This is a genomic window from Salmonella sp. SG203 (assembly GCF_013350575.1).
GTDB lineage: Bacteria > Pseudomonadota > Gammaproteobacteria > Enterobacterales > Enterobacteriaceae > Salmonella > Salmonella enterica.
Genome location: NZ_SNMT01000011.1, coordinates 1 through 57671 on the forward strand (window position 1 = coordinate 1; position 57671 = coordinate 57671).

Annotated in this window: 59 protein-coding genes and 2 pseudogenes (1 of these 61 running past the window's edge); 12 read left to right on the forward strand and 49 right to left on the reverse strand. The window is 53.3% G+C overall.

The genetic code is table 11. The features are described 5' to 3' along the window. Positions 1-157 precede the first annotated feature (157 nt). The 18 genes from HV477_RS29050 to HV477_RS16235 form a co-directional block, all read right to left on the reverse strand. Positions 158-268 carry a DUF1187 family protein gene (locus HV477_RS29050; RefSeq protein WP_111764749.1) on the reverse strand — a complete coding sequence of 37 codons (111 nt, stop codon included), beginning with the start codon at positions 266-268 and terminating at the stop codon, positions 158-160. A gap of 1148 nt (positions 269-1416) precedes the next feature. After that, the gene (locus HV477_RS16160) at positions 1417-2355 is read right to left on the reverse strand and encodes a hypothetical protein (protein WP_175065157.1); all 939 of its coding nucleotides are present in this window, start codon (positions 2353-2355) and stop codon (positions 1417-1419) included. 176 nt (positions 2356-2531) lie between these two features. Next, positions 2532-3014, reverse strand: a complete 483-nt coding sequence (locus HV477_RS16165; protein ID WP_175065158.1) for a hypothetical protein — start codon at positions 3012-3014, stop codon at positions 2532-2534. Positions 3015-3220: 206 nt separating this feature from the next. After that, the gene (locus HV477_RS16170) at positions 3221-5731 is read right to left on the reverse strand and encodes a fimbria/pilus outer membrane usher protein (protein ID WP_175065159.1); all 2511 of its coding nucleotides are present in this window, start codon (positions 5729-5731) and stop codon (positions 3221-3223) included. Between the two features lie 123 nt (positions 5732-5854). Continuing rightward, the gene (locus HV477_RS16175) at positions 5855-6607 is read right to left on the reverse strand and encodes a fimbria/pilus periplasmic chaperone (protein WP_175065160.1); all 753 of its coding nucleotides are present in this window, start codon (positions 6605-6607) and stop codon (positions 5855-5857) included. 1069 nt (positions 6608-7676) lie between these two features. Continuing rightward, entirely contained in the window at positions 7677-8147 is a 471-nt protein-coding gene (locus HV477_RS16180) for a universal stress protein (protein ID WP_175065161.1), read from the reverse strand. A 478-nt stretch (positions 8148-8625) separates the two neighbouring features. After that, entirely contained in the window at positions 8626-11430 is a 2805-nt protein-coding gene (locus tag HV477_RS16185) for a conjugative transfer ATPase (protein ID WP_175065162.1), read from the reverse strand. After that, positions 11431-11817 (reverse strand): TIGR03751 family conjugal transfer lipoprotein, encoded by a 387-nt coding sequence (locus tag HV477_RS16190; RefSeq protein WP_058107391.1) that lies wholly within the window; start codon positions 11815-11817, stop codon positions 11431-11433. Positions 11818-11861: 44 nt separating this feature from the next. After that, entirely contained in the window at positions 11862-13346 is a 1485-nt protein-coding gene (locus tag HV477_RS16195; protein ID WP_175065163.1) for a TIGR03752 family integrating conjugative element protein, read from the reverse strand. Further along, positions 13346-14242 carry a TIGR03749 family integrating conjugative element protein gene (locus HV477_RS16200; protein WP_111763875.1) on the reverse strand — a complete coding sequence of 299 codons (897 nt, stop codon included), beginning with the start codon at positions 14240-14242 and terminating at the stop codon, positions 13346-13348. Before HV477_RS16200 ends, HV477_RS16195 begins: the two co-directional genes overlap by 1 nt. Next, positions 14239-14895, reverse strand: coding sequence for a PFL_4703 family integrating conjugative element protein (locus tag HV477_RS16205; protein ID WP_111763874.1), 657 nt, complete (start codon positions 14893-14895; stop codon positions 14239-14241). The genes HV477_RS16200 and HV477_RS16205 overlap by 4 nt, the downstream gene beginning before the upstream one ends. Further along, positions 14895-15275 carry a TIGR03750 family conjugal transfer protein gene (locus HV477_RS16210; RefSeq protein ID WP_175065164.1) on the reverse strand — a complete coding sequence of 127 codons (381 nt, stop codon included), beginning with the start codon at positions 15273-15275 and terminating at the stop codon, positions 14895-14897. Before HV477_RS16210 ends, HV477_RS16205 begins: the two co-directional genes overlap by 1 nt. A gap of 12 nt (positions 15276-15287) precedes the next feature. Continuing rightward, positions 15288-15626 carry a TIGR03745 family integrating conjugative element membrane protein gene (locus HV477_RS16215; protein WP_001750466.1) on the reverse strand — a complete coding sequence of 113 codons (339 nt, stop codon included), beginning with the start codon at positions 15624-15626 and terminating at the stop codon, positions 15288-15290. Positions 15627-15642: 16 nt separating this feature from the next. Further along, a complete protein-coding gene (locus tag HV477_RS16220; RefSeq protein ID WP_001750467.1) occupies positions 15643-15879 on the reverse strand; it encodes a TIGR03758 family integrating conjugative element protein in 237 nt (78 codons plus the stop codon). After that, positions 15876-16190, reverse strand: coding sequence for an RAQPRD family integrative conjugative element protein (locus tag HV477_RS16225; protein ID WP_001750468.1), 315 nt, complete (start codon positions 16188-16190; stop codon positions 15876-15878). Before HV477_RS16225 ends, HV477_RS16220 begins: the two co-directional genes overlap by 4 nt. Before the next feature lie 121 nt (positions 16191-16311). Further along, a complete protein-coding gene (locus HV477_RS28825; RefSeq protein WP_023221913.1) occupies positions 16312-16434 on the reverse strand; it encodes a hypothetical protein in 123 nt (40 codons plus the stop codon). Positions 16435-16558: 124 nt separating this feature from the next. Further along, positions 16559-17236 (reverse strand): CZB domain-containing protein, encoded by a 678-nt coding sequence (locus HV477_RS16230; protein WP_024138960.1) that lies wholly within the window; start codon positions 17234-17236, stop codon positions 16559-16561. A gap of 245 nt (positions 17237-17481) precedes the next feature. Next, complete coding sequence (locus tag HV477_RS16235) at positions 17482-18387, reverse strand: metal ABC transporter substrate-binding protein (protein ID WP_023221915.1); 906 nt, start codon at positions 18385-18387, stop codon at positions 17482-17484. A 373-nt stretch (positions 18388-18760) separates the two neighbouring features. On the opposite strand from HV477_RS16235, the gene HV477_RS16240 reads away from it, so the two are divergent. After that, a complete protein-coding gene (locus HV477_RS16240; protein ID WP_024147636.1) occupies positions 18761-18997 on the forward strand; it encodes a hypothetical protein in 237 nt (78 codons plus the stop codon). 133 nt (positions 18998-19130) lie between these two features. Here HV477_RS16240 and HV477_RS16245 read toward each other — a convergent pair whose 3' ends face one another. The 11 genes from HV477_RS16245 to HV477_RS16295 all read right to left on the reverse strand — a co-directional run bounded on the left by HV477_RS16245 (position 19131) and on the right by HV477_RS16295 (position 28667). Beyond that, positions 19131-19877, reverse strand: coding sequence for a TIGR03747 family integrating conjugative element membrane protein (locus HV477_RS16245; protein ID WP_175065165.1), 747 nt, complete (start codon positions 19875-19877; stop codon positions 19131-19133). Continuing rightward, on the reverse strand, positions 19877-22027 hold the full coding sequence (gene traD / locus HV477_RS16250) for a type IV conjugative transfer system coupling protein TraD (protein WP_175065166.1): 2151 nt from the start codon (positions 22025-22027) through the stop codon (positions 19877-19879). Before traD ends, HV477_RS16245 begins: the two co-directional genes overlap by 1 nt. A gap of 88 nt (positions 22028-22115) precedes the next feature. Then, positions 22116-22622, reverse strand: coding sequence for an integrating conjugative element protein (locus HV477_RS16255; RefSeq protein WP_031607317.1), 507 nt, complete (start codon positions 22620-22622; stop codon positions 22116-22118). Between the two features lie 67 nt (positions 22623-22689). Further along, complete coding sequence (locus HV477_RS16260; RefSeq protein ID WP_175065167.1) at positions 22690-23370, reverse strand: transglycosylase SLT domain-containing protein; 681 nt, start codon at positions 23368-23370, stop codon at positions 22690-22692. Then, complete coding sequence (locus tag HV477_RS16265) at positions 23349-24131, reverse strand: TIGR03759 family integrating conjugative element protein (RefSeq protein ID WP_001750478.1); 783 nt, start codon at positions 24129-24131, stop codon at positions 23349-23351. Before HV477_RS16265 ends, HV477_RS16260 begins: the two co-directional genes overlap by 22 nt. Before the next feature lie 22 nt (positions 24132-24153). Next, on the reverse strand, positions 24154-25116 hold the full coding sequence (locus tag HV477_RS16270) for a hypothetical protein (protein WP_175065168.1): 963 nt from the start codon (positions 25114-25116) through the stop codon (positions 24154-24156). A gap of 813 nt (positions 25117-25929) precedes the next feature. Then, positions 25930-26091, reverse strand: a complete 162-nt coding sequence (locus HV477_RS16275; protein WP_023222971.1) for a hypothetical protein — start codon at positions 26089-26091, stop codon at positions 25930-25932. A 46-nt stretch (positions 26092-26137) separates the two neighbouring features. Further along, on the reverse strand, positions 26138-27034 hold the full coding sequence (locus tag HV477_RS16280; protein ID WP_023222972.1) for a Dam family site-specific DNA-(adenine-N6)-methyltransferase: 897 nt from the start codon (positions 27032-27034) through the stop codon (positions 26138-26140). A gap of 314 nt (positions 27035-27348) precedes the next feature. Then, positions 27349-27597, reverse strand: a complete 249-nt coding sequence (locus HV477_RS16285; RefSeq protein WP_001750481.1) for a DUF4222 domain-containing protein — start codon at positions 27595-27597, stop codon at positions 27349-27351. Next, on the reverse strand, positions 27597-27788 hold the full coding sequence (locus HV477_RS16290) for a hypothetical protein (protein ID WP_079920128.1): 192 nt from the start codon (positions 27786-27788) through the stop codon (positions 27597-27599). Before HV477_RS16290 ends, HV477_RS16285 begins: the two co-directional genes overlap by 1 nt. A gap of 411 nt (positions 27789-28199) precedes the next feature. Then, the gene (locus HV477_RS16295) at positions 28200-28667 is read right to left on the reverse strand and encodes a hypothetical protein (protein WP_071786566.1); all 468 of its coding nucleotides are present in this window, start codon (positions 28665-28667) and stop codon (positions 28200-28202) included. 149 nt (positions 28668-28816) lie between these two features. Between HV477_RS16295 and HV477_RS16300 the strand changes: the two genes are divergently transcribed. Both HV477_RS16300 and dolP read left to right on the forward strand, forming a co-directional pair. Next, the gene (locus HV477_RS16300; protein ID WP_023222975.1) at positions 28817-28984 is read left to right on the forward strand and encodes a hypothetical protein; all 168 of its coding nucleotides are present in this window, start codon (positions 28817-28819) and stop codon (positions 28982-28984) included. Between the two features lie 246 nt (positions 28985-29230). Continuing rightward, the gene (gene dolP, locus HV477_RS16305) at positions 29231-29830 is read left to right on the forward strand and encodes a division/outer membrane stress-associated lipid-binding lipoprotein (RefSeq protein WP_170913723.1); all 600 of its coding nucleotides are present in this window, start codon (positions 29231-29233) and stop codon (positions 29828-29830) included. Here dolP and HV477_RS16310 read toward each other — a convergent pair. The 14 genes and pseudogenes from HV477_RS16310 to HV477_RS16375 form a co-directional block, all read right to left on the reverse strand. After that, positions 29793-30932, reverse strand: coding sequence for a tyrosine-type recombinase/integrase (locus HV477_RS16310; protein WP_079920124.1), 1140 nt, complete (start codon positions 30930-30932; stop codon positions 29793-29795). The genes dolP and HV477_RS16310 overlap by 38 nt on opposite strands. An 83-nt stretch (positions 30933-31015) precedes the next feature. Then, complete coding sequence (locus HV477_RS16315; protein ID WP_175065169.1) at positions 31016-32587, reverse strand: methyl-accepting chemotaxis protein; 1572 nt, start codon at positions 32585-32587, stop codon at positions 31016-31018. Between the two features lie 797 nt (positions 32588-33384). After that, positions 33385-34806 (reverse strand): shufflon system plasmid conjugative transfer pilus tip adhesin PilV, encoded by a 1422-nt coding sequence (pilV, locus tag HV477_RS16320; RefSeq protein WP_121768144.1) that lies wholly within the window; start codon positions 34804-34806, stop codon positions 33385-33387. Further along, on the reverse strand, positions 34806-35480 hold the full coding sequence (locus HV477_RS28915; protein ID WP_023222458.1) for a prepilin peptidase: 675 nt from the start codon (positions 35478-35480) through the stop codon (positions 34806-34808). Before HV477_RS28915 ends, pilV begins: the two co-directional genes overlap by 1 nt. Then, positions 35477-35692 carry a hypothetical protein gene (locus HV477_RS16330; protein WP_024147713.1) on the reverse strand — a complete coding sequence of 72 codons (216 nt, stop codon included), beginning with the start codon at positions 35690-35692 and terminating at the stop codon, positions 35477-35479. The genes HV477_RS28915 and HV477_RS16330 overlap by 4 nt, the downstream gene beginning before the upstream one ends. After that, on the reverse strand, positions 35689-36216 hold the full coding sequence (locus HV477_RS16335) for a lytic transglycosylase domain-containing protein (RefSeq protein ID WP_079970401.1): 528 nt from the start codon (positions 36214-36216) through the stop codon (positions 35689-35691). Before HV477_RS16335 ends, HV477_RS16330 begins: the two co-directional genes overlap by 4 nt. A gap of 27 nt (positions 36217-36243) precedes the next feature. Beyond that, positions 36244-36855, reverse strand: coding sequence for a type 4 pilus major pilin (locus tag HV477_RS16340; protein ID WP_070802801.1), 612 nt, complete (start codon positions 36853-36855; stop codon positions 36244-36246). Between the two features lie 48 nt (positions 36856-36903). Beyond that, positions 36904-38022: a type II secretion system F family protein gene (locus tag HV477_RS16345; protein ID WP_080073607.1), complete on the reverse strand. Its 1119-nt coding sequence runs from the start codon at positions 38020-38022 to the stop codon at positions 36904-36906. A gap of 250 nt (positions 38023-38272) precedes the next feature. Further along, positions 38273-39841: pseudogene (locus HV477_RS16350) on the reverse strand (GspE/PulE family protein); the annotation flags it as partial. Between the two features lie 16 nt (positions 39842-39857). Beyond that, positions 39858-40463, reverse strand: coding sequence for a type IV pilus biogenesis protein PilP (pilP, locus tag HV477_RS16355; RefSeq protein WP_175065171.1), 606 nt, complete (start codon positions 40461-40463; stop codon positions 39858-39860). Positions 40464-40470: 7 nt separating this feature from the next. Further along, positions 40471-41751 carry a type 4b pilus protein PilO2 gene (gene pilO2 / locus HV477_RS16360; RefSeq protein ID WP_175065172.1) on the reverse strand — a complete coding sequence of 427 codons (1281 nt, stop codon included), beginning with the start codon at positions 41749-41751 and terminating at the stop codon, positions 40471-40473. 10 nt (positions 41752-41761) lie between these two features. Beyond that, on the reverse strand, positions 41762-43450 hold the full coding sequence (locus HV477_RS16365) for a PilN family type IVB pilus formation outer membrane protein (protein ID WP_175065173.1): 1689 nt from the start codon (positions 43448-43450) through the stop codon (positions 41762-41764). A 20-nt stretch (positions 43451-43470) separates the two neighbouring features. Beyond that, positions 43471-43908 carry a type IV pilus biogenesis protein PilM gene (gene pilM / locus HV477_RS16370; RefSeq protein WP_175065174.1) on the reverse strand — a complete coding sequence of 146 codons (438 nt, stop codon included), beginning with the start codon at positions 43906-43908 and terminating at the stop codon, positions 43471-43473. Then, a complete protein-coding gene (locus HV477_RS16375; protein ID WP_121768149.1) occupies positions 43908-45173 on the reverse strand; it encodes a TcpQ domain-containing protein in 1266 nt (421 codons plus the stop codon). Before HV477_RS16375 ends, pilM begins: the two co-directional genes overlap by 1 nt. A 127-nt stretch (positions 45174-45300) precedes the next feature. Between HV477_RS16375 and HV477_RS16380 the strand changes: the two are divergent. Continuing rightward, a pseudogene (locus tag HV477_RS16380) lies at positions 45301-45489 on the forward strand (GNAT family N-acetyltransferase); the annotation flags it as partial. Positions 45490-45689: 200 nt separating this feature from the next. Here the strand turns inward: HV477_RS16380 and HV477_RS16385 are convergent. Next, positions 45690-46157 (reverse strand): helix-turn-helix domain-containing protein, encoded by a 468-nt coding sequence (locus tag HV477_RS16385; RefSeq protein WP_175065175.1) that lies wholly within the window; start codon positions 46155-46157, stop codon positions 45690-45692. Positions 46158-46462: 305 nt separating this feature from the next. Between HV477_RS16385 and HV477_RS16390 the strand changes: the two genes are divergently transcribed. Both HV477_RS16390 and HV477_RS16395 read left to right on the forward strand, forming a co-directional pair. Next, positions 46463-46729 (forward strand): DUF1778 domain-containing protein, encoded by a 267-nt coding sequence (locus tag HV477_RS16390; protein ID WP_070802819.1) that lies wholly within the window; start codon positions 46463-46465, stop codon positions 46727-46729. Next, positions 46717-47202, forward strand: coding sequence for a GNAT family N-acetyltransferase (locus tag HV477_RS16395; RefSeq protein WP_175065176.1), 486 nt, complete (start codon positions 46717-46719; stop codon positions 47200-47202). Before HV477_RS16390 ends, HV477_RS16395 begins: the two co-directional genes overlap by 13 nt. Positions 47203-47595: 393 nt before the next feature. Here HV477_RS16395 and HV477_RS16400 read toward each other — a convergent pair whose 3' ends face one another. The 5 genes from HV477_RS16400 to HV477_RS16420 form a co-directional block, all read right to left on the reverse strand. After that, positions 47596-48099, reverse strand: a complete 504-nt coding sequence (locus HV477_RS16400; protein ID WP_079970350.1) for a single-stranded DNA-binding protein — start codon at positions 48097-48099, stop codon at positions 47596-47598. Between the two features lie 12 nt (positions 48100-48111). Continuing rightward, positions 48112-48330: a hypothetical protein gene (locus HV477_RS16405; protein ID WP_058107245.1), complete on the reverse strand. Its 219-nt coding sequence runs from the start codon at positions 48328-48330 to the stop codon at positions 48112-48114. Positions 48331-48422: 92 nt separating this feature from the next. Then, on the reverse strand, positions 48423-48887 hold the full coding sequence (locus HV477_RS16410; protein WP_023222080.1) for an STY4534 family ICE replication protein: 465 nt from the start codon (positions 48885-48887) through the stop codon (positions 48423-48425). Positions 48888-49585: 698 nt separating this feature from the next. Then, the gene (locus tag HV477_RS16415) at positions 49586-51610 is read right to left on the reverse strand and encodes a DNA topoisomerase III (RefSeq protein ID WP_175065177.1); all 2025 of its coding nucleotides are present in this window, start codon (positions 51608-51610) and stop codon (positions 49586-49588) included. Between the two features lie 8 nt (positions 51611-51618). Further along, entirely contained in the window at positions 51619-52590 is a 972-nt protein-coding gene (locus tag HV477_RS16420; protein WP_079970348.1) for a PFL_4669 family integrating conjugative element protein, read from the reverse strand. 504 nt (positions 52591-53094) lie between these two features. On the opposite strand from HV477_RS16420, the gene HV477_RS16425 reads away from it, so the two are divergent. The 6 genes from HV477_RS16425 to HV477_RS16450 all read left to right on the forward strand — a co-directional run. After that, the gene (locus tag HV477_RS16425; protein ID WP_175065178.1) at positions 53095-53298 is read left to right on the forward strand and encodes a hypothetical protein; all 204 of its coding nucleotides are present in this window, start codon (positions 53095-53097) and stop codon (positions 53296-53298) included. 1227 nt (positions 53299-54525) lie between these two features. Next, positions 54526-54744, forward strand: coding sequence for a hypothetical protein (locus tag HV477_RS16430; RefSeq protein ID WP_079970347.1), 219 nt, complete (start codon positions 54526-54528; stop codon positions 54742-54744). Positions 54745-55357: 613 nt separating this feature from the next. After that, complete coding sequence (locus HV477_RS16435) at positions 55358-55681, forward strand: antibiotic biosynthesis monooxygenase (RefSeq protein WP_079970346.1); 324 nt, start codon at positions 55358-55360, stop codon at positions 55679-55681. Continuing rightward, the gene (locus tag HV477_RS16440) at positions 55674-56066 is read left to right on the forward strand and encodes an amino acid-binding protein (protein ID WP_080073615.1); all 393 of its coding nucleotides are present in this window, start codon (positions 55674-55676) and stop codon (positions 56064-56066) included. Before HV477_RS16435 ends, HV477_RS16440 begins: the two co-directional genes overlap by 8 nt. Beyond that, positions 56063-56773, forward strand: a complete 711-nt coding sequence (locus HV477_RS16445) for a helix-turn-helix transcriptional regulator (RefSeq protein WP_079970344.1) — start codon at positions 56063-56065, stop codon at positions 56771-56773. Before HV477_RS16440 ends, HV477_RS16445 begins: the two co-directional genes overlap by 4 nt. A 248-nt stretch (positions 56774-57021) precedes the next feature. Further along, positions 57022-57671, forward strand: partial view of a DUF3800 domain-containing protein gene (locus HV477_RS16450; protein ID WP_079970343.1) — the 5' portion only. 121 nt of this gene lie beyond the right edge of the window; the window shows 650 of its 771 coding nt (coding positions 1-650); the start codon lies at positions 57022-57024; its stop codon lies beyond the right edge, outside the window.

Genomic DNA, 57671 nt, shown 5'->3' on the forward strand with positions numbered 1-57671 from the left:
GTGTGGCATTTTTCTGTATATCTGACATTTTTATCACCCACTATTATTTAGTGGTGGATATTTTGTCCAGTATGTCAAAAGTTAGCCAGACGGTGCAGAGACGACGCTTACTGAGATACAGGCTATTATGCATAACGACTGCGGACTGGACAGCTCATCACCCGGCCCTGCGCTCTTGTTCCTTCATCTTTTCACACCTGAAATCGACCAGTATCACCTTTTCCCTGAATGACGTTCCGGCCTTCTTCACTTTAAAAACATTTTTCATACTGCGCCGAAGTCAGCTTTTCTTTTGAAAACCGGCAGGGGCCAGGGCCATATCTGAACTCAGTGCCGTTAACCGCCTTTTGCTGGCACCAGATGGATTAGCAACGATGTTGTATCTGACGTCACTGAAACATACTCAGATGTATCTGCGCTGTCGGACAGTTTTTGAAAAAAATAACCGAGTCTGGAACGCTGCAACGAACGAATAATTCGCCGCGAATGTCTTTTGTTTCTGGCAACCATCTGAATCTCCCCCAACGACATAACGGATAACATCAACTCACACTACAGTTGTTGAGAATTATTATCAACTTCCTCATGAACAAAAAATGGCAGTTGCCTGTCAGACAGGTGAGATTGCCGACGATCTGTTTGATTTTGTGTGTTCAATGCGTGAGGATGAACGCAGATAAAAAATACCCGCGCAGGCACGGGGGCCCTTACGGGTTAATGCTATATAGCATGATATGTGGATAGTAGTGAACGCAGGCGAATTATCCGGCTCAGAACGAACCATCGTCCAGTAGTTAAATGAGAGTAGTACTGCAGGCAAGTATCAAGACGACACCAAATTGAAAAACACTTAATGGCATTATTGCCCGCAAAACACCGACAGTTCCGACTCATTAGTTATGAGTTGTAATCACAGATAAAAATTCTCATATTCAAAAGTAACGTTCTGTGACAATAACAACCACAGAGAAGAGTAACAGAAGAACAATGCAACTCAGTCCATATGAAGATATCACTAAATCAATCCTGTTCACGATGAAAAAATACGGGATGTTCTTGGTCACAGAAAACTGATCGCAGTAACAACATGATGCCTGATAATTGTCGTCTATGGATAAGTAGGAACAACTTTTTTTCGTGCCTGCAGGTAGTGGAAGTCAACAGAAAAATGTCTTCAAGAAAAACGTATTTGATGTTGGTATCGGAGTGTGGTGGCGGGCAAACCTGCTGAGACAATAACCAGTAAAGCCAAATAATCGCCACACACCACGTTGTTGCGAATACTGGTATGAAAAATACTGCTGATAAACCTGGTGGCAGAAAAAAACTAACAGAATACCAGTAACCATAAAAAAACAACCAGTCGATAGATTGACTGGCTGACATCACATCATTCCGACACTTTACCGGATGTGCTTAGTGGACGAACTGTGCTGTAGTTCCATTCACATTTGTACAGTCTGTTCCGATACGGTCTCCATGATTCACGGATAACTGATATGCTCCTTGAATATGTATATTCCCAGGGTGAGTTAAATTAGTAACCGTATATGGAGAAAACCTGTCATCCGTATATCCACGACATATGATTGCCGTTCCCGCCTCATTATAAATATCTGTATTGAGGTCCTGCTCGTCAAAAAGAAGATTACCGTGAGTATCAGCTTTTGCAGATATCCTGCTTACACCCGGAGTGATTGTCCAGGTACCATCAGCATTGTATACAACATTAAATGTGGTATGTCCTTCCGTTGCATCACACAGCGCCGCATTAACCGATGAACTGGTGAAATTCATAACGGTCCCGGCTGTATATTCTCCCGTCTGAACATAAAACTTCAGAACAGGCTGACAGTCCAGGTTACTGCCCGGATTAACGGTGACAAAGTTTGACAGTACCACAGAACCATCCATCATGCGCACAGCCGAACCACCATTATACTCTTCAAGCGCAGGATTATATGACGGAGATATAATACGGAACGCGCCTTTCTGCACACCACCGTCATTCACCGGCGGCTTCAGTCCCAGTGCGGGTTGATTCATCATTGTGGTGCAGTTATTCACCGTTCCTGTGGCAGGCGTGAGTTCTATCGACTGTATTGCAGAAGCGTAGCCGGAGGGCTGGCCGATGGTAGGTTGTCCATGGCGTTGTTGTACCCCGGCATAATACTGAAGATTGAGTAAAAATGTATAAACACTGCCGCCCTGAGCCGCAGGAAGAATGGCAGTGGACAACAGGCTGTTAGAAAAAACCTCAGAACCACCGGAATAGACAGACGGCTGCTGGAAAAAGAAGAAAGTATGTAAAAACGGGCTGTTATTTGTGACATTAATTCGGATTAACGTACTCATGATAATATCTCCTGTTTATATACAAATTAGAGCACAACAATTAGTTGGCTTATTGCATTACCTTTCTTTCCCATTAATTCCCGCATCTCCATGACAGGCTGGCATACACCAGCCTGAATTATTAAGTTACGAAATCACGCATTATTCTCTTTCCGTGCCTCAGTGACACCGGAATATTAATTCGTATATGTGTAAACAGTCGGCCGTGATGTATAAACACCTGGTTCCGCATGAGAAATTTCAGCCGCAGTTTTCACTGAGACCACTGCAGCACCGTCATAAAGACTGGCGTTGGTTCCGGCAGTATTATCAGAAAGGACATTATCTGAAGCATCCTTAACTGTTGCCGGGAACGTAACGCTAGTATCACCAACTTTGGTGAACAAAATCTGATTGCTATTGTTACCTGTAGTTGTATCAATAAGCTTTGCGCCCGCAGGCAGGTTAGTGATTTTCGCCAGCAGCGTATCTGCCGCTAATGGCTTACCACTAGTAATAGACACGTGCTCTGACTGTACTTCTGCATAGCTTACTGCGCCCGAGTTGAAGGTCGTGCTAATAGTCAGCTCCTGCCCACCTACTGCAGTAGCAGCAAAAACAGAACCGGTCATCACTGCGCTCAGGGCAGCGGCCACTGCCATAATCTTAACGTTTTTCATATAGCTATATCCTTTTTATACATGGTTTATTTTCGTTTCATACAGACAGAGCGAGTTTTGCTGTGTGTATCCCGCTCTGCATACGCCATCACCATTACCAGTGATGTTTACGCGCTCTCGCGTATGGCTGCTCCACACGCAGAAGCGACAATTCTTCAAATCTTCCCTGGCTTTCTCCTGGAATACTCTTCCCGGATTTAGTCGGGTCACTCCCGGCACACGGCATTCGCAGAATACAGACCGGCAGGTCCCGTCTGTTCTGTTACATGTACTTCCGACGTACACTGCTCCTGTTGTCCTGCCCCCCACCTCACGGTGATATGTCCCTCATCCGGCATTCCGGTCAGGTACACCTTGCCACCACTCCCCACGATGCCTGTTCCGGCGTCATTACCTTCAACTGAAGCCACCGCGCCGAACGGTACCGGGCTGCCAGCCGGTCGCAACAACGTCAGCAGCACACGTTTACCGACCGACGGGTGGAATTTCGCCCGGACCACCGCCCCTTTAGTTGGCACCACCTTCACTGTGGTCTGCGGCAGCGCCGCATCATCCGGCAGACCAGCCGGGTTGATATCAATATTGTTTACCTGATAGGGAGTCAGATAACCCAGTGTGGTGTATCCACGGAAATCGGTTCTTACCCCCGGCCAGCTCCCTGCCGGGGCCCCCGATACACCCGGTACTTCAACCAGCGCCAGCGTGTCACCCTGGGGCTGCCCCACCGTTAGCCCGTCACCGGTCAGCAACAGATTACCCTTCAACCCTGCGCCAGACAGACGCTGGTAACGGCTGTAGCTGTAGTTGCCGGTCATTTCGCCGTAAGTTCCGCGATAATCCAGGTACAGGGCGCTGCCGGCTTTATCGTTTCCGGTACCGTCACGGTAGCGCTCACGGATATCCCAGTGCAGGCGGCGGTTCAGTGTGTCACCGTACATACCCAGCTCATGAGTTGTGTCCCCGTGCGTCTGGCCGTTCATCTGATAAGTGGCGTATACCGGAGCCTCTGATGACCAGCCGTTCAGTGGCAGGCTCAGATACAGGCTGGTCAGGCTTTCTTCCGAAACACGCCCGTTACGGTCAGTATTCTGGTTATGCGACCAGTTCAGACTGACTGACAGTCGGCTCCACAGCATCGTGCTCCAGGCGGCCCCCCAACTGTTCCTGTGGCTCTGGTCGTTGTGGTACGTCTGACGGGAACCATTCAGGCTGAGGCTTCCAGCGCCATACAACGACTGGCTCAGAGTGACACTGGTCCGGGTTTTCTGCTGCAGAGGACGATAGCCGGGGTAATAACCGCAATAATGGTCACCTTCACACCAGGTGTTGAGTGTGTCTGTCAGGCTGCTGTAACCTCCGGAATCATATTCCTCACTGGCCATACTCAGGGATGTGCCTGTATCAAGAGTTTCGTTGTAACGCAGGCGCCAGCGCTGGCCTGTCTGCTGTGTTCCGCCATTCCACTGCGAACGTGCTGCGGTGGCATCAACCGACAGAGCTCCCCACTTGCCCAGCATGGCACCGAGTCCGGCTGAGCCAGCCTGATAATGTTCTGCTGTCTGTACCCCGCCATACACCGTCAGATTCCATGGCAGTCCATACATCAGCTCAGCAGACATTACCGGCGTGTGTTTCACGTGATCTGATGAAGAACGGTATTCTCCGCCGGTCACACTGTACTTCAGGTATCCCTGACGCAGCGCAACTGCCGGGGAGTTATAAGGTACGGAGAACTCCTGCTGTGAACCGTCACTTTCCAGCACCCTTACCAGCAGGTCACCACTGCTGCCGGTCGATGGCAGGTCGCTGATATCAAAAGGACCGGCCGGTACAATCCGGGTGGTCATCAGGTAGCCGTTCTGCCTGACCTCCACCCTTGCCTGAGTACGGGCGATGCCCCGTACCACAGGTGCAAAAGCCCGCTGGTCATAGGGCACCATGTTTTCATCAGAAGCCAGCATCACACCGCGAAAGGGTACACTGTCAAACACGCTACCGGAGGTGTAACTTTCTCCCAGAGTCAGGCGACTTTTAAGGCTGTTTATCCCCCTCTCCGCATATGTGTAAGCACTCTGCCACGTCCCTGGCTGACTGCTGTTTTTCTGCCAGGTGGAGGCATTACGTAACCGCCATGCACCAAGATTCACTCCCGGCTGCAAACGAACGTATTGTGAATCAGACCGGGAAGACCACTGTCCCCGGTATTCGTTATGTTGTGTACTGGCATCCCAGCCCAGTATCAAGGCAGGAATGCCATCATCCCACTGAGCCTCAGGAGCAATACCCGTAAGTTTCGGCAGCATAGCCTGAGGAGGAACCACAATGGCCAGCTGCTGTTGGTTGAAATCAAAGTACGTGGATGCTTGCGGAATAGCGCTCAGATCAGCACATCCAGCGCTGGAGGAGGACACCGTATATTTACCTGTATCAACACCATAACGAGAAAGCTGCTCAGCGGTAAGACAGGGGATCAGGTACCGGTGGCCTTTTTCTTCTGCGAGATGAAAAGGTACGGTGGTATTGTCCACCGGCTCACCATTCATCAACACACTAACATCATAATTACCCGGAAGCTGAAGCCCTTCATTAAACAGGGCGATATCCACACTGCTTTTACCATCACCAATCATTGACGCATCAAATATATAATTGCGGGCAAACACTGCCGGCGGAAACAATACCGCACTGACAAATAAAGCCAGAATGGAATGGCGCATAATAAATCCGTTTCTCTTAAGCAGCGGCAAGATACCCGGCACATGATTATTACCGGTGATTTGTTTTACATATACAACAACTAAATAAATTCGTTAAATAATAGCCACAAATAAAGCGTATCGTTATTTTATTTCCACTGACTGAACCTGACTTTTATCACCATAATCACCAATAACAGTCCATTTTATTTCCCCATATTCCCCGGTACCTTCGGGTAGAGTGAAAACGCGTTCTCCCAGCGGGGAAATATAATTCTCTTTTATCTTTTTGCCGTTAAATGATAATGACCCCAGATTCATATAAAATAATGTCGGATTAGTAGCAATCAGTTGCCTGCCATTAACTCTCCAGGTAAGCTTTTTTGCCATACCCGATGGGTTGCCGGACAAGTTATCAGGACGAATCAATAATTTAATACAGCTGTTGATTGATAACTGCATCAGCATGGTAACATCAGCGGAAGACTGTAAAGCAGTGCCTTTATCCTGAGCCCAGACATCCCCGTCTTTTGGTGGGATACCCCGAACACAGAGCCAGGCCAGAGATTCCCTGTCTGTTGGATATATTCCTCCGGTACGGACAACCCGCAGGGTGTTCTGTTGTTTTCCTTCCAGACGGAAAAGTGGTGGAGTGACATAAAAAGGCGCTTCTGTTTTTTTATCTTCATTCATGACCTGTGACTGCACCAGTATTGGATAATCTTCCGGATTAGTTACACTCAACGTCACCCCCCTGCTGCCAGGCGGATAAACCACCCGACTCGCTCCGAGAATAATTCCGTATTTCTGACTACTCACTTGCTGAGCTACTGCTTCTGACATACCAGCAATTAATGATACAACCCCAATCAGGCAGGACAAATATGTTCTGACCATCAGTAAAACCACCCTTTCATTATTTTAATGATTATCATCAATGAAAAAATCACTATGTATAAAACAGAAACCGGTTACGCCATCTGCTCAACAACTTATATCGCAGACAGAATTCCACACATTTCTTCTATACAATTCCTTTACATGAGATGAGTCTGGCAACTGCAGATAATTATCCGCAAACGAAAAATACAGATCGATACGATCTGTATTTTTGATTAAAAGATTCGATCTTTTCGATTATTAACTTTCACCAACGTGAGCAAAAGATAGCTGAAACCACGTCCCTCACCAGTCGATACCTGCTGTCCGGCGAATACAGATCCAGTTTTCGGACATAAACCAGGCAGATGCGTATTTTTTTAAGAATGTGGATTCATAAAACATCAAAATCATCATTCTCACTCACAGACGTAAAATAACCTCTCATTTGGCAGTACCGGTATGCAGGATTAACTGGTAAGAACGGATAGTGAAGCTGCTAACCATAACAGCGATATGCTCATCACCTGATATGCCTTACGGATCCCCGCATCAACGACTCTTACCCTGGCAAGGAAGGTAATATGCTTAAATTTAATGGCCAACTGAAGATGGCCCCTCTTCCTTACCTGAAATACCAGTAGATGAGCACCGGGGGCTGTCACCACAGCGTTGAAAACTATGCAGCGTCTCTTTAACTGCCTGAGTGACACTGGCTGCATGCTAAAATTATGGTGGAGGCCCCCAGTGTAGACGTGAAGAATAAAGAGGAAATATTGAGTAACATTCCCGGCAAAGTGGTGCTGGCAGGAAATACCGACGAAGACCTGTATCTGGTTGACCGGGAAATCGCCCCGATGGAAAACAGCATCTGATGCATCACCCTGTCAGAGGATGATAGCGGAGATAAGAAAAGGGGGAGACATCACTCCCCGAAAAACGAAAACTATATGATATTATTGTGCATCCGTCAGGTAACTAATGCTGACGGATGCACAATAATAATGAAAAACTCAAAAGACGATATAATACCTTATTGGTACTATGTCGCATCATAACAGCAACTCTCAGAATGAGTACCGATCTCTCATTGAACCACATCATCACTGTCATCACCTGCGACCGGCACGGCAGTATCATCAACAGGTACTATCAATAAATCCGCCCTGACTTTATTTACCAGCCCTCTGTAAACAGGCAACATTCTGTTCAGGAAAGTATGATGATGTCCACAAATGAGCAAATCACAGTGTTCTTCCTCAGTGATTTCCAGTAGCGTACCGGGCAACTCCCCCCGAACCACCTTAAGCTGCAGCCCAGGCCATTCTGTATTTTTTACAAGTTGCTGCAGATGCTCCATCTGACTGTTTTCCAGTTCGCTGATTATCTGTGCTGCATCCGCCCCATACACACCGGAGTACAGCTCCGCCAGTTCATCATCAACATGAATGAGCGTCAACCGGGTTTGCCGCTGTCCGGCGACTAACAGAGCCCTGTTGACCAAAGTATAATCTTCCGGTGTATTTGATACTGCCACCGCAATGTGTTTATACGACATGCCTGAAACCTCCTGTCCAAGAATTGTATGAACAGTGTAGTTCTGACTTATACATTATAATAACAATTAATCCTAATATCATTTATCCTGATTATCGATAAGTGAAGACATACTGAACGTCTCGTCTTTAATTAACTGCTTTTATTACCCTCCTGAGCACGGCATAAATAGTCTTCTCCGCAAATTGCATTTTAAACTCAAAATTCACGCACTTATTTTTTAAAAGTCCTGATTACACTCTGTTTCACGATTTCCTTCCCCCGCCCGCACCCTCTATATTTTTTCATATCCATATTCAGGTTCAGACAATGCTCCTGATTTTAAAAAAATATCAGGTGAATACGCCCCTTTGAAGCAGTGATCTTAATTTAATTTTTCTGTATATTAGTTAAAATCGGTACAATCCTTACCTCTCCATCCGTGATGTTTTTCCTGCCTCATTCAGAAATATAAAACAATATTTTTAGCCGCGGAATATTCAAATCTCATTCACCGCTCCCGTTCCGCGTCTTCTGTCCAGCTCCCTCGCCACCATGAACGCCGCTTCCAGTTCCGTACAACCGTGCGCCTTCATCAGTTCCCGCCGCTGTGCCTTTTCATCTTTCTCCGTCATCCCCAGCGCCAGATACAGGCTCGGTGGCACCGAACGGAACAGCGCATTCAGATTGCTGCCCATCACCACCCCCTCCGTGTAGCAGGGAATACCGTTCACTTTCTGTCCCTTCTTCGCCGACGCCAGCATCTGCTTCTGCTCTTCCGTCAGGCTGCGAAAACGTGCCACCTGCTCTATCTCATCCGGCGGCATCGTCAGGCATATCCACCATTCCGCCATATTCAGCATCTTTTCTGACTCATCCGGGAAGTCCTTCAGGTTCTGGGTCGCCAGCCACAGCCAGGTCCCCAGTTTTCGCCACATCTTTGACTTTTTCGCAAAGTAAGGTGCAAGCAGAGGGTTGGCCGTCACAACATGGGCCTCATCAATATCAAAGAGCGTATTCCGCTTCTCAAACTGGTCGCGCTCTGCGATATGGTTCACCGTATTAGCCAGCGATATCACCGCCAGTGCCATCTGCGATTCATACCCTTCTCTGGACAGGTAAGCCAGGTCCACGATGGTCACGTCAGCTTCCGGCCACGCTTCCCCCTCACGGTTAAACAGCTCACCTTCAAACCCTTCGGTCATCAGCTCCAGCGCCAGCGCCATCTCCGACGCCCTGGACTGCATCTTCGTGTGCCAGCGGGGACCGCCGCCGGGCTTCTCTGAGCTGTCCGTGGCTATCGTTTCCAGCGTCGCCTTCAGATCCGACGGCAGCATCTGCCGTTTTTCCCCGTACACACGCTCAGCCGTCATGACCAGCGCCCGGCGCAGCAGTCCCCGGTCAGCACGGCTCAGCTTTTCATCCTTCTCCCCGCCCGTGATCATCAGGATGGCTGCAATCTCCATTTCACCCAGTACATCACGCTCATCATTATTATCATCATCAGTATCAACATCACCGATGTCCTTCAGCTGGTATTCGTCCACAACCAGCTTATCCGGCGCAAGCGTCATGATAAGATGCGAATCAGGGAATACCGGCAGACAGGTGCCACGTCCGGGGTTGATGCTGACCTTATTCACCGTCAGGCCCAGGCTCCGGCAGTAGTCAGCCAGCAGCCCGAACGAGTTGCCTGACTCCACCAGAAACAGCCGGGAGCGGTACATGGCCAGCATCTGGCACAGCGCCACGCAGAGCGTCGCCGATTTTCCGGCACCGGTCGGACCAAACAGCAGCAGGTGCGCACTGTTTTTACGGTCCTTCAGCGGGTCAAAGTGCAGCGGCTCCCCGCCGCGGTTGAAAAAGCTGATACCGGGGTTTCCCGTCCCCGTTGAGCGCCCGTATACCGGCGCCAGACCGGCAATATGCTGCACAAAAGTCAGCCACGTATACCACCGGTTCCTGTCCAGCTCCGGGTTAAAGCACATCGGCAGGGCGCGCAGGTAGGTATTCAGCGGCGAAAGGTCATATTCCGGATTCAGCGGTTTCAGCCCGGCGTTCACCAGGACGGTACTCAGCGACAAATGATGGTGGTCCAGCGTCTTCATGTCCGGTGCCTTCAGCAGAAAGGTCAGGGCACCACGATACAGTTTGTGCTTTTCCTTCAGCCAGGCCCGGGCCTCTTCCACCTGGTCGCGGGTACGCTCAGACTCCACGTTATCCCCGAGGGCCCGCTTACCCAGCCGGGCAAATTCCTCTTCCAGCTCATGTTGCGGCTGTATGAGCAGGGTCAGACAGGCCACCGTGCCCGGCGGCATCATGTCCATCAGCGCGTTAATACGTTCACCACGCTCCCGCTCTGCGGTCAGCAGGCCCGGCTCCGGCGGTTTCGTCAGATTTTCCACCGACACGGCACGGTGTGCCACATTATCAAACCACCACACCCCTTTTTTCGCTTCACTGCGCGGGCGGGTGAAGAACAGCGATTCACTGAAATCCGTGTCCACGGGCAGCTTATCCTGGCGGCTGTCACGCCAGGCGGCCGTCCTGTACAGCGTCTGGCGGTCAATCCACGACGGGGCGGGGTTAAACAGCCGCAGCAGCCAGGCATGGATTTGTTCCCCGTTCTGCCGGCGGCACACCACACCGGCCTGGCTCAGCGCCGCAGACAGCCGGTCGCAGGTCTGACGAAGCTGAACCACCGGGGGATAAGACTCCCGCTGTCGTGAGTTCACATAGCGGTACACCACCATCCGTACCTGACGTATCTGACCGCGCCAGCTGACCCCGGTCACCGTCTCATCCTTAAACAGCCCCTCCGGCCGGTTAATGACCTGCAGATGACGCTCTGTCTCCGAAAGCCAGGCCTGTGTGAACGCACTGCCCTGCGCGGCGGGACTGACATAACCCCGCAACAGGTCCATCTCAGCCGTCAGGTCCGCTTCATCCTGGCAGTAGAACTGCACCACCCACTGGTGGCTGCTGCGCTCTTCCGGCCCGTTCTGCAACGCGGCCTCGGTGATGTCACGGATTTCTTCGAGACGTTCTGCTGAGCGGCCGTCCGTCTGCGCCGGGCTCAGGCTGAACACCGCACCGACCGACACCCCGTCATCAAGTAGAAGGCATTCATCCTCCGGCAGATATTCCACCCACGGCAGGAAATCAATAAACGACGGACCGTGTGCATAAATTTTTGCCTCGTCGCGACGGGTCAGTTTTCCCTCACGCTTCAGCGGCTCACGCCCTGACGGGTGCGGTATCCGGGGTACAGATTTCGTGCGTTTACCGGAAAACAGGCTGAACATCTACAGCGCCTCCGTCCGTTCGCCAGGCAGGGCATACTGCGGGTGGCTGTAAAAAGGAAAGACCGTACTGTACCCCGGGACCGGCGCACTGCCGTCTGCCAGATGCGGGTACACATACATCACCATGTCGGGGTCCGGCAACCGCGGGAACTGCTGGCTGATTTCACTCTCCTGCGTGCGGCTGTAGCTTTCTGCCTGACTCCGGTCTCCGTGTTGCTCCGTCCCCGTCAGCGGCCGGCGCAGGGCTTCCCGGGCCTGTATCCCCTGCTGCACGCTGCCCGACCGGTGCTGCCATAACTCCATCATCGTGCTGTCCCCGGCTGGCAGTATCGCCTCCTTACTGCTGCTGCAGCCTGCCAGCAACATCACCAGCGCGGTCACCGGCATACAAACTTTAATCAGTGTCACCACCACGTTACGCTCCGTCATCTCTAATCCAGTCCGCCGGTATGGTCATCGCTGCCCGGCAGCGTGAAGTCATATTTCACCCGGCGCCCTTTTTCGGCATAGTCAATATTCAGCTGGCGCGTAATGTGCACCGCCACCTGTGCCCCCGGAGGAACGTACACCGCATCAAAGGTCTGCCCGTAGCGCTCCTTCACCCACTGCGCCACGTCCTTAAAGCTGCCTCCCAGCGCCTGGCCCAGCACCGCCTGCCCGGCATTTCCGGTCAGCGCCGATGTGATACCCCCGCTGTCGGTGGTGTTACTGGTGTACTGGCTGGCCGTCAGCGCATCGCCCGCCGACGTACCCAGCGCCAGCAGGCCGATGGTCGGCAGGTACGAGGACGCGTTGGATTTACGCTCTCCGCTGATACACGGAATGCCGCTGTTATCTGAAAGCCAGCCAATACTGCCGCCGTTCCCCGACCCGCCGCCGTTTTCACCGCCGCTGTTGTCGGTCCTGTCCGACGGTGCCGGCAGGGTTCTGACCGTGCCATCGGAAAAGACGAACGTGATGGACGTGACGCTGCCGCGAACGCAGGACAGCGTCCAGTCTCCGCTTGCCGTACCCGACACGATGGCCCCCTCCACCTCCGGCAGCTCAATCCCGTTTGCCGTCAGGTTGTCCCGGCCAATCATCACCTTAAATGGATAGGGGTCAGTCACTTTATTGTTGACAGGCACCCGTCCCAGCAGCGCCGTCACAGCCCGACTTCCCACCAGGGTTGCGTTCTCCGGCAGGGTGTACACCGGGTCAACCGGCCCCTCGTCCTGGCCGTTATCCAGCCCCTGACGGTGGTTCGCATTACGCTCCAGCGCATTTTTCTCCCGGGTGAGAGGATTATCTTCCAGAAATGAAGTGGCAAAATGCGGGGGCTGTCCCTGCCCGCCCTGCTGCGGGTCAGCCGGTACCACGTCCTGCGGCTCAGCCCAGCGGAAGCCGTCACTGCCGGCGGAAATGTCGGTATCATGTCCCGGCTCCAGTCCCAGCCCCACGGGAATATCAGCACCGCTTCCCGCCTGTGCGGATGACGCACCACCGCCCGGCGCCAGTCCGGACAGCATGGCGTTAAACTGGTCCGTCAGCGTGGTTTTCTGCTGCGCCAGTGCCTTCTGTGTCCGGTCTTCAGCCTCCGACACGGCGTCCGCAATACGCTGGTCCACCTGACCGTTGCCGGCCTGCAGCTTCCAGTTCTCTTCTTTCAGAGCCAGGTTCTCTTTCATGATGTCGCCCTGCTGGCGCTGGACCTCCCCGAGCTTCCCCACCAGGGTGTTCAGGGTGTCCTGCGGCGTATCGCCTTCTATTCCCAGCTCACGCAGCTGTTCCGGCGTCAGCTGCGGCAGGGGAACCTGCTGTGTCGCCGTCTGCTCCGGTGTTCCGGACGTACAGGCGCGCATGCCGACACCGGCCGCGCCCAGCAGAACTGCCGGAACCAGCACTTTCACCAGTGCGTTGGATTTCAGGGTGGCCATCAGCGTTTGCCTCCCTGCTTCACGGTGATCGGTGGTTCAGCAATAAAGGCCGCTTCCGGACGTCCCTGCATCACCAGATACAGGGTGGTGGTGTCTTCCGGCCGCCCGGCAGGTCCCAGCCAACGGTGCTGGAAGGTCGCCGCCACAAACCGGCCGGCCAGCACCCGCGGGTCCGTCACCACTTTCCCGTTACCGGTATTGCGCACCCTCAGCGCCACCACGCTGTACTCTCCCCGCCCCCAGGCAGCCAGCGGCCTGATATCAAGGGGCTCAGACGGATACAGCGTGGTGATGTGTGCCGGCAAGCGGAGCGGCAGGGGATGGATACCCGGCAGGGCTTCCACCGTGCGCAGCGGGGCGTACAGCGTCTGGGCCGCGTAGCGGGTCAGCACCACCGGCAGCGGGCCGTTCAGTTTCGCATCCTGTCGGGAGGCCGGCGCTGCAGCCTTATGTCTGTTGCCCTCGCTCCCGGCCTCCACACCTGAAGAACCGTTATTCCCTTCAGCCTGTCCGCGGCGGATGGCGCTCTCCACCGTGCCGCGATAAACAATCTGTACCGGCTCCCGCACCGTTTTTCCTTCGGCTGCGCTGACATCCATCAGCACAATTTCTCCGCTTTCCACATCCTTCAGCACCAGACGGGTGGCAGGAAAAGCCACGCGGGCATCGAGATACACCGTCCCGCCGCTGCTCTGTATTCTGAGCTTTCCGTCCAGCGACGCGGGAAAGCCCACTTTCACGTTTTTATCCACAAACACTATCCGTTCCTGACCCACCGTCAGCGGAACCTGCAGCGGAATACGCTCCCACTTCATCAGCTCCACCGCATGGCTGAACGGACTGCACAGCGCCCCCAGTAAAAACAACAGTACGGACGGACCGCGACAGTACCTCATTCATTCCTCCCCGTATTGTCCAGCTCACTGAGCCCGGAGACCTGCAGGCGCTGCGGAGTACCGGCATAACAGTCCAGCGCCAGCCCGAACGGGTTTCTTTCCGGGTCGCCCTCCCATTTCACCACCCGCAGCGGATAACGGGTCAGGGCGCGCTTGACCAGCACTGCGTGATAGTATTCATCCGCCACCAGGTCCAGGTTCACCACCCAACTGTCCCGGCTGTTTTCCCTCACGCTGTTGCTGTTATAGCCCTGCATCGGAATTTCATACACCATGCGAACCCTGTCTTTCAGCTCATCATGCGTGCGGCGCAGCTTCACATCCTTATTCAGAAAATCCTGGCACCCCGGCGTCAGATAAGGACTCATCTGTGCAATCCTGGCCGGATAGTCGCTGTCGCCATTCTTCGGCCAGGCGTTAAGCTGCTGAAAGATATAGAACCCGAAGCTGTACACGGTGGAAGACGGGACCTCCCACCACTTCTGCGTGCTGCCGGAGCGCAGGTCCGGGGGCACGTGCACGGTCAGGTCCCGGGGGGCCAGCATCCAGCCGGCCATCGACAACGCCGCCAGAATCCCCAGAGCAACGCAGGTAATACGAAGCGTCAGAATATGGTTGTCGCGCTCAGACAGCGCGTGACGAAAGCGGCTCATCAGCGACACCTCCGGGTACGCCGGATTTCCCGGCAGGGGCAGTCCGTGAAGAAACGGTACCCGCCATAACGACAACTGCCTTCCGTGCTGTCGGTCACCCGGGCAAGCAGCAGGATGACGTGCTGCCAGAGGTAGTTGTCAGGCTTGTTGCGTTTGTAACGCATCAGCCATTCACCGCTGAACCAGGCCACCGGCAGGGGCATCAGAATGACCAGCATGGGAAAGGCAATCCAGCCCGCGAACGGGGCCACAAACACCGCCGTCACCAGCCCCAGTCCGGCACCGCACAGCGCCGCCACGCCCAGCTCCCCGACGGTGAACCCCCGCCACACCACCGGACGCACATTCAGGCGCTCGGGAATAAAATCAATGGCAGCCATACCGTCTCCCGCTCAGATTACCGTCACGGCTTTGTTGAGGAAGTAAATAACCAGCACCACCATAATGGCACCGACCACCACCCGGAGACCGAAGTCAAACCAGCTGGCTTTACCGTCCCCAATCTTGTGATAGGTGCCAACGCAGGAGATGACCACCACGATGAAGGCAGCCGCACAGATAACCAGCGCCCCGTAGGAAACCCCGTTGCGGCTCATAATTTTGACATCCTCCATCACGTCGGCGGAGTTTGCGCCTCCGGCGATTTTGGGCAAATCCGCACGGGCGGCCAGAGACCAGAAGAGACCGGAACAGAACGTGACCGCGCCACGCAGACGGGTAATCAGTTTCATCGAGAATCCTTGTGTCTTAATAGCTGTAAAAGAGCATCGCCAGCTCAAGCAGAATAATCAGACGCACGACAAACATCCCGGCAGCCCCCGCCTTCACGTCCTGGTTCGACCAGCCGACATACACGGTCCGTATCATCCAGGCGGCCAACAGGAACAGCAGCGCAAAGAAAAGCGCAGTCACCAGATGTTTAATATTCGCCGGCTCCAGCCCACCGGAGCCAGCAATAAAAGCCGCACGCTGCACACCGTTCACGGGCGTTCCCGTCGGTACTGTCCGCTGACCGTATAACCTTGCGGCAGCCTGGGCTGGGCGCGGGACGGTTCAAGGTACTGTGAAATGCCCTGCTTCATCGCCCGGAGGTCTCCGGTCGCTCGGGTGTAATCAAAATAAAAACGACCGTCCCCTGCGTCCTGTGCGCTGAGGGCCTGCGCGCGGTCAAGGGAGGCCTGCAGCTGGTCAAGCTGGCGCATCACCAGAGCCAGCTCATCCTTTTCAGACGCGAAGGCTGACGACACGGCCAGCGACAACACAATGACCGGAATGAGGAAAAAACGACGGGACATATCCTGTGCGCTCCTGAATAAAAGGTTCCGCACACAGGTTGTCGAAAATGATGACGAAAATCAGCAGTAAACTGTTTTCCGGATTTTGAAAAAAACGGCGGGGTATTATGAAAAACGCAAATCATTCATCACTGTAAAAAAGGAGAAACTCCCGGCGGACATCCTGATACACCATATAATGAATCGCCAGTTCACCACAGAAGCAGGTCAGCACCAGTATCCAGACCAGAATTCGTTCTTTCACTCGCTCTCCGGACGTCAGGCTGGCTTGCCCTTCACTGACTTATAACATTCATCCTGAATGTTATAATGGAGTCTCATATTTAAACTGCGGTCACTGCGAGGGTAAAACGCGGGAGACTGGTACGTCAGAGCCTGGACGAAACATCGCCGACAGTACTCTGTCGGACGACACTGTCATCCAGCTCATCCAGCGCTGCAATAACCGCCTGGCTGGCCGTTTCCAGCATATCCAGTTTTTTCAGTACCGACTCCGGAGTGCGCTTCTCACGACGCGATTCATGCACCAGTTCTGAAAGCGCCAGATGAAGCCTGCTGTGCGCATCCCCCAGGCGGACAAATGCAGGCAGCGAGCCAAAGGCAGTCCGGCCTTCACCATGATACCAGCGCCCCAGAACGCAGTGATACTCATCCTCAGGGGGAAACGTGTCTTTTCCTTCCAGAACCGACATATAAACCCTTTCCCGCCACTGATAATGAACAGCCTTAAGGACCGTCACCTGCAGGCTGTGCGCCGTACAACGCATCGCATTTGCAGACACAGTCATCTTTCCCTGTATTTTCTCATTTTCTTCAATCAGGTCGCTCAGCAGGGCGATAACCTGGTTCCCGTATCGTCTCTCCCGGGGGGTCAGTGAGCCCAGCTTATTTTTCAGCCTGCCACGCAGGGAATACATCCGGTTGACCAGCCCGGTGATCCCGTCGGTCACCGCCTCATTTTCATCTGCCACGGCAGACATTCTGGTATACAGCTTTTCGGCTTTTTCTGCGGTATACAGCACATGCACCTGCTTCGACTGTAGCATTCTGTAAACCATGGCAAAAAGCGCACTGTTGTCTCCTGAAATCACATTTCCCCCTGTTACTGCTTAAAACGCAAACAATCAGATTGAGGGATTAAAATAACACGGGAGATAAACAAAACAGGAACATTCGGGAATGTTCTGACATGCAGGAAAATCAGGGCATAAAAAACCTGTAGCAACATATCTGATGCTACAGGCTTCACTACCAGAAGCTGTTACCCGGAGTTGGCTGTCCGGGTTATCCGCTATTTCTTCGACATCCCGTCCTGGAGCCCTTTGACCACGGTACCTGTGGTCACCTTCAGCAAATCAATGTACGTCGGTACCGGTCCGTTCTCCGAGCTCAGGGAATCAACGTATAAAACACCACCGTAGTGCGAACCTGTTTCCCGGGCCACCTGTCGGGCAGGCTTGTCTGACACAGTACTTTCACTGAAGACCGCCGGAATATGATACTTTCTCACCTGTTCAACCACTTTACGCACCTGCTGGGGCGTGCCTTCCTGGTCTGAGTTAATCGGCCACAGGTAGAGCTCTTTAAGCCCGAGATCGCGGGCGAGATAAGAAAATGCACCTTCACTGCTGACCAGCCAGCGTTGTTCTTCCGGTACTCTTTCCACCTGCTCACGCAACGGTTCAATGGTGGCGGTTATCTGTTGTTTATAAACCTCAGCATTGTGCCTGTAAGTATCAGCATTCGCCGGATCGTATTTCACCAGCGCATCCCGGATATTATCAACATAAATAAGTCCATTATCCGGTGACATCCAGGCATGAGGATTGGGTTTGCCATTATATGGTCCTTCGGTTATCCCCATAGGAACAATCCCTGTTGTGACTGTCACCTCAGGCACATTTTTCATGTTCTCATAAAATCGCTTAAACCATGTTTCCAGATGCATACCATTGGACAGTATCAACTGTGCGCCCTGGGCACGCTTGATATCACCTGGTGTTGGCTGATATTCATGAATTTCGGCATCAGGTTTGGTTATCGAACTGACCTCAGCCGCATCACCCGCCACATTTTTCGCCATATCAGCAATGATAGTAAAGGTGGTGATAACCTTGAACTTCTCCGCCGCATATGTAGCAGTGGAGGTAAACGCCGTCAGAATGATACCAAACAGTATTAATTTCGTTTTTTTCATCAGAGATCTCCGTACGATGTGGTAAAAACAGACTGTTACAGCCAAAAACATAGCCTTTGCTATATTGATACTATATAACACAACCAGCCAAAGTTGATAATGATTATCATTTGCAAATAACATTTTTTCTTCAGCAACGGGGGAAGTGAGATGAAAAAAATAAAACCCGTAGCATCAGAGACACCACGGGCAGCTTTTATGACTTCATTCATGCCTGCAAAGTATGCTTCTTCACTGATAAGAACACATCGATAGAGCAACCATTTGTAAACAAGCAATCAGTTCATACATGATTTTGCCTGTAGCAATTCAATGCCTGAATGTGATTCATTATTTTGGGTAAATATAGGTATAAATAACGTAAGGAGCCTGTATGATGGAAAACCACCCCGCGCTAAATGACCATAGTCTGGCAAGTTATGCAGCGTGGATATCGCTGACCCGCACCCTTCATGAACAGAATATTCTGGACTCAGAACAACTTAGCCGCCATTTGCTGTCTCACTTCAACGCCCTACGGGCCTGTCAACAGGAAGGCGCGGCCGAACTGGTAATGGAGTATCGTCTTGCCTTTGAAGATATGCTAAAGGATAGTAAAGACGTTTCCTGAGTCATCGTTACTGCGCCACCTTTAGACGAAAATGATCATAGCTTCGGGTTGATTAACAAAAGTTAACCCAGGGCTTTTCCACTTCCGGTCTTAGGGAATACCTTCAAACCAGAGGTCGAAATCTCCCCCGTTTCTAGAGGTATTTTTTGAACGTGGATGCCTGTACCGTCAGTACCACACCAAACAACAGTGCCGATGGCAGCAGGAACGCATTCGGGTATGCTGCCACTGGCCACGACAGATACGCCATCACCGGACAGACCAGCGCCGGCTTTATCAGCCTCCGTGCATTATGGTACAGAAAGCTCGACTCATACCCTGCCCCGTACCGCCTGAGATCACGCAGGCTCAGCCCTTCCACCATCGCCACGGCCGCCGCCATCACAAACAGCGGTACTGACAGAAACAGAATACTCACCCGTACCACAAACACCACTGTGAGATACAGCGTTGCCTCCAGGAACACCCTGAACTGCACGGCCAGCCACGCCCCACTTGTCGCCACCGTCCGCGTGAACAGATTACCGTCGCCGTTACCGGCACTCAGGGTACCGGACAGCCCGGCGTTCTCCGTGAACCACCGGTATCCGTCGCGTACCCACGACATCACCGTCACTGACGGCTGCGACATCACCAGGCTTCGGGTAAAGTCCGACGAGAGGAAACGCAGCTCCGTCTCCATCATTACCCGGGCGTGCTGCGCTCCCTGCTCAGGCCACCAGAATATCAGTCCCGCATATTCCACCATCAGGCTCAGAAACAGCGACGCCAGCAGAATACCGGCAATATGCCACGGCAGACGCCAGAGCAGCAGCCGGAGCAGGCCCGTTTTTTTCGGCGGAGCGGTATTCTGCTGCGGGCGGGACTCTTCCTTCGCCATTACTCATCGTCTCCTTCGGGCTCTGTCTCCGTAACAGGTGCCGGGTCTGGCTGCGTATTTTCGCTGACCAGTGTGACCGGATCCGCGAGGGTCGTTATCGACGGCCACCAGGCGTCACCGGTACGGTAACTCTTCTGCATATCCGTAACCATCGCCAGCATATCCGGCGGCATCACAATATCACCGGCATCAGACGGCAACGGCATCCTGATTTTCCACAGCCGCCCTCCCTCCAGCAGGGCGAATGCCTGTCCCTTCGGCAGGCTGATAAGCTCCGCTGTAGAAATCAGCGGCATTCTGACGCTGCTCACCCGGTCCTGGGTGTTTGAGGTGAAGTGCGCCCCCTGCTCCGGATTCGAGATATCAGTGAAGCCGGAAACCAGGGTTTTGGTGTACACATCCACTTCAGGCAACTGGCTGGTCAGCAGTTCTGCCGTCATTTTCTCCCTCACCCTCAGCATAATGAGGGTGTTGAAGTTACCGGTCACCTGGGCCGCCTTTGCCGCGTTCCCGATACGGGCTTCAATGTCAGACCAGGTCTGGGTGTAGGCCGTGACTTCAATCCCGGCACCGCCGCCTTTGTTTACCATCGGAATAAATTCCGGTCCCATCAGTTCGTTAAACTCATCACAGTGAAGGCTGATGGAAGGTTTTTTCTCTTTTATTCCGATCTCAGGCTGGTCTCCGTCGTGACCGAACTTGTAGATATGCCCTGCCACCGACACCAGGTCAGCGAACATGGAGTTGCCGACGGCAGACGCCACATCCGCATCCGACATCGCATCGAGGCCGATATACACAACCCCTTTCCTGCGAATAACCTGTTGCCAGTCCAGAAGTGGACGGCTGTCATTCATGTCACGATAGTCCGGAGACAGCAGCGTGGCCATTTTTCCGCTGGTCAGTTTTTCCAGTAATGGCAAAAGGGAAGCCACTATTTTATCGAAGTACTTCTGGTCGTAGCGGACCGCGTTGCTCAGACTCTCCAGAACGGTATCTTCAAGGGCCTGCCCTTCCGGACTTTCGAGCACCTGTGTAACGGCAGCGCGACGCAGGACATAGTCCTGTAATGACCGGTTCTGGTTCACCTGGCTTAACAGCGCCACCTGCTGCTCAATCACTGCCAGCAGGTGCGGGGCTTTCTCCCTCAGATACCATCCCACATAGCGTTCATGCAGTCCCGTGATATTCATGACGTAACGACGAACCCGGTTATAGTCCGGCCGCTCTCCCAGAGCAACCAGCGCCTGGGCAATAATGTTCACCACTCGCCAGGCAAATTCACGAAACGCGGCACTGTTGCCTTCCCCGCTGAGCTGGTTTGCGAGGCGTCCCGGTACCTCTGACGTACGACCAAAACGCCCTATGCCATTGTAACGGGCGCTGATTTCAGGCCAGCCCAGGTGAAACACGTACAGTTCATCCTGCCGCCCGGTCCTGTGGGCTTCTGCCCACACTCTTCTGAGCAGGTCGGCATCACCTTTCGGGTCAATCACCACCACGGTATTTCCACGCCGGATATCCTGGGTTATCAGCAGTTCCGCAAGCCTGGTTTTGCCCACGCGGGTGGTTCCCAGTACCAGCATATGACCCACCCGCTCCCCCAGGTCCATGCTGACATCCGTTTCATCAGGCTCCACGCCGTGTATCGCAGGATTACCGCCTGCCGGCGGCAGGGGCCGCACGGGATTAAACCGGGCATCCGTACGCAGTACCCGGCTCAGCCATGGAAGCCGGTATTCTGTCCAGCGCTCTGTTTTTCTGGCCAGGCGGTACGCCACGGACGGCTGCAGAAAGGCCTGTACGTCAGGCCGCCGGGTCTCCAGCAGACGCTGGAGATGCTTCTGCTCCCAGGAAAACCCTTTGCCCAGGAACAGACGATAGCGGCTGACCGGTACCTGACGACTGGTCATCACATAGCGGGGAAGACGTTTCAGGTTGCGGCGATAGCGAAGAATCTTCAGACCCTGGCGGGTCCGTACCGCGGCCAGTGCCACAAATGCTCCTGCAGTCACATAGCTGACCGACGGGGAGAGGGCCACTGCCCATGGCGCGCTGACGCAGACAAATGCCGCACAGCCTGCCGCCACGGCCGTATTGAGCTCCACCGCAGGACGCAGCAGCGCTTCCATCACATATCGGTCGCTCATCCTTACTCCCTCCAGATAAGAGCTGTATCGCCGACACTCAATGATACTGACAGCAGGCCATCTGGAGTCCAGCGACAGCATCACCGTCTCACTGCGAAAGACCGTCGGCGGTAATCAGCACCGGGTAATGTGCCAGGCCCAGCCGTCGGGCAATATCACTGGCTGACGCCGGCAACAGCGTCAGCCCCGGGGCCAGCGTCTGCAGGCCCCGCAGGGCTGAACCATCAGTAACGTTCACCACAAGCCCCGTCGCATGCAGTTGCTGCAGGTCTCCCCGGCGTTGTTCCAGCCATCTGCGTGAAAGCGCGTCGTCTCCGACCAGAAACACCGGTGCCATACCGGTAAGTTCAGACCTGCGGTTTTCCACACGCCCGGGAGTCATCTCCGGTGTGCTCACCGGCAGCATCTCATCCACCGTCACGGGAGATGCTGAAGGCGAAGGCGGCGTCAGGGTGCGCGGTGGCGTGAATTCACTTATCTCATTGTTCACGGCATCAAACAGCGGGACCGTGGACTCTCCCCCGAGATCTGCCACCACCGTCAGGGCCGCCATTGCAGAGGCGGTCAGCAGTCCGGTCAGTACAACCGGCACCAGGGTGTAACGGATTACAGGGTAATGCACCCGGAAATGGCGGAAAATGCGTGGATGTATATACTGCAAATTACTGTCCTCCAGGTGTCTGCGGCTCAGCCCACAGCAGCGCCGTTTCTTCGGTTGCCGGCGATACTACGGTCGGGACCGGATAAGAAAAATGGGATGACGTGAGTGAATCAGAAGCGGCCGCGTCCAGCGTTGCCAGTTTCCGCTGCACAATAGCCCGGTAGGTACGTGCAGGTTTTCCGCCGGCGGGATGGTGATAACACCCCGCCGCCTGCAGCCAGCTGCCAGGGTTCATCTCATAGCAGTGACGCAATATTTGCGCGGCAGCCCGCAGGTTGGTGTACGGCTCCAGCGCTTCACGGTAGCTGCGGAAAAATGCCCCGTTCCACCCCAGATTCACCTGGGCTATTCCCACATCAATGCGCCGCAGCGGGTGGTGGCGCATAAAACCCAGCAGCGCCTGATATGCCTCCTCCCGCGTGGCGTAGCGGTAACCCTTCCCCGCCACGTTCAGTGTCCAGGGCCAGGGACGCTCCCCCTGAGGTAATCGCCGGGAGGATTCAGCGAGTGATACCGAATACAGCGCTTCAGCTGGTACACCGTATTCTTCCGCCACCCGCCGATAGCCTTCAGGAACCGGACACCCGGCAGACGGCGGCTTTGTGGTTGCATGTCCGGAAAACACCACAGCGGCTTCCGCCATCAGAAATGCTGATACCGTCAGAATGCGGCGATTTGCCATCCGCTCTCTCCCTGTTGCAGAACCACCGGCATACGCCCCTGACCGAATTTCAGCCATTTACCGTTGTCATGGTTCAGGGTTATCCGGTGGCTACGGACCCTGTCCACCGGGATATGGTGCGCCAGCGCCCACTGCCGGATGACCTCGTCACTGCCGCTGCTGTCCACCACGTAGATATCCACCGGGCGGTTATCGGCGATAATGGCGGCCAGACGGGCGTCGCACTGCGGGCAGTTCTCCCTCCTGACAAACAGCGCCAGACGGCCCCGTGTGTCGTGCGCCACTCCGGCTGCATTCCCTCCCATGTTTACCGGCAGTACGCCCGGATACAGGCGTTTCCAGGCCGCGTCGACCTCCCTCTGAAATGCCAGTTCTTTTTCCACGCGCTGATATTCCTGTTTCACCCACAGCTCTGCCATATGCCGGCGTTCTGCAGCAGATCCCGCTTCCAGACCCAGCGCCAGCACCGGGTCAATCCCCGGCGACTGAATACCCCGGGGTCCTTTCATCACATCACGGTACTGCTGCCACTGCGTGTCGCTGAGTCCCCAGACCGCGGCCTCCCGGGCGCTGTTGTCGGTCTGCGTCTGCTGTACCTGCGACGTGACCGTCTCAGAAGGTTGTGTCCGGGTGTCACTGCCGGCACTGACGTTGTGACCGGTACTGATCGACGCGATGGCCGGACCGCATACCGCCAGCAGAAAGCCGGTCACCGCCATGCCATTCAGAATATTCATTACCCTGTTTTTCAGGATCCTCATTTTCCTCTCCTCCCCCGCGCAACTATGGCGTCAGCTGTTGTATGCGCCCGTGGACCTGAAACACCGCCCGGTTACCATCGGTACTGACCAGCGTCCAGCCCCGGTAACTCTCTCCGGGGGACAACATCTGCAGCTGTGACCAGTCGCTGTCTGCCCCAGCGGGCAATACCACCGCATACGGCTGACCGCCCCTGCGCTCCACGCCGGTCAGGACAAACGGAGGAGGGAGTGCGCGGGAAACCACAGGCTTTCTGACAGCCGGGGATGTCGCAGCGGGTTCACCCTGCGTTCGTACCGGCGATGGTTTTGCCGCAGTACCGGCTGCCTTTTTTTCCCGTTGCGCTTTCCATACTGAGAGCGAATCAATTCGGGATACCTCCTCATCCAGCCGGGATGAGAGCGCGTCAGTCAGCTGTTTCAGCGAGTCCTGCTGTGTCGCCAGTGCCGTCACATAAGTCCGGAGAGACTCACTGTCTTTCACCAGTTGTGTGGCCTGTGTTTCCAGCGCTTTCCGGGCCTGGCTGTCTTCCTGGTACCAGGTCTGTGCCTGCGTCACCGACAGATATTGCTGTTGTTTCTCTTCCAGCGCCTGAATACGCTGTGGCAGGGAGTCCAGTTGCCCGCTGCGAAATGCCGAATCCAGGCTTGTCAACAGGATCGCCTGCTGGCTGACCGTCTGCCACAAATATGCCACCACCCCCGCCAGCCCCAGAATCAGCACGACTGAAGATATCTGCCAGAGCAGCGCCGGCGATTTCTTCCGGGAAGTCGGTTCTGCACGCCTGTTGCCGTCGCCACCCCGGCGGTGTGAAGCCTGCTGTACCAGGGGTTCTTCTGTGGTTGTTGCATCAACAAAGGAGGGGCCACGATTCGGATACACTGGTGAGCCATTGCTGTCTTCCAGGTCCGGACTGCTCAGGCTGGAGGAAAGGGAAGCGTCTTCATCACCCGGAACAAATGCCGGTACGGCTGTAAGTATTGTCATGACCAATGTCCTTCTGAATGTCTTTTGCATTTATCATGACTATGTGGAAGAAATCTGACGGATTCAGCAGACAAATCAAAACCGGAAAACGAAAATAAAAACTCGGGCGTTTATAACGATTACCGAAGACAGAATGTACCGTATTTTATGAACCTGAACTAAGTAGTTCCGCGGCTCATCTGGAATAAGTCATTGACTGTTTTCTGTTAAGACTGAACACAAACAAGGGAAATAATATCTCATTAATCCGCAATATAAATAAAAAACCAGAACCAGAAAATAGAACAAAAATAGACTCTATATTTTAAAACGAACTGTTAATATCAATAAATACGTTAATCGGCCCTCTTATTTTTGTTTGTGAGCATAATACTCTTAAATAATCAGTAATCATCAAAAAAAATTTGATAACTGATATTTTCAGGATATCCACTAAAGTAACTATAGTTACATATTCAGACAGAGAGATTTAAAGCACACTCCATCGCCTGAATTTTATTGGTTCAAAATTAATATGACAGCTTTCGTTGGTAGTACACAAACAAATCTGACATTCAGCTTCGAGCAAAAGGCGGACACAGGACGGAAAAAAGCCGCCTGTGGAGGCTTTCATCTGAAGGGAAACTTATGTATTGCTTTTACGATACAAGGCTACCAAATCAGAGAAGATTAACAGAAACAATCCGTTGATACGGTTCATCCATTTAATCCCACTGGCTACATTGCCGATGGGCTTATTGGTAAATAAAAGCTGACAATAAAAATTCACTCGAAATGCCCCGTCAGCAGACCACACGGACGGGGCTCATATTTTTACTCATCCCCGCCCAGAACTCCCAGAACCAGAAGGATTTCATCCACAATACCCTCTCCGTCGCGCCCGTCCCGGTTACAGTACTCCATAAACTGCTCCAGATTCTCCTCCAGAAAATCGCGAATGAGCAGTGCCTGAAAATCACTCATCACATCATTCATAACGCATTCTCCTCAAAATCCGATATCATCCTGCTTAACGATTGTCTCACTGACCGCGTTTCAGTACCCCCGTCAGCTCACCTGCAGATTTCCGCGACGCGGCGCTCGCCGATACCATTCTTGACACTTTATGCCCGTACAACCGAAACCCCGCCTGCCCGTAAATCCTGTGACTGAATGGCGTGTCACTCGCCGATATCACCATCGGCATCTTCTTCCGGGCATGAAGTTCTGCCAGTTGCATCGCAAGCCTCTCATGATCTGCCACGGTAAACACTTCCCCGCTGTACGCCGTGAACCCCGATGTCTGACTAACCGGCAGATAAGGCGGATCGCAGTACACCGCGCACGACATTCCCTCAAACATACCCGCAGTCGTCATCTGCAGAGTGTCTTCAAATCCCGCATGGAAAAAAGAGACATGGCACCGCTCTGTCTTCCTGGCAAACGCAATGATCTCCGTTTCCGGTATATAGGCCGATTTACGCCGTCCAAACGGCACATTGAATATGCCCTTTTTGTTATATCTGCAGATACCATTGAAACAGTGCTGGTTCAGATAGATAAACAACGCTGATTTCTCAGGGCTTGACTGAATACGATTGAATTCGTCACGGTTTTCCTGGTAGGCAGTTTCATTGTTACCATGAAGAAACAGCTTTTCCAGGCGCTTAACCATCCCCGCAGGGTCATCCCTGACGTGCAGATACACGTCAATCAGGTCAGCATTGATATCCGCCAGCAGATACTGGCGGTAATCCGTCCCCAGAAATACACTGGCGCCACCCACAAACGGCTCAACCAGACATTCCACCTCATCCGGGGAAGGCAGTCTCTGCAATAGCGTGGCGAGACTGCGACGTTTACCTCCCGCCCATTTCAGAAACGGCTGGGACGGCATTCGCCGACGCGCGGTAACATTTTCCATTAACAAATTATTCATCAGAACCTTCAGCAACCCGAAAACATAAACCCTAAGGTATGCAGCTGCTTCTTTTCAACCATCCCTTGTCGAAGGCTTCCAAAGGATAAACCACATAAGACTGCTCTCTGCACCCTTCTGTCAACGCCATCCATCACGGTTGTTCTATTTCGCTTACCGCAGCCGGTGCGCTGTCACCACCTGTTGTCAATATGACAGTGACTTCAGTCGTCATCAATGAACCAGATATACATATTTTTCATAAACGCCTCATTCTTGACGCATACCGTATCGGTCTCCATTTTTAAACCATAACTCTGTAATTCCGGTATTTTTCATGTACATTTCACACGCAGTTCACGTAATGTTTTAAGGTGCCTTTCCTGCTCTATTTCGGCTTTTATTTGCCGGTATTCCTTGTGTTCCAGACGCTCAAACCGATGGCTGAACTCACGGATGGAAACTGAATGCAATCTGCCATCCTCCCGTCTGCACACCACCCGGGAGACATTGCAGTCGTAAATAGTAACCGGCCAACCGTTATCATCTGCGTACAGTTGCCCCCGCTGAATAAGACTAAACATCACTGCATCCCGTCATAGAGTTCATAACGAATAAGTTTCATACTGACGCGCAAATTGTCCAGCCAGTTATCAGCATGCAGGTCATCAATTTCTGGCTGACGGCTTTGTTTTACCGTTAACCCGAACTCCACCATACTCGGATAAAAATCGACCAATGCCGTTTCTGTCATCAGATCTTCAGCAACTGCCATCTGTCTTCCTCAAACGATAAACTTAAGGTTCAGTCATTCATGGCGATAACTGACTCACATACACATTACCAGAATATTAACACTCGAAATAAAATCATTTACGGCTAAAATAACCATTATACATATCAAAAGTTCAACATTAACAATAATTTTATACTTTCAGCAATGATTAACTTTGAGAAATAACAAACATTGCAGGTCATCAACCAGCAAAAAATAATATTACCCCTTAACTTACTTTCACTTCCAACATCATAATATTTATTATCCACACCAACCAATCCTGCGAATAAAATACCATTATCAATTTTCTCATCGCATAAACAATAAAAATTGTAGAAAGCAGAATTTTGACGTGAACTTAAAATAAGTATTCTGGAAAACAATTTAACTGCAGATGCCGCCATTCCGTCACAAAATATCTCTTCTTCTTTCTGAACTGACCACCACCATCACGCCCTGCGAGGGTACCCGGATAAGCCGCCACTCTTGAAGGAGTATCAGCAACATCATCAGCCGGCGCTCATAAGAGGGAATGGCTACCGTCACAATGTGGTGACGTCTGCGTGTTGGCACCAGTATCTGACAGGCCAGTCTGATCTGCGCTGGACGCATCAGGTGTGAACGGAAAACTACCGGCTCCCCCGTCTGTAGTGCCTCATTCAAAGCCCGTACAAACGCCTGGTGATAATACCTTACGCGACGGCGATTCATTCTGCCCACCCGCTCACGCACAGACAGGTGAATCACCCGCCAACATTGCCCGTGGTGTCGCAGCGTGAACACCGAAAATCCACTCACACGCCCGACACTGGACAGTAACGTGAAACAAGGACAGTACAACAACAACGCCAGTAACAAAAAAAGCACAAAAATCACAGCATGTTCCTCCGGTCAGTAATCGAAGACTGCCGGAAAACACACCGTTTATGCAGCCATAAAATCACAATACGGACAGCACAAAAAGCAAAAAAGCAGTTGTTCTGCAAGTATCAGACTCATCACATCCCTGTCCCGGCATGGCATACATGATGAAATCCGAAAAATCCGCCATTAAAGTTGTTGCCCAGTATCTGCCCGCCCTTATTACTGCCGTTTTTGCGTTCCGGGTATGGTCAGCGGGACATATCATGTCAGCGGCACTACTGACCACTTTGTGTTGCTTCCTGGCACTTCTGGCAATTGCTATGGAATGACATCAGCCCCATCTCCGTTGCTCATTTCATCACTTTACAATGAGAATGAGAATTGATATCATTTAAAAATCAACATCCCGGGTGCTCTCCTGAGTGTTGAGGAAAGACGACATTGCTCACACTGCTTCAGATAAATTTTTATCGGCCAGCCATATGCATATGCGCTGGCTTTTTTTCAGCTACCAGCAACACATACCTGTTTCCGCGCCATGACCGTGACAGCGCTTTTATGCAGAGAAGATGCCGATGAAACATTTCCCCCTGCTGCCTCTGATTTTCCTGTTTACCCTGATCTCAGGCTGTACACCTGCTGTCCTGATTACCTCCGCATCCATTGCGACCCAGACTGCAACAGACCCACGTTCCACCGGGAGACAAATTGATGACGGCACGCTGACACTGCGCGTCAGTCACGCCATCAGCAGCGCCGGGTTACCACCGCAGGCCCGTGTGACATCCACAGTATACCAGGGTGATGTCCTTCTCACCGGAGAAGCCCCTGATGATGCCACACGGCAGGCTGCTTCAGAGACTGTCAACTCCGTAAGTGGTGTCAGGCATATCTGGAACGAAATTCGTACCGGATCTCCCGTCAGCACCGGACAAAAAGTGAACGACACCTGGCTGGCATCGGATATTCGTGCACGGCTACTCCTCAACCGGAATACCAGACTGGCTGATATCAAAGTCGTCACAGAAAACAACGAAGTCTTCCTGATGGGACTGGTCACGCCGGAGGAAGGACAGCACGTGACTGAGCTGGTCAGCCGTATAAGCGGCGTCACTCACGTCACCACAGCCTGGGTCTTTAAACGCATACCGGCACAGACCCCGCCAGCGGGTTAATCATCACCCCGGCATTTAATGGCAGGTCTCCCGGGCGGGGAACCCGCTCACCCCGCTGTGCTGCCGTTGCAAGAGTTCGCAATAGCACCACCGAAGCCGTATCCATCGCCGACTCACGCGTATCACCGCTGACACTCATCCCTTCAAAATCGTGCAGATGTACCCGGAAAACATCGCCAGCCTCTTCCAGTATCGCCGGATACGGCACAAAATACGTCGCAATCTTCTGCGACTGCCGGCGACGGGTATCCAGTTTACTGACCAGTTGATACGCCCGCAGATGTGTGTAGCGCTTAAGCATGTTAAGGGACTTATGACCGGAGATTGCGGCAACTTCCATCACATTCAGCGTACCCAGTTCAAACAGGCGACTGATGGCTTCATGACGCAGGTCGTGAAAATGCAGGTTTTCAATCTTAAGCTTCTGCAGCGCGACTCGCCAGGCTGATTTGAACCCGGTGGATTTATAGTGAAAAACAGTCCCCGAGAGCTGCACCGGCAATTCGTGAAGCAGATTCCTGGCCCGACGGGAGAGCGGAACATCCCGGACACTACCATTTTTCGTCACAGGTAAATGAGCTACACCGTGTTGCAGATCTATGTGCTCCCATTGCAGAGATAATATCTCCCCCTGTCGCATTCCTGTTTCCAGAGCCAGATGGAATATGGTGTAAAGCTCAGTGTTACGCACCTGAAAATACTTCGACAGTCGTCGCTCTTCGGATGAGGTGAGTCGTCGATCACGTCCAGGGGACGGTTTTGGCTTGCGCACTATTTCCACGGGGTTTGTCCGGCAGGTGCCCCATTCCACCTTAGCCAGATTATAGAGCGCCGACAGCAAAGCCAGTTCCAGACGCACAGTATTACCCGATATCGGCTTTCCTGTTCGAGTATTCATCTGAGACAGACGCTCATCCCGGTAGGATGCGATGTCCACCGTCGTCACTTCATCCATCATCTTCTGCGCGACCGGATGACGCTTAATTACGCTGACGCGCCAGAATTCCTGCTGATATCCCCGTTTGTGAACCGAAACCGTGTCCAGATAACGGTCCAGAGCCCTGAACAGTGAAATTTTTTTGACACGAACGGATGGCGGCATTCAGATACTCCTTATTAATCAGCAGGAACCCCGAATGTAACTTCCGGGGATGGATGACTCAACCGCCCCCGGGCTTCACCTTATCACGCGTCGGCTGTTGACCGTTCAGCCCTGAAGAGAGACACCACCTGCGTCAGCCTGTTTGTCTGCTGCGTCAGTGCCCCGGTGGCCGCAGCAGACTCCTCCACTAATGCCGCGTTTTGCTGGGTGACCCGATCCATCTCCGACACAGCTATACGCACCTGTTCAATGCCGCAACTCTGCTCTTCAGCACAACTGAGCATTTCCTCCATCGTTGATTTTGCATCCTGGGCACTATCGGCAATGTCATTCATGATTTTGCTGACCTTTTCTGCCAGTTCATTACCAGCCTGAACATGCTCCCCTGATTCATCAATCAACTCTCTGACCTCTTTTGCTGAATCCGCACTGCGTTGTGCAAGATGACGAACCTCAGCCGCCACTACCGCAAATCCACGCCCCTGTTCGCCTGCCCTGGCCGCCTCAACGGCAGCATTCAGTGCCAGAATATTCGTCTGGAAAGCAATACCATCAATCAGGCCGATGATGTCGTTGATTTTTTGCGAGCTTTCACTGATCTGTACCATTGTCTCCACCATTTTTTGCGTTATGGCCGCACTGTTCTGCGCGGTGGTGACATTCCCGGCCGCAATTTCCGCAACCTGACGGATGTTATCAGTATTATTCTGCACCGTGGTCGTCAGTTGCTCCATACTGGTCGCCGTCTCCTCCAGAGCAGCGGCCTGCTGACTGGTCCGGGAAGACAGATCAGTATTGCCGTCGGCAATATCCTGAATGCCAACGTGAATACTCTCTGCACCTTCCCGGATGGTGATCACCATTTCACTCAGGGAATCACGCATCGAGGAAAGGCCAGCTGTCAGGTCATCCAGCTCATTACCCTTCACAAACGGAATGTTCACTGATAACTCCCCACCAGCAATGGTCTGCTGGTATTCTGCCAGCCTGCGAATACTGCCTATGACATACTTTCTGCACCACAGAGCTGAAGCCGCTGTTAGCAGAACAAAGACAACAGAAAACACTGCCGCCAGAATTATTCCCTGACGTACAAGCGTTGTGGACATGGCTATTGACGGTTCAATAACCGTTCTGTTGATGGCATCTTCAGTACGATTTACGGCATCGAGAAAATCAGCAGTCGGATTTCCCTGACGGGCAATCTCGTCAAGCTTCTGAAAATCCCCTTCAACCAGCAAACGAATATTGTTTATCTGCGAATCCCTGGCAGAGGTATAAAACGTCTTCATTTCTTCAGCGTAACGGATATCATCCGGGCTACCATTCCGGGAAAGCGCATAGTATTTGTTAATATCCCGATCTGCATCTGCATACTGTTTAAGCATGGCATCCAGTTTTTGACCGGCATCCTCCTCCTGCTTGCCCTGCGCCATCAGAGAGGCCATTTTCCATACATCCCCCCGGGTATCCGAGATAATAACGTAAGCCTCATCCAGCAAGGCTATTCTGGCCCGCTCAAATGCAATTTGTTGAAGGTTTCTGTCGTAATCCCGGTATGACATGACACTCCATGAACCGGAAATAATCTGAATGATTGTAAGCAGTATAAGGACAGCGACGAGTCCGTAAGAAATTTTAATCTGTCTGAACATGGTGAGACTCCCTGAAAAACAAAGATGGAAATAATTATCGTTATCAATATGAGCTATCGGCCTGCAGTAAAAAAACTTCAGTCCGACATACTGGAGGAAAGAGAAATCATCGTGTCAGTCCGGTAGGTGGCAAAAAGACCCCACGGTTTTAGAGCAGCAGGAGTGTTTCGAGACCGGAAATCACAACGGACGCGACTTCCAGGAGCATCGTTGTCCCACGGGGTGGTATACAGCTGGTCTTCGCTTCTCGGGCCATAGACGTGGGGAATCAACATATATGATTACATGCTGTCATTAGGTGTCTTACCTGGCTCTCCACAGGAAACCCCCGGCAAGAGATTCGGGCGGTTTAAATCGCAGGTTTGTCACCAGCGCTGATTGGAGAGCTATGAATCCGATACACAATAACGGTGACCTGTCTAAATTTTTCTGACGCCGGAATTTGAGTGTCAGTCCGGTGTGTGGATATCGAGTGGTAAGTTATCTTTGTTTGAAATGGTCAGTGGTAACAATGCATGTGGTCGTTTCGTCAACTCGATTGCATACTGTCCGACAGGAAAACAGTTGATTTCCGGGGGGTATGTTCTCTCAAAATGGTCAGGTGGCCATGGCTGGAACAGCCCTGATCTGTCGATGCCTTCGCCATCTGAAAATGCCTGGAAAATATATACCGGAGGGGGTGTTTCTGGCGGGACTTGTATGCAGGCAATCTCATGGTGTGCCAGTAATTAGCTATAGTAACAATGAGCTGATTATTACTGCCTGTTATTAATATCGAATGAAGCTTTGTTGATCACTTAACCCGCTTTAACAATGTAGTTGAATGCCACGTTTTTAGGCCGTACTTCCTGCCCTCCCGGGTAGTAATAGGTCATGCCTCTGTGATGCCCGCGTAATGCCCCACCGTAACTGGCGATCATATTGCTCTGGTCTGCCTGGAAACTGAGAATAGCGCGTCCTGGATCCAGCCCGCGCTCGTTATCCAGTCCACGAATAAATACCCCTCTCAGATCGGGTAAAACGCAGCCAGGATAAGCACGCGCCAGTTGGGGATACAAACCACATGAAAAGCGCTGCCCGGCCATTAAAAAATATCCGGGAGGAGGTGTCATCGAAGGCCAGGGGATAGGGCTTCCGATAGGATAATTGTCAATCCCACCCCAGCGACCGGACTGACACGAAAGTATCCCGCCGGAGCTGTCGTGGCTTATCGCCCCGGTTTGCGGACACCAGGTGCCGGCATAATTCGTCTGATCGAGCTTTAACACTCCCCCCGCAGAGAGGTCACTGTCAGACCGGACTGAACCACCTTTTAACTGTCCACCTGTGTAAATACTCTTGTTATTCAGGCTGCGGATCCATTCATTATCCGTCATGTAAAATCCGCCGCCGTGTGACTCATCCATCCAGCCACGGCCATGACGCGAGATTATCCACCCGCCCGTGCTGCGAATATCCCCTCCGGCCGTCACCGGGCCATTACTCACCACGCTGACGTCAAAGTTACCGTTTCTCCCGTTCACCACACCTGCACTGTTAAGGTTGTTACCTCCCATATCTATCGAGGTGTGCATTTTATTCAGTTCGGGACGACCATTAACCTGAAAGCGGTACAGCCTGTCGCTGTCTTCACGCGCTCCCGTCAGCGTTTCCGGGCTCAGCAGAACAGCGATATGTCCGTTACCGCCACTGGTTCCAAAACCCGCCAGTGGCACTGCCCAGCTGTTCATGGCACCTGTCGCCGTTCGGCCGTCACGGATATACCCCCCGAGTCCCGAACTGATATCCAGAGATATCTGGCGCAGCGCCTTATAAGACAGTGGCTGACCACCTGAGGTAATAACCAGCCCCTGCAGCACCTCCGCATGCAGGGCGTTACGTATCAGCAGAGCTTTAAGTTGCTGCCCATTGCTGTTGGTCTCCCGGAATCCTGCCGGTAAAAATCCGGTGTTTTTCAGCATCTGCGCCGTTACGGTCACGGGACGGGTGGTGGTGGCTGACGCCAGGGCACTGGTATAATAACGCCCGGTGTAGGACTCCACCGCCTGGGTGAACCGGTTTGTCTGTGCCGCCATCAGTTGCCACTGCCGGGACTTCAGGTAGTCAGACATATACCCGGACGCCATCGTGGCCATCATCATCACTATCAGCAGCGCGACCGCCACGCTCATCATGGCAAAACCGCTGTCCGGTCCCGTAATACGTCGTTCACTTTTCATTACATCACCCACAGCGGCTGGTACAGCCGATGAATTAATATCAGTACACATCCCGCACTCAGCCAGGGCCCCAGCGGACCGCCGCCACGCATTCCCGTTCCCACCGCCAGGTGCCAGGCCACAAATGTAGTCAGGGCGACCATCATCGCAGTCACCGCATCAGACAGGCCCAGCCAGGCCACCATTCCGGTCATCATCCACAAGTCTCCCGTTCCCAGACGTCGGCACGTACCCTGGTGTTTATTGCGCATCAACAGGCGCAGCAAAATCACGGATATCAGCACTGTCACAGCGGCATGTACCAGTATGACGACAGGGGGTTCCGTTATCCCTGAGGCCAGAACCCCCGCTACAAGGAACGCCACCGTCATCTGCCGGGGCAGCCAGCCACTCGCCGCGTCACACACCCCCAGTTGCAACAGAAATCCCGACATCAGCAGGGCATGAAGCCGTTCAGTGAACGGAGCCTGCGCCAGGCAGAACAGCATCGCGGCAACCGCCATCGCCCATATCCCCGTGGCTTCCGCTGTGCGCATCCTGGCGTTAACGCCACAGCCCTGCCCAGTCAGAAAACGACGCACCGGTATTAAAATCAGGCGAGACATCAGGGCAGCACTCACCATCACCGGCAGCGCATATTCCACCGGAAATGCCGTGGCTATGAGGGTTTTCACCGGGTGTTCTCCTGGCGGCATTGTGGTCTGACCGGAAACCACTGTTGTATAAGCCCGGCCCGCAGCATTGACAGCAACTGCTCCGTCGCCAGGCACATCCGCAGCAATACCTTCCTCATCCGCAATATCTCCGCCAGCCCAAAGACAAGACCCGCGCAGACAAAAGCCAGAAAACAGGGCGCTAAAATCCACATCCACAGAATCACATTCATTTCACTTCCCTTCCGTCTGCTTTTTTTGCGGCTTTTGTCGCTGTGGGTGCCGTGGTTGCGGGCATCCGGCTGTAAATCAGCCAGATGCGGTTCGCGTAATGCTCCCGGGTTTCGTGGCGATCTGCCCGGAATCCGGCGTTATATGACCCCAGGCAGTTCCAGGTTATGCCGCAGACCTGAAAATGTCTGGCCAGTATCCAGGCGCCGGTCTGAACATTCAGACAGGGGCGGTAAAGGTCATCTGTACTGTGAATCACCCCCATCGCCATCAGTTCAGGGATATGGGCTGAATTAATCTGCATCAGCCCGTAATCCGTGCTCTTCACCCGACCTTTTTTATCCCGGTTGAAATTGATGGCATGCGGGTCAAGATGGCTTTCCCCACGGGCTATCGCCTCAAGAAGGCGCGGAGAAATGCCGTACTTCACCCCCGCCGCCTCAAAGCAGAACGCCTGCGCGGAGAATGACGCCAGCGACATCAGCATCACTGTCACCGCCGGCACTGTCCGCATTCCCTGTAACATCTGCACCGTGTCTCTCCGGAACAAATATCAGTTGTTCACGGTGAATATCAGTTTGTTGGTGCCGGTACGTCCGCTGTCCTTCGTGCACTGTGCCCCCGCCTGCTCTGTCGTCACCTTCCCGTCAGCATGAGCCGTGGCGTTAATCGTGATACCGTCCACCACACCGGACTTGCTCAGGCGCGTGGCTATCTGAACACAGGCTGCCTGCGGTACTTTTTCATAGGTCAGGGTGAAGCCATTATTAAAGCCCGCCGTGTTCAGCGGGGTCAGCGTTACTGCGCCCCCCCACGTGTTCCACAGCGTGGCCGTACCCGCCTGCACGTCACCGCGGATGGTCATACTTCTGGATACCCCACCCTGCTGAATCAGCGCCCCGGTCATTTTCGCCGCTGAGGTAAAGTTGTATCCGTCAGAATCCTTCAGCAGCCCCTGCGTGCCGGTAATGATGGTCTGGATATTCGTGGTCTCCGAGGCCACATCCTTGCGCAGCCACAGCGTCAGGGCATAGGCCAGGACCGACACTATCACCACGATAATCACTATCCCCACCACGCCCTGCTCCATCAGCGCCCAGCCGCGGTCAGGCTCCCGACTGTTACCGCCGTTGCCGGAGTTCAGGGAAATCACGCTCTCATTCATTTGTCTTTCCTTATTCATTGATTAGTTTCTGGTTCTCTCTGGCGGACATCAGCCCGCCCCGCTTATATCACTGCCGCCCATCTGAGAGATGGTCATCACCGTCGAAACCAGCAACACCAGAACACCCACCAGTGCCGCCAGCATCAGCAAACGTATCCGGTTGGCCCGGCCGTTCACCCGCTCCAGCGTCTGTTCCAGCCAGCGTTCGCCGTAACGGGCAATCACGTCCGGGGCGCCGTCCCCCCGGGTCAGCAGGGATAAAAAGTTAGCCGCTTCCCGTGACGGGAAGTCACAGCCTGAATTCCTCAGCGCCAGTCCGAAGTGCTCCCCCTCCTCCACCCGGGCGATGATGGCGTCCAGCCTGACCGCAAGCCACGGAGAGGCAAAGCGCATCTGCAGCTGCAGGGCATTCAGCAGCGGCACCTGAGCCGCCAGCAGGGAGGCCATATTCAGCAGGAACACCGCCCCCTGGATATCTTTGTAAACCGACCACGGCACCACACCGTCGGCCAGCCGTCGTACCCCGTCAGGCCGCGTCCAGCGCGGCAGCGACCAGAATATCCAGACAACCGCCACCACCAGAATACCGGCGACAATCAGGCCGTGGCTGTCGGTAAAAACGGTCAGCGCATAGAGAAACCCCAGTGCGCCCTCCCATGTGTCCGGCGACGACATTTTCTCCAGCTCCGGTATCAGTGAGAGGTCAAACACAAGGACAGTGGCAGCCAGCATCGCCACCAGGCCCACCGGGTAAACCGACATTCTGAGTACCATTCCCAGTATCCGGCGACGGCAGGTTGTCAGCAGTACGGCCTGCGCCAGCGCGTCAGGCAGGCAACCGCTCTTCATACCGGCGCTTATCAGCGCCGCCTCCTCCGCCGGAACCCAGCGGGCCAGTGTGTTTTCCAGACTGTGCGCTTCGCTGTTGTCGCTGAGTGCGTCCATACAGTCCTGCGCCAGTTCGGCAAAGGGGTGCCAGCGCTGCCCGAAATTCGTGTACGCGTCGCGTATCTGCTCCAGGGCAAGCTTCAGCGGAACCTGGTTGGCCAGCAGAAAACGCAGCGCCTCATAGAACCGGATACGGTACTCCCCGCTGAACGTCCGGCGGACAATCCCGTAACGCATCCGCTGCAGTAGCCCGGTACGCGTGTTATTTTCATTTGCCATGCCCACCTCCGCTGTTGCTGTTGCCAGAATGACCGGCGTTATGATTTACCTGACTCCCACTCGGGTTTGTCCGCGTCGCCGCGTTCTGGCGCAGGGCGCTCAGCGCCACCTTCAGGGCTTCCTGTAGCCCCCGCGCCAGCCCCTCCTCAATCCCGGATGAGACCGCCTGACTGACCAGCAATTTCAGCTCTTCGCTCAAGACGGCACTGCCGGAAATGGCTGCGGTACCCGCAGCCTGTGCAGAAAAACTGTCTTCCACCTGCAGCACATCGTCCTCGTCCAGCGGGATGGTCTCATCCGCCTCCAGCGGGTCAGCCAGACCGGCCCCGAGTTTGTGCAGCAGATGAGTACGGCGGGTGATACCGCCGTTCGCCATCCAGTAACGTCGGGCCGCTTCCTTGCTCCCGGTTTTCAGCAGACGGAACAGCCGCGCATCCGGGCGGATAACCTCCGCCACCACACTGCGTCCGGTCACGCCATGTCCCACCGTCGCCACCGTGCGGCCATTCAGTACCACCGCCTTCCGGCAGTGCTCACAGCCTTCCGGATGGCGGAAGTACAAATCCTCCGGACGGCACAGCCCGGGCTCGCTGCAGTATTTCTCCAGATATGTGCGCTGCTCTTCGCTCAGTTCCGCTTTCTTCTGCGCCCACGGTACCTTACAGTGCGGGCACAGCGTCTTTACCAGCCGCTGGCTGATAAGCCCCACCATCAGCTGCGCATCCAGAATCAGCGCAGCTTCAACGCCCATGGTTATCATGCGTTCCGGGATCGACAGCGCGCTGTTGGTGTGCAGCGTGCTCATCACCAGGTGCCCCGTCTGGGCGGCGAAGATACCCGCCAGTATCGATATCAGGTCCCGAAGCTCACCCGGCATGATCGCATCCGGGTCAAGGCGCAGTGCGCTGGAAATGGCGCGCTCCCAGGCCCGTCTGACCTCCGCCTCATCCGCCTTGTCGCAGATAATCGGCGTCTGAATGGCACCGGCAATACGTCCTTCCGGCGGGTCTTCCACCGTCAGCAGGCGTTTAAGGAACCCGGTCCGCTCCAGCCAGATACGGCTGAAGCTCCTCAGCGTGGTGGATTTTCCCGAGCCCGTGGGGCCGGACAGAATGACCATCCCCTCCGGCAGGCGAAGAATGCGCTGTACCAGAACCACCTGCGCCGGCAGGAAGCCGAGCTGTTCCAGTGACGGCACCCGGTCACCGTCGTCATTAATGGTACGCATGACAAAGTGCAGGCCGTCTGCCGTCGGCGTGTGGCTGTAGCGGGCGCCAAACAGCCCGACTTTCTTCAGGAAGGTCGCCGCCACCCGCCCGTCCTGCTTGCGCATCGGGAAGAACTGGACTTCGGTGACATCACACATCGACAGAATGATGGTGGCGGCCAGCGACTCCCCGTCCTGCTCCCCCAGTTCGGCCACCGTCACCAGGTCACCGTGAACCCGCATTTCAATCCGGGTCAGCCCGGGGCTGGTTGTCACATGAATATCGGAGCTGCCGATCTGGCGCGCGGTCTGAAAATATCCGAGTACCTCAGCCTGGCGCTGGCTGACGTCCGCCAGGTCTTTCAGGGACAGGCCCGGCTCGCCCGACGCGGCCTGCCGGACCTGCGCCTGCCGGCAGTTCTGCAGCACCGAACGGGACACAAACCGGGTGGAAGAGCGGGCATGCTCGCCCAGCAGCCGCATCACCGACGTCTGAACGGTGCTCTGGTTGCGGCGGTGCTCATCAATCAGGATCTCCGTTTCACGGGTTTCCGGGTTGTGGTACAGCAGAACCCCGCTGTCCTCGTCCTGATACTGATTTTCCCTGGTCATACATTTATCCCCTGAATCAGAACGGCAGCGCAGAACCGTCGCTGAGCGTGATGCCGCTCAGTGAGACCCGGCTGACCGTCAGCGTGGCCTTCCCGATGGTCACCCTGCTGCCGCGGGTCACCTCCGGCCGGGAGCCGTCCGGCATCTGCAGCACGGCATACAACGCGCTGCCCTTTCCGCTGATTTCCAGCACCTGCGGCCGGCCCGGCCCCCGTGACGTGGCCGTGCTGTCCGGTAGCCCCGCGCCCTGTGAGGGGACCGTCAGCCCCGGTGCTGACGGCGCGATAGTCGCAGCAGCCGGGGTGTCGCTGCCCGCTTCTTCCAGCTGGCGTTTCAGTTGTGCGGTCTGCACCTGTGCCGCCAGCAACAGATTCTTCTGCTGAATATGCTCCAGCATCCCCAGCGTGATACTGCCCGGCGGTGCGACCGGCGGGACAGAGTCTGTCACCGGAGTCTGTACCTGCGGCACGGAACCTTCCGGCTGCCCCGTCTCTTCTGCAGTCGGGGGGATAGCCTCCGTCGGCGCGAACGACGGAACGTTTTCTGCCGCCTGTGCCCGTATGCTGCCCGTCAGCAGCGGAACCAGCAGTACCAGTACCGCAGTGGTGCTGGCTGCAGCCATGGCTGCCTTATTTCTTACCGGCATAAATATGTCCCTCCGTCTCGTACGTCAGCCGGCTGTCTCCGTTGAGCGTGAAAACCACTTTGCTTATCCGTATTCCCCGCCCGTCCGCCGGACCCGCCAGACTCTCCGGCAGCCGGTCGTCCTTCAGGGTGAAGGTGTACTCCTGCCAGTCCTGAACCGGTGGTGGCGTACCGTCATCCCCGGGCATCCCGGGCTCCTCATTCACCGCCGTCAGCGCCAGTGTGACCTGATGCGCCTGAAACCAGGACACCACCCGCATCAGCTGTACGGGCACCGGCGGGGCCGGCTCATCCGCAGACGTCACCGCAGGCCAGGGAAAATGCAGGGTACCTTCCCCGCCGCCGGACACCAGGTTGATGACCGGCCGGCGATGAAACACGTCCATCGCCCTGCGGGAAAAGCCAGCCGCCGTCCCGCCAGGCTGACGGCTGTAAACCAGCAGCAGGCCTTCAGTCGTGCACTCCCCCCGGGCCAGTTTCCAGTTATCCAGATAAACCGGGACGGCCCTGCGCCACACCCGGCAGCGAGCCAGAAACACCGGTACCGGCATCATGTCCTTCCAGGGGTGAGGCAGGTAAACCGGCGCCGGCACGGGAGTGGCGGGGATAACGTCTGATAAAATGGGGGGAGCGTCCTCCACGTCCTCCGGCCACAGCCAGAATGCGGCAGCGCCCAGTAACGCCAGTCCCGCCACCACCGACAGTGGTCTTATACCCTGACGAACCGGCCGCAGCCGGGAGGCCGCCAGAACCCGGCGGTCCGCAGAAGCGACCAGCGTCTCCCAGGGCAGCGGCGAATCCACCGGTGAAGTGATGCTCCAGCCCCCTTCCGGTGCCGTGTTAAAGGCCAGGAACCGCTGCAGGGCTTGCCCGGTCTCCTCTGCGGTACCGGCCACATCCCCCATCACCGACGGCAGACCGCCCACCGTGGCCAGAAACACGTAGCGTGACGCCTCCGCGTCCAGGCAATAGATGCCATACGCAGCAGCTCCGCTGCGCCGGCTGAATGCCGCCGCCAGCGAATACACCGTCCTGCGCGGGCGGGGAGCCGTCCGGCCCGCCGCTTTCACTCGTCTGCCGCGGCGTCCCTGGCGGACCGTCAGGGTAAGGGCCACGCCCTCATTCCTGGCGCGCGCCCTGACGGCACTGTTTTTTTCCACCCGGCGACGGTTTCGGGGGACGTTCAGGGTTTCTTCCTCCCAGCGCAGACCCACAGCCCACAGCCGGCGCCCGGCAGCCAGGAGGGTCACAGCATCTGAATTCATCTGCGCCATCTCAGTCACCGTTATTCCCCGCCAGTAACGGCGTGATAATAATCACCAGCGTGCTGCGGCCATGTTCTCCCTTACGGCCGCCCCCGAAGAGGAAATTGCCCGGGGTGAACGTCCCGCTCTTCCTGACCGACGTGTTATCCTGGCTGAATCCGGTCAGAACCAGCGACTGCCCGGCGCGAAGGTTGACCTTCTGGCTCAGTGAGCGCAGTTTCGTGTAGGGCATCTCGATATAACTGTTGCCATCTTTCGAGGTGAAACTGCGGATGGCCGGCGGGTCTGACAGATTGAAATTCACCTGCAGCTGGACGTCGCCCGCCTGCCGGATAAGCGGCAGCAGTGTCATGTTGAAACCGGTGGTTATCATGCCGGGCGTCAGCGTGGTCGTGGCCCCCACATCCGTGGTTGTGGTCGTCGCACTGCCCGCGACATAGACCGTCTGGTCCGCCATCTGGATGGGAACCGGCGTCAGGTTGGTGACGGTACTGTCCTGGGAGGTCACCACACTGATGTCGCCCTGCTCGCTGAGCGCTTTGATAAGCAGGGAGGAGCCACTGAACCGGGCGGCGCTGCCGGTTGCCGTACCGAGGATGGATACGCCTGCCGATGTTGCACCGGCAATATCACCGCCGGCATTGTTCAGGGTCGCCCCGACCTGCTGCAGCGATTTATAGACAAGGCTCCAGTCAATACCGAACTGCTCATTGCGGGTGTTGCTGACGCTGAGCACTTTCACGCTCAGCTGAACCTGGCGGTTCATTTCACGGTTCTGCTCATCAACGTAGTGCGATACGGTCTCCAGCACCTGAGGCGTATCGGTGACCGTCAGTACCCCGGTACTTTCGGAGAGCCAGTAGCGCCCCTTCTCCGGGGTGAGGATGGTCTCCATCGTTTTACGGATATCTTCGTATGCATCCCGATCCTGGAGCGTGGTGGTTTTCTGCGACGAGGACGAATCGCCGGAAACGGAGTTATCACCGCCCCCGCTGCCTCCGCTGGTTCCCATGGAGCTGGTTGAACCGGAGCTGACGCTGGCATTCGAGTTCACACGGGTATTCAGGAAGGCAAACTGAAAGGTTCGCGTTTCTGTCAGGTAAAACACCACCGCGCCATGGTCAGTACGCCAGGACAACCCCGTGCGGGCCGTGATATTGTCCAGCAGGCCACCAAGCGGTCCCTGCCAGCGCAGGCCGTTCAGCGTGGCCGGCGCGAGGGCAGTCTGCTGTCCACCTCCGGCTACGCCCAACTGGTCCAGCGGAATACGCCCGCTGTCATCCGGCACCGGCAGCGGGCCACTGGTACGGCGGGTGACGCCGGCTGAGCCCGCACCGTGTCCGGCCGCCATCACCTCCGGAGAAAGAATGACCCGCACGCCGCAGATACGGGTGATAAGTCCGCTGATTTCAGGCAGCGTCAGTCCGTCACGACTGCCGACAGTGATATTGCAGGCAGGCAGCCCCGCCTTCTGCGGGGAGGATGTGGCCTGCGCGATGGGCTTCAGGTTCACCCACTGTTTGTCCGTCCAGACCAGCGGATCCTGATGACGCTTCTGGCTGTCCAGATGCTGCTGCGCAATATCCGCGTCAGCCCGTATGGTCCGGGACATGTTGTCCATTTCGCTGCAGCCGGCCAGAGCGACGGACAGTGCCGTCACGATAATGACCGTCAGCGCGCGTATTCTGTTTTTCTTCATCGTGATTTCAGATTCCTGATTCAGTTGAGGTACACCACGTCCCCGTCCTTAACTCCCGGCGGCAACGCCAGGCCGGTGTCCGTGCCCGACAGCCACACCAGACGCCCGCGGCTGACCGTGCCAACCAGCGCGGAACCGTCCGACAGCATACGTAGTGAACTGACCAGCCCCGGCGTGTCTGCCCGCCACACCCAGAGGCGGTCGCTGACAATACGGTGATGGATACGGCTGTCAGGTGGACTTACCAGAGCCAGGGAAGACAGCGGTGCCATGCCGTCACGCAGCGGATGGTCGTGGCGCCAGTCGTTAATGGCTGCTGCCAGCCCCAGCATCTGCTGTGCCGGCAGCCTGGCGGAAGCCATCTGCACTCCCGTCTGCGTCTGCAGGCGCTGACGCTCCACCATGTGCCCCGTGAGCAGCATGAAAACCATTCCCAGCGCCATAATCATCCAGCCCATCAGCGGTCCACCGGCCGGCCAGTCACCGACACCAGGCACTGCGCCCGGTTCGCTTCTGCATAGAGGCGTTTTTCAGCCGGACGGTACAGGTCAAACACCTGATCCAGCGCCGATTCAAAACTGCCGCGGAATGTCAGCGGCGCCTCAATGCGGTAATCCACAGGGGTCTGCCAGATAACCACCCAGTGACCGCCGTTCGGACAGTCGGCCTTATCCGCCCAGGCGGTCAGGGTCTCCTGCAGGGTGATACCGGCAGCCGCCTTCCATTCCGGACCGGACGGCAGCGCCTTCACCGGGGTGCCGATCAGTTTCGGGGCCGGGGTGGCTAATGCAGGTGCGGGGGCTGGTGACGCCGTTGATACGACAGACGTGGGTGCGGTGGTTTTGCCGCTCAGTTCCTTTCCGCTGAAGGGGTTACTCCCGGTTGCGCCAACGGCCGGGGACGGGGTGGCCTGAGATGTCGCTGAGGCTGCAACCGCAGCGGATGAAGATTTGTTGTCTGTTGTCGCCGGTGTCAGCAACGGGGAAGCAGCGGCGTGCCCGCCTGTCGTGACCATCTGGTTTATTGCCGCAGTGGAAGACGACGTCGACACTGGCGCAGTTTTCACTGTGCCCTTGCCCCCCGTACCGGAAGCCGTGAGTACCGGCACCGCCGGAAGAGGATGCGTCTCACTCTGACGCGTCTGCGCACCGGCAGAAGATACTCCCGCAGCGGAGGCAGATACGGCCGGCGCAGCTGTAACCTGTGAGGACGCCGGACGTGCCTGTACCAGATAAGCATCCCGCAGCACAAAGCAGACCTCACGGTTCACTTCATCCACGGTCATGCGCCAGGCCGGTCCCGCCACCACCTGCAGCGCTTCGCTCAGACGGACAGGCCCCAGACGCCGCTGGATGGCCGGCAGTGGCCGGTTCAGCAGCTCCGAAAAGTCAGCACCGTAACGACCACACAGGGAATAGCCGGACTGGAACAGCAGGTAACGAAAGCCGTCCCCCACGCTGTTTACCAGCGACCCCGGCATGGTGATATCAATCAGCTGATTGAGGGGCTCACGCTGGGCATCAGCACTTTTCACGCTGACCAGCGTGTAGCGTCCTTCGCGGGTCACCTCCGGAGAACGCTGCCAGATATCTGCCGGCGCAACAGGTTTAAGGCTGCCGCTGAATGCCGCATCACGGGCAGAAGAGGCCGCCGGTGACTGCGTACATCCGGCCAGCACCAGAAACAGTCCGGGGCAGAGAAAGGTGTATGTGTTTATCGACATGGTAAATCCCGACAGATGGCCATCAATAGCCGCCATCCTGGGGAGATTTACATCAGCGCTCAATAAACAACTGTTTTTACAAATTTACAAAAAAACGCCAGCACAATAACTGGCACATATACATTCCGGTAGCAAACTTGTGAGCATGGCTGAGAAAGAAGGCGTGCTGAAAGGGTGCATTCATGGCCTGGTCGATACGTTTAGCTTTCAGGCTCTCCCGTTTTATGAAAAACAGGGTTATATACTTCAAATGTCATTGCCTGATTTCCCTAAAGTAGGTTCACAAAGGCATTATCTAGTAAAAACTAATTTATAGTATTGCTGCTTTCGCTTTGCCAAAGCTGCCAACAGGCAGCCTTGACTCTCTTCACATAGCCAGAATGGTTGTCCGCTCCTGGCACAAAGCGGGCTGACATACTGAGCTTAAGGTCCGCTGTGAGCGAAGAGCGGACCTTTACTGATGACTACTAAATATCTTCATCATTTTAAACATAACATCTCTGTTGCAAATCGCGTTTACCGCCGGAGCATCTGCCGCAGCCGCTTTTGTTGCCAGCGGCTGATCAGCTCGCGAAAAACAAACGTCCTCATACCACGAATAACAAGCAGTGCAAACCAAATCCCCGCTACCCACAATGACCATACGCTGGCCGGGGCCGTAAAGTGGTTAAGAGCAAGCAGCAGCGCACAAACAACGATAGCTGTAATTACTGACCGGTAAAAACGGCCTTCCTCAGCGAGGTTGTTCTTCGCTTCGGCAATTCGCTGGTCGAGCGCGTCATCGCTAGGCGCATCAGGGCCAGAAAGATCCGCAACGCTCACCTCAAATACTGCTGCCAGGGCGCTCAGTGTTTCTAGGCTAGGCTGATCACCATTCTCGATACGTTGCACCGTGCGCACACTCAGTCCGGACACTTCGGCAAGCTGTTCCTGGGACCATGCTCGCGCAAGACGCAGCGACCTATATTTGTTAGTGTTACTCATATTATGTCTCCGAATGGAAGTTGGTTGGTCAGCTCACAGTGTTGCCCAGACAATCCTGCACGACCACGATCATAACCCGACAGTAACCTGACAACGGTCTGACACGCCGCTTTGATGTTTTTGAATCCCTAACTTCAGAAGCATATACGGCCGGATTTAACATACAAGTTCTTATGCTACTTCTGCTTCTGGCACGAAGCGGACATCATCATTCTAAATATTAAAGACGATAACTTGATGTATAGTGATTGCTATACATTCTCACCGTGCTACTCTGTAAAGCAAATGCTATACGGAGATATTTCATGAAATCAGATGTTCAACTCAACCTTAGGGCCAAAGAATCCCAGCGAGCACTCATTGATGCCGCTGCTGATATCCTTCACAAATCACGTACAGATTTCATTCTGGAAATAGCCTGTAAGGCGGCCGAGGATGTTATCCTCGACCGCCGCGTCTTTAATTTTAACGATGAGCAATACGCAGAGTTCATTGATATGATTGATGCACCGGTCGCAGATGATCCCGTTATCGAAAAACTGCTGGCAAGGAAACCACAGTGGGACGTGTAACAGCACCAGAACCTTTATCCGCTCTTCATCAGGTGGCGGAGTTTGTCAGCGGTGAAGTCGTGCTCGATGACTGGTTAAAGCAGAGGGGTCTCAAAAACCAGGATCTCGGAGCGGCCCGAACGTTTGTGGTTTGTAAGAAGGACACTAAACAAATAGCCGGCCTTTACTCTTTGGCCACCGGGAGCGTCAACCATACAGAAGCGACAGGCAACCTTCGGCGTAATATGCCAGACCCCATTCCTGTCATTATACTTGCCCGCTTGGCTGTCGATGTCTCATTCCGTGGAAAAGAGCTTGGTGTTGATTTACTGCATGACGCAGTGCTTCGTTGCTATCGGGTAGCCGAGAATATTGGTGTACGTGCAATCATGGTCCACGCGCTTACGGAAGAAGCCAAAAAATTCTATATTCACCATGGTTTCAAACCATCACAAACTCAGCAGCGGACATTGTTCCTGAAACTCCCTCAATAGGAGATGAAGACCAATATGGTCATACCGCTACGAGCGAGAATCGGATGGTACACCTATTATTAATTCAACAGAAATTCTTCACGAAAGAAGATGACGAACAGTTTATTGATGAGATGGTAATGCGAAAGTAAGAAAGCTGCGGGATGGATAATTCGGTTACGTAACAGTTTATTTAGCGTTAGCAGGAAACAAAAAAGAGCCCATGTATAAAATCGACTCTTTCTCAGATATGAACTGACCCACAACCAACAAATTTTACATAATTGCAAGGTGAGCGATGCACCAAAGATTGTCAATTGCTGCTTGACGATTTTTCAGTCTCAATAAATAAAAACCCCTGAATCAACAGGGGTATGTGTGTTTATTCTTTACTAAACGATGACAGATAAACGGTCAAAATGGGATCTCGTCATCAAAGTCCATCGGCGGTTCATTCGCCGGATGCTGTTTCGGAGGTGTGCCACTGTAGGTACGGCCAGTCGGTTGCTGAGGTTGCCCTTTTCCACCCTGTAGCTGACCATTACCACCACCAGCATTACCGCCGTTACCACGACTGCCTAGCATCTGCATAGTGCCCTGCATGGAAACCACAACTTCTGTGGTATAACGTTCCTGACCATTCTGGTCAGTCCATTTCCGGGTTCGCAGTTCGCCCTCAATATACACCTGGGCCCCCTTACGCAGATATTCACCGGCAACATCGGCCAATTTTTCGTAAAGTACCACTCGATGCCATTCAGTGCGTTCTTTCGGCTCACCCGTCTGTTTGTCTTTCCAGGTATCTGATGTCGCCAGTGACAAATTCACTACCGCTTTACCATTAGGAAGATACCGAACTTCCGGATCCTGCCCCAGATGCCCGATGAGCTGTACCTTATTAAGTCCTCTTGAAGCCATGATAATTTCTCCTTAAAGCCGTTCACGCTGTGACCATGAACCCTGCTCGAGTGCACGTTCAGCCAGTTCAGCAGTGGTGAAATACTCCACGGATTCGCGGGATACCGGCCCCATTTCGTTTTCCGTACCGATATAGAAACCAAAACGGCTGCTAAGGACCTTTAAAGGCAGAGACAAACCGGCATATTCTGCAGCCAGTATACCGGTGGATAATTTCGTTGAATTTAACATATTGTGTTCCTTAATCAGTTGATGAACGAAACACACCCTCCAGACGGAAAGTGTGTTACCGCCAGGGGGAGTTAAGTTAAAATTAACTGGTCTCAGAATGAGTCTTCCACGTACTGCTTCTGCGGAGTCTGATTCTGTGCCGGAGGGGTAGAACCTGCTTTTTCTGCTTTATAGACAATCTCGCCGTCAACTTTAATCCAGTCCACCCGGATAAGGCGTGTTTTGAGACTGACCCGGTTTTCTCCGGCATGTTCACCTTTCGAAAGGGTGAAAATATCCGGTTTAACACCGCTGAGCACAAAAGCAATCATCACTTTCTTGTCTTCATCACAGGCTTTCTGGCAACGGTTAATCAGACTCGTTGCGTCTTTACCTGCAACAGTGACATCAAAGCGCACATAGTCAGCTTTATCGGTCGGTCCACACAGAGCGTTCAGAGTGCAACAGGTAAAAGCACTGTTACCGTTCTCGACTTTACGAACGTTGCCGATATATCCCAGACCGTTAATATTTAGATTGAAGTAGTTCACTTCTTTTTTGTCAGTATTTCCGGACATGATGTTTTCTCCAGGTATATAAAAGATGGTTGAGAAAACATTCATCCCTGTCAGGAAGTGTTTTCCCACAGGGGCCAGTAATATTCATCACTGACTGTCAAAGTCTTAATACGCCCCCGTCACAACAGAAACTTCTGCCGCAACGTCTGTTTCCAGGGGTCAACAGACGTACCGTCCAAAGACGCCACCTCTCAGGCTTCGGTAGCATTGGCTTGGGTCACCCGAAGGCGTCAGTCTCAGACCCGAAATGACTTTGGCTTGTGATCACCCTAAGGCGCTTCTCTCAGATCACTGTGTACTCTCGCACACGAAGCATTGGCTGTTGTCTCATGGACAACGAGTTAACCTGTTCATTTTTAAAACACGCTGACGGGAAGTCAAGGAAGGGACAGTCGGAAAATAAAGTTCAAAAAAAAGTAAAAAAACCAGCCGGGAATAAAACAAAAATGGCGGCCCCTTCCGGGAAACCGCCATCGCAGAGTGCACCATGCTCTATAGTAAAATGCAACGTGAAGCCTGAGCCCGGCACAATGTTTCACACGTTTTTGTGCCACAGATCCACCCTGTTCAGAAGATGATCTGCCGGACTGTCACGAGTATAACTAATGCACAAGCCATACACGCCCTACAGCCATGGGGTGCGGCACCTTCAGAGTACCAAGGACATGCTGACAGACCCATAAGTAAAAAACAATCTGTTATCGTAGATTCACTTTCAAGCCCTTTGGTATTTTCACTATCAGGCCACCGTTTCCAGAGATCCCCCTGCAAGACGGGTAGTTCACACAACCAAAAAATACACCATTCTTTCCCTGCCGCTGCACCGTTCGACCACCGCATTCCGGGCAGGGAGGCCCCGGTGGAGACTGCATTGCCAGCGGCTGCGATTTCCCCTGACAGACCAGTTGCACCACCCATGCATTCTGTTTCGCCATAAAATCCTCAAGACTCACCCGCCCTGCCGCAACCTCATCCAGTAACTGCTCCCACAGCGCAGTCAGACCCGGGCTGGTTAAAGCGGATGGCAGGGCACTTATCAGGTCACGCCCTGTCGGTGTTGAATGCAGTGCCTTTTTCTCCCTCACCAGAAATCCGCGTTTAACCAGCGTATCGATTATCCCTGCCCGGGTCGCTTCAGTCCCTATCCCCGCATTCTCTTTGAGCACTTTTTTCAGGGCCGCATCCGTAACAAACGACGCGGCATTCGTCATCGCCGCTATCAGGGTTCCGTCGTTATACGGTACAGGAGGTTTTGTCTGCAGACGTTTCTCCTCCGCCCCCTGTACCCGGCAGGTTTGCCCGGCCTGAAGGGGCGGCAGCCGTGAGACGGCCTCTTTATCATCGTTCCCGTCGGCCGGTATTTGCGCCGTCCGGGAAGTCTCAGTAAAGAGCGCTTTCCATCCCGCCATCACAACCACATTGCCGGTCGTACGGAACAACTGCCCGCCTGTGTTAAATGTCGCTTCCGTCGCATCCACTTCCATCTGCGGCAGAAACTGGGCCAGATAGTGTTGTCGTATAAGCTGATACACATTCCGCTCATCGGTACTGAGCCGACTCAGATTTCCCGCCTGTTTCGTCGGAATGATGCCATGGTGAGCCGTGATTTTTTTATCATTCCATATACGGGAGACCAGACTGATGTCCAGCTGCGCCAGCGCAGGATGTGACTTCAGTAACGGGTCCGACTGCATGAGTGCGGCGAGTACCGCACGAATTTCATCCCGCATCGATACCGGCAGATAACCGCAGTCCGTTCGTGGATAAGTGGTCAGTTTATGGGTTTCATAGAGACTCTGGGCTATATCCAGTACTTTCTGTGCCGGCATACAAAATTTTTCCGCGCAGGCCTGCTGCAGAGAACCCAGACTGAACGCAAGAGGCGCGGACTTCTTCTGCCGCTTCGTCTGGCAGTCAATGACCGTCGCCGACGCTATCTGGCGGCACAGTTCCACAACCTGCGCGGCAATCCCGGCCTGAATACAGCGCCCCTCTTCATCACAGTACTGTGCCGCCGCCACCCATTTAACCGGAAAAGCAATATTGCCAGAAATGAGAGTGACTATAACGTCAGAGTATGGCTTCGGGATAAAATTCTCAATTTCAAGGTCGCGCCGGACAACAATTGCAAGTGTGGGCGTCTGGACCCGGCCAACAGACATAACCCCGCTGATACCTGCTTCCCTGGCCTTCAGGGTGTAAAGACGCGTCAGATTCATCCCTGTTACCCAGTCGGCCCGGCCACGGCCAACACCGGCACGGTACAGGGCTTCTGTTTTCTCAGACGGCCATATGTTTGCCAGCGCATTGCGGATACTGACATCATCCAGTGCAGACAGCCATAACCGGAACACCAGGCCCTGAAAACGGCAGTATTCCAGCAACTCACGTGCAATCACCTCTCCCTCCCTGTCGGCGTCAGTGGCTATCACCACCTCATCCACCTGTTTCAGGAGACGGTTAATCACCGAAAACTGTGCCCTGCCGTCTTTTTTCACCTCCAGCTTCCATTGCTGCGGCACGAAGGGAAGCACATCCAGCCGCCAGGGGTTGCCGTACTGCTCGCCGTAGGCTTCAGGATCTGCCTGCTCAAGCAGATGTCCCCTGGCCCAGGCCACAATAACGCCCGGGCCGGAAAGAAAACCGTCACCACGCTGACCGGCACCAATGACCTTCGCAATATCCCTTGCCTGAGACGGTTTCTCACACAGAAAAAGACGCATACCGTGGTTTACTCCGGCTCCGGAGACGGAGGCAACAACGTGGATAAATCATCCATATCAATAACTGTATTAGCCGTCAGTTCATTTGCCGGGTTATCTGGGGCTATGGCTTCTTCTGCCTGCGCCAGCATCAGTGCCGGTACATCCCCGGATTCAGAAGAATCATTATTATCTGCTGCAGCGACAATACGTCTTTCAGGCGGATCCTCATCTGCAAAATGCCCCTTTTTCAGCGCATCAATACTGCGTCGGTTAACCGGAGGTGAGAATGCTGAACGTTTTTCCCCCAGCATTATCGCCGGATCAATGTCACCAAAGTGTTCCACCGCATCCAGGCTGCCCACCGTTTTTTCATAAACATCACGGCGAGTGACAGGGAAAGAACGATAGCTGAGTGCGCGCCCATAAGCTCTGCGAATAAAACGAGATCCCTGGTTGAGAAAATCATCACGCTGGGAACGTGAAATAAGGCCATAGTGACAGGCCTGAAAAGCTTTAAGAGCCAACTGGTCAAAACCGATCAGAAGCCAGACACAGCGATAACCTACAGGGGTTCGGCTGAACACTGAAATATTAACGGGCGATACCGACAGAACTTCTGTTAATGAAATTCGGGCCGGAATATCATGCAGAATACTGTCAAGTTTCTTGATCAACCCGTTAATTGCCTCCATACCACGCCGGAATTCCTCTTCGAGTAAGAACATGGTCTGATCAGCAAAAGGATTATCCCGGTAAGAATCCCGGTTAATCACGCCGACGAGATGCAGAAAGAAGGGCATACCAATGATGCGCCGGTGTCGGACACTCCGGCCTTTTTCATTCTTCTCGATACTCTGTCCTTCCCAAAGGAGGATTGCATATCTGGTATGCAGTTCGATATTCATTTCCGAATGCAATACACCCACCTCATTGCGTGGACTTTCAGTGATGTACTGCTCTTTATCTACAGACGGTTCTTTCCTTTCATGTTCGCTCATAACAGTGATTTCCTGTCATATAAAAGAGGTAAGCAAGAATCACTGAAACTCCATCTCACTCTCAACAATCAATTCATTTCTCATTCCTGAGAAAAAAGATAACAAACCATAATGTCCTCCAGAGCGTACAACTCATAATCGCCCGGCCACTGGCGCGAGCCCAGTCCAGCGTATCAAATACCCCGTATAGCTCCGCTGGTCTTGCTGCGACTGAGGCCCATTGTTAAACCTGGAGAGAAACGGGCAGCGCATGGCTTCAGTAACACCGTGCTGAATGTATCACCACCGACATTGAGATGGTGCCCCTCGCCGTGGTTTGGTGTAGTCGTCTCGTGAAGTGATTATGGATATTTATAACAACCTTAACCGCCTTTGCCACAGTGCCACGCTGGAATCGAACAGTTATGTATTGGATGTTCGGTTGTTTGGTCGGATAATATATTGATTATAAAGGAACGTTTTCCTATTTCCCTGTTCCAGCGTTGATCTACCATATGGTGATTCGTGGCACAAATAAAGGCTGTGCTACCATCTGAGGAAAATAAAATTGTAGTTATGAGTGTATCAACAATGCAGATAGCCAAAACTTTCACAATATTTTCAGCCAGTCGTGGTTTAGGTAAAAATAGACAACATAAAATTCATCACAGACAGAAATTGAAGAAAAAAAATAGCATAAAAACAGAAGATAGCACGAGTACTCCATGAAAGAAATAGTATGCGAGTTCAGTCAAAAATCTGTAGATATAAGCTCAAGAATGCAATAGCACAAAATACTATGAAAAACCGCTCAACTGGTCATATTCAAGAATACGTACAAGTTTTTTAATTATAAAGGACTATCGCTGCTTAAAGAGAGTACCTGATAGTGCAGTATAACGGCCAGACAATACAGGCTCGGCTTTTAGTACTGCCTGACGTCCATATAATTATTGTTGGTTATTAATTTTTGTGTGGGCTTTGCTCTTACAACCGTAAGAGGTAACTATCCGTTCTTACGGAAAAAGTTATCGGCTAAAACCGCCACAACAATAACAACCGCATAGACAACAATAAACCCGAACAGTATAAGAGCAATTGAAGTCATAATTCCCTCGAAAAAAGAGGGGTCGACAGACCCCTGAAGGTGGTTACTGGAACAACATATGGCACCTGATGGTACTCTATAGTGGGGTAAATTAGGCGCTGACTATCTTTTTCGTGCTTGCAGAGTGTGGATGTCAACAAAAAAAGAAGAGCAGTAGTTAGTCGATTGAAAATGGTAGTGAAACATTGGGTAGGATGCATATCTGTGATCAACTGTCATGGCCGTTTAGATACTCATCAATAACGGCCAGCAGAATAATAATAAGCGCGAAGATCACACCAATCCCGAGCAGCAGAAGAGCAAATTTACTCATGGTTCCGTCCAAAAAAGAAGGGTGTCAGATCTCAACCCTACATAATAAAATCAACAGCAAAGAAACTCATATGCATAGGTCTTATTTCATATGCAGCAGATGCAGGTCAAGCCAGAAAAATGTATTGATATTATTAGATGAAACGATAGGTGTGACGCCCGACAACGTGAAAGATCACTTGGAACACGCTGCGCCGTGTATTCAGACATCACCGATCACTTATGACAGATTCAATAAGTGATCGCAAACGAAGGCCTAAATTTTGACCAGAAGAATAAAGAAGGATTTTCTCCTTTAAAATTGTGCGCGACTGTCCACCAGCCAACAATAATGTGCGGGGAAAGGTCGTGATTAATGTTCCAAAAGTATTCCTGCGCTTTTTTCTCTGACAAAAGCACAGGATGTAAAGATGACACATCTGTAAGTACATAATGATATTTACACTTAAAAATGTTTTGGTACTACAAACCAAAAGTACAGTTTTTGTTTAACGATATGTTATCGTGAAAGCGGAGATAATTACTCAGGAGTATTTATGGAACGGTCACTTGAGAAGCGCATTCTTAAATATATTCGTATCATGCAACCCGTCAAACTGTCCACCATGCTATCTGATTTGAATATGGATCGGGAGAGCTATTACGCTGCCACACTGTTTCTTCGTCAAGAAAGGAAAATCATTCAGGCTGGAAGGTTTGGGATCTTCGCCGGAGACGAGGCCTATACGGAATGGCGGGAAAAACATGGTCGCTAGATTAAAAATAATATTCCCTAAACGCGATAACCCCGGGGCTTACCTGTGTGATGTTCTGTCCGTGCAACCGGAGTAGCCCGCCAGGCGAGTCAATGAACTGTTGCCGTGGAACTTTCATCGAAATAAGCGTCAATACGGCTCTCAGTTAACGTTTATCATAAGAGTAATGATATCGGACAAAAGAAGCATAATAGCGATCCAGCCCAATCTATATGAAGAAATCATTCAGTCAAAAATAGGGGTCGTTAAGCCCCTGAAAGAGATAGGTGTTACAGGCACCTGCAGGTACTCTTTGGTAGTACGAGCAGTTAACTTTTCGTGCTTGCTGATAGTTAGTGTCAACACAATAAATAAAGTACATTAGATCAGATTTGCCCTGACATATCTTATTGTACATCGCCAAACCTAATCCGACAGGCAGGTCTGTGTCAGGAGCAGACGTTGCGTGTGAATCCACACTTCTGTGTTGTCCCGCCTTTTAACTTATGAGTTTGCTGTTCACCGCTTATCCATGTTGATGGCTTCGTTAACGCACAAGCATACTTCGGTGCCGACCGAAGCAACATGCCTTCGTCATTATTAAACTGTCCGTAAATTAGCAACGGAGCGGACCATGATTGCAGTACTTTTTGAGGCAGATGCCCTGCCAGAGGCTCAGGAAAGATATCTTCAGCTCGCTTCGGAGTTGAAGCCTCTCTTATCCGACACGCCCGGCTTTATTTCAATTGAGCGGTTCCAGAGCCTGACTACGCCCGGAAAGATTCTTTCTTTGTCATGGTGGGAAGATGAGGAGTCTGTAGCCGGATGGAAGCGAAATGTAATGCATCAGGCCGCTCAGAAAGAAGGTAAGCAGTCGATTTTTTCATTCTACAGAATACGGGTAGCCAGCGTATTCCGTGATTACTCTTCTGATAAGGGAACAAATCAGCATGTATGATATTCATGTTATTCTCAAAAATAGCCCAGGCTCACTTGGTTTACTGGGTAGTGTACTGGGTGAAAACGGAGTGGGACTTGAAGGCGGTGGCGTATTTACAGGACCTGAAGGCGGGCATGCACATTTCCTGGTTGAAGACGGCCATAAAGCACGCAAGGTGTTGACTGAAGCCGGTTTTGAAGTCTGCAACGTGTGTCGTCCCCTGATAAGAAAATTACCTCAGGAACGGCCCGGAGAGCTGGGAGAAATAGCTGACACAATTGCCCAGAACGGCATCAATATTCTGGTACAGTACAGCGATCACAGTAACCAGCTCATTCTCATTACAGATGATGATGCCCGGGCAGCCGAAGTAACCCGAAAATGGGCAATACCTTCTGAATGAACCTTGTTAAAACAAAGCGCGACAGTGAGCCAGATGATGCCCTTGAAACATCAATGGCAATGGTGGCTTCTGCGCTGTCTGACCCGTCAAGGGTAAGTATTCTGTGCGCCCTGATGGACGGGCGCGCATGGACAGCTACCGAACTTAGCGTAGTAGCTGGCATAGCAGCCTCGACAACCAGCGGGCATCTGAACCGACTTCTCAGCAACGGTCTGGTCATTTGCCTGATACAGGGGCGTCATCGCTATTACAGCCTTGCGGGACATCATATCGCCGGACTGCTGGAAAACCTGATGGGAGTTTCCATGGGTACTTCCAAGCCCCCCGTTTCCAGTACGCCGGTCTATCTGCGTTACGCTCGCACCTGCTATGACCATCTGGCAGGCGAGCTTGCTGTCAATATTTATGAATTTATGCTGCAGGAAAAATGGCTTAAAGCAGATGGCTCGGAACTGACATCAGCCGGCAAAATGCATTTTGAGAAAATGGGCGTTTTGCTTAACTCTCGCACACGACGCAGGCCCTGTTGCGGCTGTCTGGACTGGAGTGAAAGACGTTTCCATCTCGGCGGTGACGCTGGCTCAGCCCTGTTTACATTTTTCCTGCAAAAAGAATGGGTAACGCGTACACAGGGATACCGTGAGGTGAACGTAACCGCTTCAGGCCAGGTTGCGATATATCGGCTGTTTAAGCTGAAAACCATCTGATCTTAAGTCATATACCGGTTGATTTGATCGGGTGACTCAAGATGCCTTCATCTGACTTTTCCATTTTACGTAAAAGGTCTGCTCTTCGCTCATAGAAGATCTTCGTGCCTGCCCGTAAAGTGTCATGAGTACATTGTGCGAACATATGGATACACTAGGTACCTAAAGGCTATTGAGTAGACCTACAAACATTGTCTGCCGCTTGGGTTGAGCATAAAATAACCATTCAATTTTAAGTGGGTATTTGTATGGAATACGTGGCTTTTGGTGATGAGAGTGGTACGACAGGGAGTGACCGCTGTTATGGCATTGGTTTACTGTGTGTACGTAAGGACACATTGCACATCTTCAATGAGCGCGTCCAGAAGTTAAAAGATAAGTACGGAATTGTCGGTGAGTTGAAGTGGTCAAAGATTAAGAACAGTGCAGGGCAGGCAAACATCTGCATTGAGCTGCTGGCTATGGTGCTCAAGAACTCGTGCTGCTTCCACTCGATTGTTGTAGTTAAGAGCATTTACAACAACTGGCAGACGAACAGGGAGCTGGCTTTTTACCAGACGTACACAATGCTCGTTAAGAACGTTGCTAAGCAGATTAAGAGTGACGTTGAGGTTATCATCGACCAGAAGATTGATAAGTACAAAAAGAACGATGAAGTGACGGGCATTATTGCTAACCACATGCTGGCCAGGGCTGGGATGAAGAAGCTGGTTAAGTCTGTCACGATGCAAGATTCTAAACATCATCTAGGATTGCAGGTTGTAGATATCCTGACCGGAGCTGTGAACTCTGGATACTTGAAGTACCTAAATCCTCGACTGGAACTATCAGTGGCTAAAGAGCTTGCCTTTGAACGTATGGCTGCTCTGCTTGGCTGGGATGTGTTTCATTACGATAC

What these genes read in the sequence shown, in the direction of transcription:
- HV477_RS16235 (WP_023221915.1), bottom strand. Translation starts at nt 18,387, where the DNA reads ATGAAAAAAACGAAATTAATACTGTTTGGTATCATTCTGACGGCGTTT.
- HV477_RS16375 (WP_121768149.1), bottom strand. Translation starts at nt 45,173, where the DNA reads ATGTCGATAAACACATACACCTTTCTCTGCCCCGGACTGTTTCTGGTG.
- HV477_RS16345 (WP_080073607.1), bottom strand. Translation starts at nt 38,022, where the DNA reads ATGGCAAATGAAAATAACACGCGTACCGGGCTACTGCAGCGGATGCGT.
- HV477_RS16335 (WP_079970401.1), bottom strand. Translation starts at nt 36,216, where the DNA reads ATGTTACAGGGAATGCGGACAGTGCCGGCGGTGACAGTGATGCTGATG.
- HV477_RS16225 (WP_001750468.1), bottom strand. Translation starts at nt 16,190, where the DNA reads ATGTCCCGTCGTTTTTTCCTCATTCCGGTCATTGTGTTGTCGCTGGCC.
- HV477_RS16340 (WP_070802801.1), bottom strand. Translation starts at nt 36,855, where the DNA reads ATGAATGAGAGCGTGATTTCCCTGAACTCCGGCAACGGCGGTAACAGT.
- HV477_RS16330 (WP_024147713.1), bottom strand. Translation starts at nt 35,692, where the DNA reads ATGAATGTGATTCTGTGGATGTGGATTTTAGCGCCCTGTTTTCTGGCT.
- HV477_RS16265 (WP_001750478.1), bottom strand. Translation starts at nt 24,131, where the DNA reads ATGAGGATCCTGAAAAACAGGGTAATGAATATTCTGAATGGCATGGCG.
- HV477_RS16390 (WP_070802819.1), top strand. Translation starts at nt 46,463, where the DNA reads ATGAAATCAGATGTTCAACTCAACCTTAGGGCCAAAGAATCCCAGCGA.
- HV477_RS16280 (WP_023222972.1), bottom strand. Translation starts at nt 27,034, where the DNA reads ATGAATAATTTGTTAATGGAAAATGTTACCGCGCGTCGGCGAATGCCG.
- HV477_RS16410 (WP_023222080.1), bottom strand. Translation starts at nt 48,887, where the DNA reads ATGTCCGGAAATACTGACAAAAAAGAAGTGAACTACTTCAATCTAAAT.
- dolP (WP_170913723.1), top strand. Translation starts at nt 29,231, where the DNA reads ATGAAACATTTCCCCCTGCTGCCTCTGATTTTCCTGTTTACCCTGATC.
- HV477_RS29050 (WP_111764749.1), bottom strand. Translation starts at nt 268, where the DNA reads ATGAAAAATGTTTTTAAAGTGAAGAAGGCCGGAACGTCATTCAGGGAA.
- HV477_RS16230 (WP_024138960.1), bottom strand. Translation starts at nt 17,236, where the DNA reads ATGCTACAGTCGAAGCAGGTGCATGTGCTGTATACCGCAGAAAAAGCC.
- HV477_RS16195 (WP_175065163.1), bottom strand. Translation starts at nt 13,346, where the DNA reads ATGGCCACCCTGAAATCCAACGCACTGGTGAAAGTGCTGGTTCCGGCA.
- HV477_RS16215 (WP_001750466.1), bottom strand. Translation starts at nt 15,626, where the DNA reads ATGAAACTGATTACCCGTCTGCGTGGCGCGGTCACGTTCTGTTCCGGT.
- HV477_RS16405 (WP_058107245.1), bottom strand. Translation starts at nt 48,330, where the DNA reads ATGTTAAATTCAACGAAATTATCCACCGGTATACTGGCTGCAGAATAT.
- HV477_RS16285 (WP_001750481.1), bottom strand. Translation starts at nt 27,597, where the DNA reads ATGTTTAGTCTTATTCAGCGGGGGCAACTGTACGCAGATGATAACGGT.
- HV477_RS16430 (WP_079970347.1), top strand. Translation starts at nt 54,526, where the DNA reads ATGGAACGGTCACTTGAGAAGCGCATTCTTAAATATATTCGTATCATG.
- pilP (WP_175065171.1), bottom strand. Translation starts at nt 40,463, where the DNA reads ATGGCTGCAGCCAGCACCACTGCGGTACTGGTACTGCTGGTTCCGCTG.
- HV477_RS16445 (WP_079970344.1), top strand. Translation starts at nt 56,063, where the DNA reads ATGAACCTTGTTAAAACAAAGCGCGACAGTGAGCCAGATGATGCCCTT.
- HV477_RS16420 (WP_079970348.1), bottom strand. Translation starts at nt 52,590, where the DNA reads ATGAGCGAACATGAAAGGAAAGAACCGTCTGTAGATAAAGAGCAGTAC.
- pilV (WP_121768144.1), bottom strand. Translation starts at nt 34,806, where the DNA reads ATGAAAAGTGAACGACGTATTACGGGACCGGACAGCGGTTTTGCCATG.
- HV477_RS16175 (WP_175065160.1), bottom strand. Translation starts at nt 6,607, where the DNA reads ATGGTCAGAACATATTTGTCCTGCCTGATTGGGGTTGTATCATTAATT.
- HV477_RS16435 (WP_079970346.1), top strand. Translation starts at nt 55,358, where the DNA reads ATGATTGCAGTACTTTTTGAGGCAGATGCCCTGCCAGAGGCTCAGGAA.
- HV477_RS16300 (WP_023222975.1), top strand. Translation starts at nt 28,817, where the DNA reads ATGATGAAATCCGAAAAATCCGCCATTAAAGTTGTTGCCCAGTATCTG.
- HV477_RS16245 (WP_175065165.1), bottom strand. Translation starts at nt 19,877, where the DNA reads ATGGCGAAGGAAGAGTCCCGCCCGCAGCAGAATACCGCTCCGCCGAAA.
- HV477_RS16205 (WP_111763874.1), bottom strand. Translation starts at nt 14,895, where the DNA reads ATGAGCCGCTTTCGTCACGCGCTGTCTGAGCGCGACAACCATATTCTG.
- HV477_RS16180 (WP_175065161.1), bottom strand. Translation starts at nt 8,147, where the DNA reads ATGTCGTATAAACACATTGCGGTGGCAGTATCAAATACACCGGAAGAT.
- HV477_RS16310 (WP_079920124.1), bottom strand. Translation starts at nt 30,932, where the DNA reads ATGCCGCCATCCGTTCGTGTCAAAAAAATTTCACTGTTCAGGGCTCTG.
- HV477_RS16165 (WP_175065158.1), bottom strand. Translation starts at nt 3,014, where the DNA reads ATGAAAAACGTTAAGATTATGGCAGTGGCCGCTGCCCTGAGCGCAGTG.
- HV477_RS16365 (WP_175065173.1), bottom strand. Translation starts at nt 43,450, where the DNA reads ATGAAGAAAAACAGAATACGCGCGCTGACGGTCATTATCGTGACGGCA.
- HV477_RS16260 (WP_175065167.1), bottom strand. Translation starts at nt 23,370, where the DNA reads ATGGCAAATCGCCGCATTCTGACGGTATCAGCATTTCTGATGGCGGAA.
- HV477_RS16290 (WP_079920128.1), bottom strand. Translation starts at nt 27,788, where the DNA reads ATGGCAGTTGCTGAAGATCTGATGACAGAAACGGCATTGGTCGATTTT.
- HV477_RS16385 (WP_175065175.1), bottom strand. Translation starts at nt 46,157, where the DNA reads ATGAGTAACACTAACAAATATAGGTCGCTGCGTCTTGCGCGAGCATGG.
- traD (WP_175065166.1), bottom strand. Translation starts at nt 22,027, where the DNA reads ATGAGCGACCGATATGTGATGGAAGCGCTGCTGCGTCCTGCGGTGGAG.
- HV477_RS16160 (WP_175065157.1), bottom strand. Translation starts at nt 2,355, where the DNA reads ATGAGTACGTTAATCCGAATTAATGTCACAAATAACAGCCCGTTTTTA.
- HV477_RS16210 (WP_175065164.1), bottom strand. Translation starts at nt 15,275, where the DNA reads ATGGCTGCCATTGATTTTATTCCCGAGCGCCTGAATGTGCGTCCGGTG.
- HV477_RS16270 (WP_175065168.1), bottom strand. Translation starts at nt 25,116, where the DNA reads ATGACAATACTTACAGCCGTACCGGCATTTGTTCCGGGTGATGAAGAC.
- HV477_RS16400 (WP_079970350.1), bottom strand. Translation starts at nt 48,099, where the DNA reads ATGGCTTCAAGAGGACTTAATAAGGTACAGCTCATCGGGCATCTGGGG.
- HV477_RS16415 (WP_175065177.1), bottom strand. Translation starts at nt 51,610, where the DNA reads ATGCGTCTTTTTCTGTGTGAGAAACCGTCTCAGGCAAGGGATATTGCG.
- HV477_RS16240 (WP_024147636.1), top strand. Translation starts at nt 18,761, where the DNA reads ATGATGGAAAACCACCCCGCGCTAAATGACCATAGTCTGGCAAGTTAT.
- HV477_RS16190 (WP_058107391.1), bottom strand. Translation starts at nt 11,817, where the DNA reads ATGCCGGTGACCGCGCTGGTGATGTTGCTGGCAGGCTGCAGCAGCAGT.
- HV477_RS16275 (WP_023222971.1), bottom strand. Translation starts at nt 26,091, where the DNA reads ATGAATGATGTGATGAGTGATTTTCAGGCACTGCTCATTCGCGATTTT.
- HV477_RS16315 (WP_175065169.1), bottom strand. Translation starts at nt 32,587, where the DNA reads ATGTTCAGACAGATTAAAATTTCTTACGGACTCGTCGCTGTCCTTATA.
- HV477_RS16170 (WP_175065159.1), bottom strand. Translation starts at nt 5,731, where the DNA reads ATGCGCCATTCCATTCTGGCTTTATTTGTCAGTGCGGTATTGTTTCCG.
- HV477_RS16200 (WP_111763875.1), bottom strand. Translation starts at nt 14,242, where the DNA reads ATGAGGTACTGTCGCGGTCCGTCCGTACTGTTGTTTTTACTGGGGGCG.
- pilO2 (WP_175065172.1), bottom strand. Translation starts at nt 41,751, where the DNA reads ATGAATTCAGATGCTGTGACCCTCCTGGCTGCCGGGCGCCGGCTGTGG.
- pilM (WP_175065174.1), bottom strand. Translation starts at nt 43,908, where the DNA reads ATGGGCTGGATGATTATGGCGCTGGGAATGGTTTTCATGCTGCTCACG.
- HV477_RS16185 (WP_175065162.1), bottom strand. Translation starts at nt 11,430, where the DNA reads ATGTTCAGCCTGTTTTCCGGTAAACGCACGAAATCTGTACCCCGGATA.
- HV477_RS16440 (WP_080073615.1), top strand. Translation starts at nt 55,674, where the DNA reads ATGTATGATATTCATGTTATTCTCAAAAATAGCCCAGGCTCACTTGGT.